This window comes from Gilliamella sp. GillExp13 (assembly GCF_001690815.1).
Lineage (GTDB): Bacteria > Pseudomonadota > Gammaproteobacteria > Enterobacterales > Orbaceae > Gilliamella > Gilliamella bombi.
In genome coordinates this window covers 1-57,671 of the sequence record NZ_LZHJ01000133.1, presented here as the reverse complement: position 1 = coordinate 57,671, position 57,671 = coordinate 1, and the positions used below count along the sequence as shown (strand labels likewise).

Sequence of the window (57,671 nt, the reverse complement as noted above, 5' to 3'; positions counted from 1 at the left end):
AGATTTGCTTGATATTAGATCATCACGACAAACAGGTCTTATATAAAGGTTTATAATTAAGCGAGCATAGAAGTAAAGACCTAATGCACTGCCAATAACAACGGCAGCGACTAACCACCATAATTCGGCTGTTACACCTAATAACACCAGTAAAAATCGTCCAACAAATCCCGCAGTTAAGGGAGTTCCCGCTAAAGATAAAAGTCCAACTCCCATGGCTAATGCTAGGATTGGCCTTCGCCAAAATAGTCCTGATAGGTCAATTTCGTTTTCATGATCTTGAAGTTCATCAGAGTGTGAATCTAAACTGATCGCGCCTAAAATACAGATATTAGCTAAAATATAGCCAATTAGATAAACACCAATAGTTTCTAATGCTAATACTTGATATTGCACAGCTATTAAAGCCGTTAATAAATAACCAAAATGTGCTATTGATGAATAAGCTAATAGTCGCTTTAAACTACTTTGCATTAGCGCCAATAAGTTGCCCCACAAAATAGAGCAAAACGCCATAATAACTAAAATAATACGAATAGTTTCATTGTTAACAATAGGTGCCAATAAAAATAGTCTTGCGATAGCACAAAAAATTGCAACTTTTCCGACTGTTGATAATAATAAGGCGACTATTGTTGGTGCACCTTGATAAACATCTGGTAACCAAAGTTGAAATGGTACAAGAGATAATTTAAAACCAATGCCGACTAGCATTAAGCACACACCTATCAATAATAATAAACTTGGATAAGACATTGTTGAGAGTTGATAGCTTAAACCACTAAAAGTGAGTTCTCCGGTAGTTGCATAATAAAAAGCAATCCCCATTAATAAAAACACGCTGGCGATAGCAGATAAAATCATGTATTTAACTGCTGCTTCCAATGAATGAGTCTGCGTATATTGATAACCAATTAATCCAACAAATGGAATAGATAACAGTTCGATCCCAATAAAAAATGCAATTAAATGGCTTGAGTAAACAAGTGTTACACCACCTAATGCCATGAAAAGTAAAATTAAATAAAATAATCCATGATGATTCTGTTCTTGTTTAAACCAGCGATAAGCAAAACATGCAACGGAAATAGATATCATTAAAATCAAACTGGTGTAAAGTAGCCCATAGCCATCACAAGTAAATAGAGCTGTGATATGGTGTGCTTTCCACTCATCTGTTGACTCGTCATCAATATTCGAATTATTCACAACATTAGAATTAATATCGATATTTTTATTGTCAATGCTATTATTTTCGGTATTACTATCAATATTTATAGTTTCATCTTCATTAGATGATTCGGTCGTTTCTGTAGACACCGTATCAATTGCAATAGTTTCTTCACTCGATCGAGTTTGTTCTTTAGCGGACTCCGAAATTGATGCTGATATTTGCATATTATCACTGCTGATATTAGTAATAGCTTGAGTGCTAAAAGAAATTTTATATCCAACCATCACAGAGCAAATTAAAGCACAGGTTAATCCGCATACTGTTAAAATAGCACATCCTTTGGTACTTAATTTAAAAGCAAATAGTAAAGCTAAAAAAACGATGATGGCTAGACTTAATACAAGAATGGGTGATAAAGCTATCATAGGTTATTACTCCCCTACCGGCTCTGTGGTTATGTATTGTTGTGTTTGATTCACGACAGAATAAGACATATCTAAAACCACTTGAGGATATAAACCGATAAAAATAAGTACACTTAAAATAGTTGATAATAATAAAAGATCTTTCTTACTAAGCCGGCATTTTGTTGCAGCTCCTTTATCAACTACACCATAAAAAATTGGTTGTATACGTACAATAAACGAAATGGACAGTAATAATAAACCAATTACTAGTAAAATTGTATAATAGGAAAAAGCATTATAACTACCAAGCAACATCATATAATTCCCAATAAAATTAGCCGTACCGGGAATGCCTAACACTGCCAATATAAAAAACAGAGTAAAAGAAGATAAATAAGGCACTCTTTCTTTAAGCCCAACAAATTGATTTATGTTTCGCGTTGAATAACATTCAACTAATAATCCACTAATTATAAACATGCCGACGATTGCTAAATTGATGGCTATCATTTGAATAACCACACCTTGATAAGCAAGAACAGAACCACTATAGATCATTGCAGTTACAAAACCCATTAAAGCAATATGAATATAAGCTATTAGCTTTTTAATATCAGTTTGGTTAAAAGCAAGTAAAGCAGCATAAACAACCGTAAGTAGTGCAAATGCTAACATTAACGGCATAATAATGATTGATGCATTAGGAAATAGCGGTATAACAAAACGCAATAAACCAAATGCAGCTGTGTTAAGTAATAATCCACTAATCATCATTGAGCCTGTTGTTGAAGATTCGATATGAGCTTCAATAAACCAACCATGAAATGGAACAAATGGTATGCGAACGATAAAAGCAGCTAAAAATCCTAGCATAATTAAAAATTCGGTATAACTTGAAATTGGTGTTTTGGTTAATTCTTGATAATCAAACGTCCAATGTCCTGTTAAATTCCAGTTAATCAAAGCTAATGAAACTATCGAAATTAGCATAAGTAAACTGCTCACTTGAGTATAAATCAGGAATTTACTTGCACCATTAAAACGCAATTGCGAACTTGAATCTCGTCGTCCCCATAAGGAGATTAAAAAATAGATAGGGATTGCTACAGCTTCCCAAAAGAAAAACATTAAAAATAAGTCAGTGATTACAAATAACATCATGATTGCCGATGTCATAAATAATAGACATAAGTAAAATAGGCCAAGATTGTTTAAGCTTTCTTTACTAGAATAGATAATAGTCAATAATACAATAAATAAGGTTGAGGTAATAACAACCATAGATAAACCATCTAAGACAAGATGAAAATGAATGCCTAATAAAGGGATCCATTCTAGTTTAACTTCTTTTACCCAATTTCCCCCTTGATTTAATATAGATATAGCATCTATCCATAATAATATCGACATCAATAATGTAAGAAAAATAGTAATAAAAGCTACAATTATTGGTAATTTTGACCAACGCATTTGTACATTGACAGAAACAACGCCTCTTTGTAAACATACATGGCATAACCACCCAAAAAATCCGCCTATTACAGGTAAAAAAACGAGCCATAATAACATGAATGATTACACCTTTATTAAATAAAAATCAGTAGCATTAATATGAAAATGCTACCTATAACCATCGAAACCATATACCACCGAATTTGCCCATTTTCTAGATCAACGGTGAACGCGTTTACTTTTTTGATCCCCTTCATTATCCAATTATCCCAAAAAGCTAGTGGATCTTTTTTCAAAAAATGGGCTAAATAGACATAAGGTTTAACAAATAAAGTATGCAATAAATAATCATAATGCCAATCACTATTACATAAACGTAAAAGGAATTTAACCATTGGTGTATTTAGAATTTCTTGTACTTCGCTATTTGGATGAGCATATAAAATATAAGCAATCAAAAAACTCAATCCAGTCACTGCTGCTAGCAGTAGCTGAAAAGGTAACTGCCCATTAGTATCTAACTCAGCTATCGGAATAATACCTTGAGTTGGTAATGGGAAATAGATAAATAAAGCTGTAGTAAATATTAATAAGATGAAAATTGGTAAATAACTTAACCACTTGGTTTTAGTAAAATCATACTGTTTTTGTTTACGATAAAAAACCATTGAAATTAAGCGCCAAATACCCAAACTAGAAAGTAAAATACCAAACAAACCAATGGTTCCTAATATCAATTTATCTTGAGTCATTAAACCCAATATGATATCGCCTTTAATATAAAATGATGATGAAACCCAAGGCATAGCACTAAGTGATAGCATGATTAACAAAAATATCGCATATAACATCGGAAACGTTTTAATTAGACCACCTAGTTTACTGATATCTCGTTCACCTTGACATTTCTTAATTAAAATAGATGAAGCTAAAATTAGCAATGTGCTTGTTACGACATAATTAATTAAGCAATTAAGAGATAAACTCCAACTTTTTGTTGAAAAAGCATAAAATAAATAGCTAATTTGCGTTAAATTAATATATGTAACAATTCGTTTAATATCATACTGCACTAATGCAATGGTGCTAGCAAATAATATAGTCAATGATGAAATCATTGCTATAATAGCAAGAACATCGCTCGACATCATAAACAAATCACTAAGTCTTAAAACTAAATACACACCAGCTAAAATTACTGTTGAAGATTGCAATAAAGCCATCGCAGGCATTGGAGCTAATGTTGTTTCAGCAAACCATGAATGCATAGGAAATAATGCCGACTTGCCCATTGCCCCAAGAAATAGCATTAGAGTAATCCAAAATATGATATCAGAATCAACAGCCAAATTATCATGTGCTTGCGTCAAAACGTCACGGATATTTAATGTTTCTAGAGTTTGATACAGTAAAAATATACCAATAATTAGAAAAATATCAGTTAAATGCATAATCACAAATGCTCTAACTGCAGCATAACCATTACGAGGCTGTTTATAGTAAATACCAATGAGCAAGTAAGCACTTATACTCAAACCTTCCCAACCCATTAGCATAACAAACAAATTATTGACCAATATTATAGTTAATATGCTAGCAATCAATAAATTACTGTAAGCATAAAAGGTATAAATATCTTTTTTTGAAGTTAAATCACAAGCTGCAAAAAAATATACCCAAAAACCAAAAAATGAAATCAACGCTAAAAAGGTTAATGATAATCCATCCAAGGTTAAGGAAATAGGTACTGAAAAGTCACCTACCGAAAACCAATTCCACAGTGGTCGAGTGTAAACTAAGGTCATATCAGGTACTGTATTTGAACTAAAATCGATACAAGAAAATACAGTAATTAATGCTATTATCAGCATAGTAGTAATACCAATAATTATCACATTAATTGATCTGATATGTCTCCCTAAGCTCACCAATACTAAAAAAGAAAATAAGGGAACAATAATAGTTAAATAAAGTAAATTCATCCTTTCATTTCACTCAATGAGTCAATATTAAATGTTTTTCGACGGTAAAATAGTTTTATCATCAATGCAAGACCGACACACACTTCGGCTAAGGCAGTTATTACTGCTAAAATAGCAAGTACTTGCCCATCAGATTGTTGCCAATAGCTACTTGCTGCAAACAACGCAACTATAACCCCATTATTCATAATAATAAGACTAAGTAATAAAAAATAGAAATGGCGTCGAATCATTATTCCTAACAAACCAATCACAAATAAAATAGAAGCAAGAATAAGACTATGTATGAGTGGAATCATATTATTTCTCCAACATAAGCCGATGCATAAAATGATAAGCAATCACAACTGCGCCCAATAGTAAAAACAGTGCCAATTCAGCTATCAAAATGTATGCATATTTAGACATTTCATGCATTAATTCATGAGACTCTTTCAGTTCTGAATAGTCAGTACTTACTACACTATAAATTAGGGCGACTAATAATACAAACGCTAAGACAAGTGGACCTAACCAGATTTTAGGACTAATTCCCTGTTTGTGGTTTTCAACATTATCATCTTTAATTTTCAAAATTGAAGCGACAAGTAAAAAAAGAGTTACCGATCCACCAATAAACAGTAAAATATATAAAATAGCTGAATAATATGTATTAAGTAGAATAAATATTAATGCTGAAGCAAAAAGTGAAATAACAAGATATAAAATTGCTTTATCAACACGTAAACTACTAATTACTTTTATACTAGCAACGACAGCAATAATCGACGCGATATAAAAAACAGCAATCATTAAATAATCCAATGTGTATTCATAATATAGCTAGTATATACCCAAATGATATCAAGATACAGTTTAGTACTGTATTCATAAAAAATAATCCTGTTAAATAAGTTTTCTGATGAATATTTCTAATATTAAATAAACATTCGAAGTCTAATTTTTCATGCTAGATATAATTAAAACAACTAAAAAAAATAAAAACCATAAAATTTTATTATTTAAATTCAAAATTAAATTGTAATAAAGTATAACTTATGCACATTAATCAACATTATACCTATCCCATTAAATTGTCATTTTGATTCATACAGCTTAAAGGTGCTTAGGCATAATAAAATCGAAGACGAGAAAATCATGAATAACCAATACTCATCAATGAGAAGTAATGTCAATATGTTAGGTACTTTACTAGGCAATGCGATCAAACGTGCTACAGGCAATGAAACATTTAATTTAGTTGAAATGATAAGACAATTATCAAAATCAGCTCAACAAGGAGATACTCAAGCTCATAATGAGTTACTTAAATTAATTGAAAATCTTAACGATGACGATTTATTACATGTTGCACGGGCATTTAATCAATTTTTGAATTTGGTCAATACAGCTGCTGAGTATTATGGTATTTCACCCCATGGGGAAGCGTCTAGTAGCCCTAAAAAAATGACCGAATTATTTAGCACACTAAAAAACCTTAATTTTTCAAATCAAACTATTACAAAAGCAATTAATGATTTATCAATTGAATTAGTGTTAACCGCACATCCGACCGAAATCAATCGCCGAACGATGATTAACACTTATACAGCTATAAATAACTGTCTATCACAACTGGACCATGATGATTTAGCTGACTACGAAATTGAGCGTATTATGCGACGTTTGAAGAAATTAGTTTGTCAGGCTTGGTATACTGATGAAATACGCAAAAAACGCCCTACTCCGATTGATGAAGCTAAATGGGGATTTTCAGTCATTGAAGATAGCTTATGGAATGGCGTACCGCTATTTTTACGTGAACTTAATGACCAATTAGTTGATGCGTTTGATGAACAATTATCGGTTGATCATGTCCCTATTAGATTTACCTCATGGATGGGGGGAGATCGTGATGGTAATCCAAATGTCACAGCAAAAGTAACAGAAAAAGTCATGTTACAAGCCAGATTAAAGGCAATTGAGTTATTTTTATCTGACATTCAAATACTTGTTCGTGAGCTTTCAATGACGGAATGCAGTAATTCGGTCATTGAACTGTTAGATGAAAAAAACAAAAACGTTTCAGAGCCATATCGAGCTGTAATGAAGCAGTTACGAATACGTTTAATTAAAACTCACAACTATATTGAAGCTTTATTGAATAATGAACCTATATTAGCACCTTGCGATATTTTGACTAAAAATGAGCAGTTATGGAATCCGCTTTATGTATGTTATGAATCGTTAATTGATAATGGAATGTCAACAATTGCTCATGGGCCATTGTTAGATACACTGCGTCGTATAAAAAGCTTTGGGTTACAATTAGTCAGATTAGATATCCGTCAAGACAGTTCAGTACATACAGAAGCGCTCGACGCATTAACCAAAGAACTTAATTTAGGTAGCTATGCTCAATGGTCTGAAGAAGAAAAACAAGCGTTTTTATTAGCAGAATTACAATCAAATCGACCATTATTACCTTACAGCTGGCAACCAGATCAAATGGTTCAAGAAGTATTAGACACTTGTCGTGTAATAAAAAAAGCGGGCGATGAATCAATTGCTTCTTATGTAATTTCAATGGCCAAAGCACCTTCTGATATTTTAGCGGTTTATCTATTATTAAAAATCGTCGACTGCCAAAAACACATTCCCATAGTACCGTTATTTGAAACATTAGAGGACTTGAATAATGCTAAATCTGTCATGCAAAAACTACTGGATATCCCTTGGTATTACAATAAAATTCAAGGTAAACAGATGGTGATGATAGGTTATTCTGATTCGGCTAAAGATGCTGGCACTCTTGCCGCGTCTTGGGCACAATATCGCTCACAAGAGGAATTAGTTAATTTATTTGAAAAATATAATATCAATTTGGTGTTATTTCATGGACGAGGAGGATCAATTGGTCGAGGGGGCGCACCAGCTCATGCCGCACTGCTTTCGCAACCACCTGGATCATTAAAAGGAGGACTTAGAGTTACTGAACAAGGAGAAATGATCCGCTTTAAACTTGGTCTGCCAGAGGTTGCTCTCAGTAGTCTCATGCTTTATACCTCAGCTATTTTACAAGCCAACTTATTACCACCACCAGCACCTAAACAGGAATGGCGCAATATTATGGATGAAATGTCAGAAATTTCATGCCATTGTTATCGTAGTTATGTACGAGAACGTTCTGAATTTGTTGATTATTTTAGAGCAGTAACACCAGAGGTTGAATTAGCCAGATTACCACTAGGCTCAAGGCCACAAAAACGCCGAACAGGTGGAGGGATTGAAAGTTTACGTGCTATTCCTTGGATTTTTGCTTGGACACAAAACCGTTTAATGGTGCCATCTTGGCTCGGAGCAGGTAGTGCACTTAGAGCTGTTATTGGAGAAGGCAGACAAAACATTCTTAAAGAGATGTACCACAATTGGCCTTTCTTTAATGCCCGATTAGGTATGCTTGAAATGGTTTACGCAAAATCTGCACCAAATATTCACCAATATTACGAACAACGTTTAGTCAATCCTGCATTATGGCCATTAGGTGAAGAATTAAGAAATTTGCTAACCCAAGATATCAATACAGTATTAACTATTACTGATGATATTAGCCTAATGGCTGATTTACCTTGGATAGCGCAGTCGGTGGCCTTACGTAATACTTATATTGAGCCATTAAACTTGTTACAAGTAGAGTTACTGAGTCGTTCACGAAAAAACAACGATAATGATAATAAAAACATCATAGTTGAACAAGGGCTAATGATCACCATTTCAGGAATCGCAGCGGGTATGAGAAACTCTGGATAAATTAAAAAAGGCTAATGCCTTTTTTAATTTTCTGGTAATAATTGTTCTAAATAAGCTTTAGCGTCTTGATCTCCTTGCTCGCTAGCTTTAGTAAACCAATAAATAGCACGCTCTTGATCTTTATCCGTACCTTCACCTTCTAGATATTTAACACCTAAATTATATTGAGCATCAACACTGCCCTGCTCTGCAGCTTTTAGATACCATTCAACGGCTTTTTCCTCGTCTTTAGGCACTCCTCCACCTACATCATACATCACACCAATATTATATTGAGCATCAGCATTACCAGCTTCAGCGGCTTTAGTGAACCAATATGCCGCTTGCGTATTGTCCGGTTTAGTTCCTGTACCTGTTACATACATAATTGCTAAATTGTACATCGCTAATACATGGCCATGCTCTGCCGCTTGTGTATAAAAATAGCTAGCTGCCACATAATCTTGGGTTAAACCATCGCCATTTTCAGACATTAACCCCAAATAATATTGTGCTTCTGGAATATTATCTTTAGCTGCTTTACTAAACCAATCAGCTGCCGTCATGCGATCTTCTTTTACGCCATCACCAAAAAAATACATAATACCAAGATTTAGATAAGCGTCATAAATACCTTCATCACCAGCCTGTGTAAAATAATCAATCGCAGTCGGTATGTTTTTTTCTACTCCATTGCCTTCTTTATACATTAAAGCTAAATTATATTTAGCTAATGCATAATTTTGATCTGCCGCTAATTTAAAATATTTAAATGCTTCATTTAAATCAGGTTCAGTACCTAAACCACTTTGGTACATAAATGCTAAATTATTTTGTGCTTTGGCAAGCCCTTGTTCAGCCGCTTTTTTATACCAGAAAAAAGCTCGAACATCACTAACCTCAACACCTAATCCTTGTTTATAAATATTTCCTAATGAGTACTGAGCTTCTGAGTTCCCTTTTTCTGCAGACAAACGTAAAGAAGGGAGCAATGAATCTGACGCTTTAAGCTTTAATTGAGTATCATCTGATTGCGTCTTATAATTTGTAGCCATTGCACTATAAGAAATAGATAACAATAGTACTAACAATATTTGAATTTTTTTCATATTTTTTAATTATTATAGCAATTTTAATAATTATACATAAATGCAATATAAGGGAATAGTTTTTGTTTAATTCTTATTTGGACTATTTTATTTATACAATTAATATTGATTAAAGATAATTCTATAAACCTAACTCATCCCAAATTTCGTCAATATGGGCAATGACTTTTGGATCTTTCTTAATTATCTTTCCCCATTCACGATTTGTTTCACCTGGCCATTTATTGGTAGCATCTAAACCCATTTTAGATCCTAATCCTGATACAGGTGAAGCAAAGTCTAAATAATCGATCGGTGTATTATCAATAAAAGTCGTATCCCGATGAGGATCCATACGTGTCGAAATAGCCCACATTACATCTTTCCAGTCACGTGCATTAATATCATCATCACAGACAATTACAAATTTGGTATACATAAATTGCCTTAAATACGACCAAACTCCCATCATAACTCGTTTAGCATGACCTGGATATTGCTTTTTAATAGTAACAATCGCAATACGGTATGAACATCCTTCTGGCGGTAAATAAAAATCAACAATTTCAGGAAACTGCTTTTGTAAAATTGGAATAAAAACTTCATTCAAAGCAAGTCCCATGATTGCGGGTTCATCTGGTGGTCTACCTGTATAAGTTGAGTGATAAATCGCATCTTTCCGGCGAGTTAAGTGCGTTACGGTAAATACGGAAAATTGCTCAACTTCATTATAATAACCTGTGTGATCACCATACGGACCTTCTGATGCTAACTCATTAGGATCAATATAACCTTCAAGAATTATCTCTGCACTAGCTGGAACTTCTAAATCATTCGATAACGATTTGACTACCTCTGTTCGGCTACCACGTAATAATCCAGAAAAAGCATATTCAGGTAGAGTATCTGGCACTGGTGTCACTGCACCTAAAATGGTGGCTGGATCAGCTCCAATAGCAATACTAACTGGAAATCTTTCGTTTGGGTGTGCTTGTTGCCATTCGGCAAAATCAAGTGCACCACCACGATGTGACAGCCAACGCATGATCAATTTATTTTTTCCTAAAAGTTGCAAGCGATAAATGCCCACATTTTGTCGATCTTTATAAGGACCTTTAGTAATAGTCAGTCCCCAAGATAACAGAGGTGCTACATCTTCGGGCCAGCAATGCATAATAGGTAAACGAGTCAAATCCACCTCATCATCCTTAAAAATCACCTCTTGGCATGGTGCTGAAGAACGATGTTTGACAGGCATATTTAGTACTTGTTTATACTTAGGTAATACATTAAAAAATTGCCGTATGCCCTTAGGGGGTTCCGGTTCACGTAAAAATGCCAATAACTCACCAATTTCACGCAAAGCTGAAGTATCTTCACGCCCCATTCCCATTGCAACACGTTTAGCGGTACCAAACAAATTACATAAAACAGGCATATCATAACCAATCGGATTTTCGAATAATAAAGCAGGGCCTCCATTACGTAAAACACGATCAGCAATTTCGGTCATTTCGAGATAAGGATTAACAGGAAAAGTAATTTTTTTTAATTCACCTTGTTGTTCAAGATAATCTAAAAAATCTCTAAAATTTGAAAAATTCATTTATTACTACTCCCTGTTACTTAATAGTCTTTAGTTAACCAAATCCTAAAATCATTTTTAATACTTAATACTAATGTAGCTTTGATATTTAACTAGTCTGCATCAAAGTTTTCACTATATATAGGTACTTGTTTATTTTGATTACACTCAACTATTTTAGGTAATAAGGCATCAAATTGTTTTTTATCGATTTCAATAAATTTATCTTGCTCAGCTTGATAAAATAAAAATTGTTCAGATTGATCATCAAATAGAAACGAGGCTATCCAGTCATTTCGATCATCACTATTTTCATTAGCAAATATCTGAATAATACTATTTTCACGTTTTTCAGGTTGATCATGTAATTTATAATCAATTATCTTCTCTGATATTTTAACGTCATACTCATCAAAAATAATATAATCATTTTGATTAGGTTGACACTTTGTTATATTTATATCGGCATTACAAGTTGGTACAAAAAAACATAAGCAGGACAACGCAACGGCATATAGGCTTAATTTCATTTTCAAACCTCTTAATTAGATTTAATCAAATTGTGAATATTACCAATAGCTTCACTGTTATTTGGAGATAAAGTAAGATTGATTGCTTCATCAATTGTTAACCATTGATAATCTAAATGCTCAGTAAGTACTGGTATTATCTCATTAATAATAGGCAGATAAAACCAATGTTCTTTATTTAGCTTAACTTCTGGTGCATATTTATGTCTAAATTGCGGGAAAATCTCAAATTCAACGGAATACTTTGCATCAATTAACTCAAGATTTTGCCCTATAATATCAATGCCTGTTTCTTCAAAAACCTCACGAATTGCTGTTTCTCGTGGTAGCTCATTATTTTCCATACTACCTGTTACTGATTGCCAAAAACATGGGTCGTCTTGGCGCTGTAACATAAGACAACGGTTTGTTATCTGGCAGAAAATCACCACCAGAACAGATTCAGGTTTTTTGAATTTTCGCATCAAATATCACTATTTTTTATTTACTTCAATACCAAGTTCAGTCAATGCTGCAATATTGGCTGGGCTTGGAGCATCAGTAAGTAAACAAGCTGCTGCTGTAGTTTTAGGAAACGCTATCACATCGCGAATATTATCCGTTCCAGTTAATAACATACTTAATCGATCTAATCCAAATGCCAATCCTGCATGAGGAGGTGTACCATATTTTAATGCATCAAGTAAAAAGCCAAATTTCTCACGTTGATCATGTTCATTAATACCTAAAATTGAAAAGACGGCTTGTTGCATTTCGCTACGGTGAATACGAACCGATCCACCACCAACCTCATAACCATTGATTACCATATCATAAGCATTTGCAACAGCATTTTCAGGATTATTCAGAAGTTCTTCTGGTGTATAATCTTTTGGTGACGTAAATGGATGATGCATAGCACTTAAACCTTCATCTGTTTCTTCAAACATCGGGAAATCAATAACCCAAAGTACAGCCCATTTACTTTCATCGGTTAAACCTAAATCTTTACCAACCTTTAAACGTAAAGCCCCTAACGCATCACTCACTACTTTATAGCTATCGGCACCAAATAATAAAATATCACCATCTTTAGCATTGGCACGATTAAGCAGTGCTTCCATTTGCAATTCATTAAAGAATTTAGCAACTGGGCTTTGTACACCTTCTAACCCTTTGCAACGTTCATTAACTTTAATCCAAGCCATACCTTTTGCGCCGTAAACTGAAATGAATTGCGTATATTCATCAAGTTGTTTACGTGTTAATTGTGCTCCGTTTGGAACACAAAGCAATGCAACGCGTCCTTTCGGATCGTTAGCTGGTGTTGAAAACACTTTAAAATCAACATCTTTAACCAAGTCAGCCACATCAATAATTTCAAGCGGATTACGCAGATCAGGCTTATCACTTCCAAAGCGACGCATCGCTTCAGCAAAAGTCATAATAGGAAACTTACCTAAATCCACATTTTTCACATGTAACCAAAGCTCACGAATCATCTTCTCCATAACATCACGCACTTGCTCTGCTGTCATAAATGAAGTTTCAACATCGATTTGCGTAAACTCAGGTTGACGATCGGCTCTTAAATCTTCATCGCGAAAACATTTTACAATTTGATAATAACGGTCGAATCCTGACATCATTAGCAATTGTTTAAATAATTGTGGCGATTGTGGCAGCGCATAAAACTCACCTTTATGAATTCGACTTGGAACCAAGTAATCTCGTGCGCCCTCAGGAGTTGCTTTGGTTAACATTGGTGTCTCAATATCTAAAAAACCATGTTCGTTCATAAATGAACGAACAAATGCGGTAATTTTAGCTCGCGTTTTAAAGATCGTTGCCATTTCAGGGCGACGCAAGTCAATATAACGATATTTTAGACGTTGCTCTTCACTGTTGTTTTGATTGAAATCAAGAGGCAATACATCGCTACGGTTAAATATTTTCAATTCAGTTGCCAAAATTTCAACCTCTCCGGTTGCCATATCTTTATTGATTTGACCTTCCGGACGAGCTCTTACTTTGCCTTTAATTTGGATACAAAATTCATTACGAAGTTCACCAGCAAGTTGATATGCTTGTTGATAATCAGGATCAAAAAAAACTTGTACAATACCTTCACGATCACGCATATCGATAAAAATCATACCGCCTAAGTCTCGGCGTTTATTGACCCAACCACATAATGTTACTTCTTGATTAATATAACTTGCATTGAGTTGTCCGCAATAAATTGTTCTCATTAAAATATCCTGTGTACTATTAGCAAAATAATAATTATTATAGAGCAATTTATCAGGGTATAAAGACCATGATTTAAAATAATTTTCATTTAATTTATTTATAGTTAGTTTTTGATAATAAATTTACTTTATAAAAGTTTTTATAAAATAAATTAAATTCAAAAAGATACCAATTAGATCTTAATTTTATAAAAAATATAATCAAATTACTTATTGAAAATAACTTGTCATATCAAATATTTATTAATAAGCTTTAATATTATTTAATAGTTTATTTACTTGATATGAAAGCGTTAATTTCAATTGATTATACGAATGATTTTGTTGCTGATAATGGAGCTTTAACTACAGGCCTAGCTGGTCAAAAAATTGAAGCAGAAATGCTAAACGTAGCAGAATCATTTATAAAAAATAATAATTTTGTCGTTTTTGCTATCGATTCTAATGACCCTTCTGATAGATTTCACCCTGAATATTCTCTTTTTCCGCCTCATAATATAATTGGTACTTTAGTACAACAATTATTTGGTAGTTTAAATAACCTTTATCAAAAATATAAAAATACTAATCATATCTATTGGATAAATAAGCGCCACTATTCAGCTTTTTGCGAGACGGATCTTGATTTACGATTACGCGAAAAATGCTGTAACCAGCGTTGATCCAATCGGTCATCAATGGGCTTTAGATCATTTTAAAAATACATTAGGGCAACGATACTTTAAAAATATTTTAAATAAATTAAGGAGTAAGAATGAAAGTTTTACGAGATTATAAAGTGCATTTACTTGCATTAGTCGTTGTTTTGGCATGTGAGTTTATCGGTAAGCAGTCTATTTGGATTATCGCAGTGTATCCGATGTTATACGCCATGATCATTGGTGGAGTAATAAGTGTTCCCAAATTAAAGATATTAAAACTAAACAATATGAATAATGCCAGCGCCATTATGATTGTAACTTTGATGTTACTTATTGCCAAGCTTGGCGTTTCTGTCGGTCCTAAGATTGATATGATTCTAAAAGATGCTAAGTTAGCATTAATTTTTCAGGAATTAGGCCATTTTGCTGGTACGATTTTATTGGGTTTGCCACTAGCAATGATATTAGGCATGAAACGTGAAGCTGTAGGTGCAACTTATTCTGTTGCTCGCGAACCGAATATAGCAATTGTTGCAGATAAATATGGATTGGATTCCGCTGAAGGTCGAGGCGTTATGGCGATGTATGTTTGTGGCACACTTTATGGCGCTATTTGGATGAGTATACTAGCCAGTGTGATGGCAAAACTAGATATTCTCCATCCTTATGCTTTAGCCATGGGAGCTGGGGTTGGAAGTGGTAGTATGATGGCGGCATCACTTGCTCCAATAAGTGACCTTTATCCAGAAATGGCTAGTGAAATCAAAGCCTATGCAACAACAGCAAACTTAATGTCGAGTGTTGTTGGCATTTATATTTATACATTATTTTCACTACCATTTGCCTCTTTCTTATATAACATTTTTTCGCGTTTACGACGTAACAAAGAAGGAGCACTATAATGAAAAGTTTAGAAACAATATTTTTACTGATCTTAGTTGCCATTATTATGGCTGCTGGTAATACAGTAGGTTACAAAATTGATTTTATACTGTCATTAGAAGCGTTATCAATTTTAGTTGTTATATCAATTGTTGGCTATTTTGTTGGCAAAATTCCAGTATTAAACAAATTTCCGGTCATTTTATGGGTATCAATTGTAGCCGCAGTGGCTTCATCACCTATTTTCCCTTTTCATGAACAAGTTGTTTCACTGACTGACAAGGTGTCTTTATTGGCGGTTTGTACCCCAGTGCTTGCTTATGCTGGATTGGCTATTGGTAAAGATTTAGCATTATTTAAAAGTATCTCATGGCGAATTATTCCTGTTTCATTAGCTGTATTTTCAGGCACTTTTATTTTGGCAGCGATCATTGCTCAAATCACCTTGCATTGGGAAGGTGTTATCTAATTTAAACTAGGATTTAATTTATGACAAAAGAAGAACTTAAAAAAAAGGTTTGTAGTGCAATTGCAAACCGTAAAGCTGATATTAAAGCAATTGCTGAATCAATTTGGGCAGAACCTGAACTTGGTTATAAAGAACACAAAACAGCCAAAAAAGTTGAGCAAACTTTTGAAAAACTAGGTGTTCCATTTAAAAATAAATTAGCAATAACAGGAGTAAAAGGTCGTTTAAAAGGAGGAAAAGGTAGCAACTATAGCATTGCCGTTATCGGCGAGCTTGATGCTATTATTTGTGCAGATCACCCTGCTGCTGACGAAACATCTGGTGCTGCGCACTGCTGTGGACATAATGCTCAAATTGCCAATATGATGGCAGTAACGATGGGATTAATTGATTCAGGGGCTATGCAATTTTTAGCTGGCGATGTCGTACCATTTGCCGTTCCAGCAGAAGAATATGTTGAAATAACTTATCGAAATCGCTTAATAGAAGAAGGTAAAATCAAATATATTGGTGGCAAACCAGAGTTAATTTCACGTGGCGAGTTTGACGATATTGATATGGCATTACAAATACATTTAACTAGTGTACCTAATGAACGTCAAAATGGTTTTATCGAAATATCAACAACTAGCAATGGTTTCATCGGAAAATTAATTAAATATAAAGGTGAGGCAGCACATGCAGCTGCAGCGCCTCATGCTGGCGTCAATGCCTTAAATGCTGCGATGATGGGAATGATGGGGGTGCATGCTATTCGTGAAACATTTCAAGAAAAAGACTACATTAGATTCCATCCAATTATTACCCAAGGTGGTGATTTAGTTAATGTAGTTCCAAGCGATGTCAGAATGGAAAGCTATGTGCGCGCAAGCAATGTGCCAGCCATGATTGATGCCAATGAGCGAATAAATCAAGCATTAAAAGCTGGAGCAATGGCTGTTGGGGCAACGTGTGAAATTAAAGATCTACCAGGTTATTTACCTTTGCAAAACAACCCAACACTTAATGACTTTTTACAAAGTAATGCACAAGATCTAATTGGTGCTGATAATGTTTGGATTGCGCCTCATATGACAGGTAGTACGGATACTGGAGATTTATCTCACATTATGCCTGTTAGCCACCCATGGATTGGTTCAGTTCGAGGTGTTTTACATGGTAAAGATTATACGGTATTTGATGAAGAAATGGCTTACATCCGTCCTGCGCAAATGATGGCATGTACAATTATTGATTTACTTTATGATGATGCCAAACCTGCACAGAAGCTGATGTCAGAATATAAACCACTAATGACCAAAGAGGAATATTTAACCTTTCTATCTGGCTTTGACAAATAATCTTAATAGCTTGGCATATTGTTGTGCCAAGTTTCTGTTATAATGCTTTTTCATAATTAATCACAATAATAATCGCACAATATGCTAGAACTTACTGATCAAGAATTGTTTCGTTATGATAGACAAATCACATTGCGTGATTTCGATATTGATAAACAGCAAATATTGAAAAACAGTTCAGCACTGATCATTGGTTTAGGCGGACTTGGTTGCGCTGCATCACTCTATTTAGCCGCATCAGGTTTAGGCAAATTAACGTTAGTTGATTTTGACACCATATCAAAATCCAACTTAAATCGACAAATCTTATATACCGAAAGCTTTATTAATCAATACAAAGTCGAGGTGGCAAAAGAGACCTTAACCAATATAAATGCCAATACGTTAATTGAAACAGTAAATCAGCGACTTGATGATAATAAGCTTATTTCACTTATTAAACAACATGATATTGTCATAGACTGTACGGATAACCTAGTGACACGAGAGCAAATTAACCGCTGTTGCTTTCAAGTAAAAAAAACGTTAGTTTCTGGAGCGGCAATCCGTATGGAGGGGTTATTAAGTGTATTTACATACCAACCTAATGAACCTTGTTATCACTGTTTAAGTCGCTTATTTGGTAAAGATCAACTCACTTGTGTTGAGACCGGCGTCATGGCTCCGCTTGTTGGAATGTTTGGTTCCATGCAAGCCTTAGAAGCGATAAAAGTGTTAACTCAATATGGAAAACCATTAATTGGTCGTGTATTAATGATTGATACAATGACAATGGAGTTTAGCCAAGTTAAATTTACCAAACAACCTAATTGTCCTGTTTGTGGTAATGGTAATACCAATCAGGTTTCTCAATGAAAATTAATCGAATTATTTTAGCTCCTATGGAGGGAGTACTTGATTATCAAGTCAGACAACTTTTAACTGAAATTAACCAATTTGATTATTGTGTTACAGAATTTATCAGAGTGACCAATCACAAATTATCAAATAGGACTTTCTATCGCCTATGTCCTGAACTTTACAATAATGGAAAAACCAAATCTGGCACGCCAGTTCGTGTCCAAATTTTAGGACAGTCGCCAGAGTGGATGGCTGAAAATGCCGTTAAAGCTATCGAATTAGGTTCTTATGGCATAGATATCAATTTTGGTTGCCCTGCCAAAACTGTAGTTGGCAGCCATGGTGGCGCTTATTTATTACAATATCCAGAGCAGATATTTAATATTATCAGCCAAGTACGACAAGCTATAGGTGCAACAAATAAATTATCAGTCAAAATTCGCTTAGGTTGGGATAATAAATCACATTGCCACGAAATTGCCAACGCAATTGAACTTGCCGGAGCCAACGAAATAGCAATTCACGGAAGGACCAAAGAAGACGGCTATAAAACTGAAAAAATAGATTGGCAAACAATAGGCCAAATCAAACAGCACTTAAAAACTCCTGTTATTGCTAATGGTGAAATTTTCTCTATTGCAGATGCAGAAAATTGCATAAGCCAAAGCCAAACTAATGACATTATGCTAGGGCGAGGTATTTTAACTATTCCAAACCTAGCTAATATGATTCGAACTAAACAGTCAGCATTAAATTGGCAACAAGTGATGGAAATTTTAATTCACTATGCAACATCATCTATTGATAATGCTAAACCTCTTTATCACTCTGCTCGCATCAAACAATGGCTTGCTTATTTAAAACAGCACTATGTTCAAGCGTCAGAAATATTACAAAACATTAGAACACTCAAATCACAACAAGAAATTTGTCAATTTTTAACTAATGGCAACAAAAATAATACATAAAAATCGAGGATATTTTGCCAACGATTAAATAAGCTAAATAACATATTACTAATAAAATATAGTCTATTCATTTGATATTAAACGATTAATTAATGTTAATCAGAAAAGGTTATATGTTGTCCTACTTTTCCATAAAAAACGTTCAGGTAGAGTATTGATTTTATTTTATTTTTATTTTTGTAGAAAAATCAATTATTTATTCAATATTAGGCAGAGCCTGATTAGGCATTTCACAAGTATTGATAAAAAGTATAATATATAGCACTATTTAAATTATCGAAATATCAATTCAACCATAAAGATAACATCATGCAAAAGTTTAATGTCAAAACCTTTCAGGGGTTAATTCTTACGTTACAAGACTACTGGGCTAATCAGGGATGCACTGTGATTCAGCCTTTGGATATGGAAGTTGGTGCGGGGACATCTCACCCAATGACTTGCCTACGAGCGCTGGGGCCAGAACCTATTAATGCGGCTTATGTTCAACCATCACGTCGCCCAACCGATGGCCGCTATGGTGAGAACCCAAATAGGCTTCAGCATTATTACCAATTTCAAGTTATCTTAAAACCTTCTCCTGATAATATTCAAGAGCTTTATTTAGGTTCGTTAAAACAATTAGGTCTTGACCCAACTGTTAATGATATCCGTTTTGTTGAAGATAATTGGGAAAACCCAACCCTTGGTGCTTGGGGGCTTGGATGGGAAGTTTGGTTAAATGGTATGGAAGTAACCCAATTTACTTACTTTCAACAAGTTGGTGGGCTTGAATGTAAGCCAGTTACTGGTGAAATCACTTATGGACTTGAACGCTTAGCAATGTATATTCAAGGCGTGGATAGTGTTTATGATTTGGTTTGGAGTGATGGTGCATTTGGTAAAACAACTTATGGCGATGTGTTTCATCAAAACGAAGTTGAGCAGTCCACTTATAATTTTGAATATGCAAATGTTGAATTTTTATTTTATTGTTTTGAACAACACGAAAAAGAAGCCAAGTTTTTGCTTGAGTTAGAAAAACCACTGCCACTACCCGCTTATGAACGCATCTTAAAAGCGGCCCACTGTTTTAATTTACTTGATGCTCGTAAAGCAATTTCAGTAACTGAGCGACAACGTTATATTTTGCGCATCAGAACATTAACCAAAATGGTGGCAGAAGCCTATTACGCATCTCGCGAAGCTCTTGGCTTCCCTATGTGCCAAAATTCACAATCTAACGAAAGTGCATCAAAGTAGGAATTAGAAGATTATGCAAAAAACATTTTTAGTGGAAATTGGTACCGAAGAGTTACCACCAAAATCACTCCGCACGTTAGCAGAAAGCTTTGCGGCTAATTTTATACAGCAGCTTGATAATGCCAATTTAGAACATGGTGAGGTGCTTTGGTATGCATCGCCTCGTCGTTTAGCATTAAAAGTTTTGAATTTGAATGATACGCAACCCGATAGTCAAATAGTTAAACGTGGTCCTGCGGTCAGCGCAGCCTTTGATGCCAATGGCAATGCAACTAAAGCTGCTGAAGGTTGGGCTCGTGGTTGTGGTATTACAGTTGATCAGGCTGAGCGTATACAAACCGATAAAGGTGAATGGCTTTCTTATACTCAAAATCAAAAAGGTCAGCCAGTTGTTAATTTGTTATGTGATATGGTTAAAACCGCATTAAGTAAATTACCTATCCCTAAACCAATGCGTTGGGCAGCTCGTCAAGTTGAATTTATTCGTCCATGTCATACTGTTACTATGTTGTATGGTGATGAGCTTGTGCCTGGTACGATTTTAGAGATTAAATCAGATCGCATTATTCGTGGCCATCGTTTTATGGGTGAGCAAGAGTTCACTATTGATAATGCAGACCAGTATCCTGAAATTTTGGAACAACGCGGTAAAGTAATTGCTGACTACGATAAACGTAAATCTATTATTAAACAACAAGCTGAAGAAGAAGCTGCAAAATTAAATGGTAAAGCGGATTTAACAGATAATTTGCTTGAAGAAGTTTCATCTCTAGTTGAATGGCCTGTTGTGTTAACTGCTAAATTTGAGGAGCGATTTTTAGAGGTTCCTGCTGAATCATTGGTTTATACCATGAAAGGCGATCAAAAATACTTTCCTGTTTATGATAAACAAGGCAAATTATTACCAAACTTTATTTTTGTGGCTAATATTGAGTCAAAAGATCCACAAGTTGTAATTTCGGGTAATGAGAAAGTAGTTCGCCCTCGCCTTGCCGATGCTGAATTCTTTTATCAAACTGATTTAAAACAACGTTTAGAAGACCGTTTGCCTCGCCTTGAAACAGTTTTATTTCAGCAACAGCTTGGAACAGTTAAGGATAAAGCAATTCGCATAGAGTCGTTATCTGGCTTTATTGCCGATAAAATTGGGGCTGATGTTGAGCAAGCCAAACGAGCGGGCAAATTAACAAAATGCGATTTAGTGACTAATACTGTTTTTGAATTCCCTGAAACACAAGGTATTATGGGGCGTTATTTGGCCCTTAAAGATGGCGAAAGTATTGAAGTTGCAACCGCCATTGAAGAACAATATAAACCGTGTTTTGCTGGTGATGAATTACCAAGTACTGCTGTTTCTTGTTCAGTGTCTATCGCTGAAAAATTGGATACTTTAGCCGGCATTTTTGGTATTGGTCAGCATCCTAAAGGTGATAAAGATCCTTTTGCATTGCGTCGCGCGGCTATTGGTGTTTTACGTATTATTGTTGAAAAGGCACTGCCTTTAGATCTAGTTGAATTAGCCAATTATGCCACATCATTATATGGCGATAAGCTTAATAATAAAAACATAGTTGACGATATTGTTAATTTTATGCAGGGTCGTTTCCGAGCTTGGTATCAAGAACAAGGCTTTGCAATTGATACGATTCAAGCAGTTTTAGCACTTAATCCAACTAAACCCGCTGATTTTGATGCACGCGTTAAGGCAGTCACTCACTTTAGAACCTTGCCCGAAGCCTCGTCATTAGCCGAAGCTAATAAGCGAGTGTCAAATATTTTATCTAAAGTTGAGGTTACTATTCCTGAGCAGATCAATGCAGCCTTGCTAGAAGCAGGTGCTGAAGGCGAGTTAGCTAAAAAATTGGCGATTTTAACCAATAAACTTTCACCTTACTTTAGTGAAAGCCGTTATCAAGATGCGTTAATTGAATTATCGTCATTAAAAGAGACGGTGAATGCATTTTTTGATTCAGTCATGGTTATGGTTGACAATGAAGAGATTAGACTTAATCGATTAGCGCTTTTGAAAAAGCTACAAAACTTATTCTTGAAAGTAGCTGATATTTCATTATTGCAAGCTTAATTTACGAATTTAATCATTCAAAAATAATAGTGGTAACTAAGCCAGTTACCACATATAAGGAACTTACATAGAAATGCAAAAAAAAATCTCTTTTTCTTTAACTTTTACACAAACTCGCAATTTTATTCGTAATCGCATTACGCAATTTGTTCTTGTTAGTCTAACGCTAGCTTTAATTCATACGTTTTTTAATTCTTTCTTTGACAAACAAAATCTAGCCGAACAAATCTATTTTTCACGAAATTTAACTAACTATGTTTTATTCGTGATGTTGGCATTACTAATTGGAATTATTTCAAAAGCAATTAGTATAGCAACAATTTCTAACCTTTATATCAGCGATAAACTTAATTTAAATCTATTACTGTCTAAAGCGTTATCAAATACATTAAAAATTATTCTTTTTTATCTTATCATTGGTGTCTTTATATTTTTAGTCTCATTTATGTTATCTATAGTGCTTATTAGTTTAAATTTACTTTTACCTAAAGCACTTATTTTTATATTAATTTTTTTAGTACTACTGATTCCAATCCTGATTTTAATTATTTTTTGTAACTTCTTTTTTGCTTCGCTGGTTGAACCTGGTCAAAACAATATTCTTGACTCACTTTCATTAAGCATTCAGTTATCAAAAACACAGTGGCGCTCAGCTATTTTGATGGTATTAATTTACCTAGCATTTGTGATGGTTTTTGCTCAATTAGCTATTGCGTTCGATAATGACAATTTTGTCCTTGATACAATCTTCTCTTTCTGTAGTATCTTTTTTGATATTTTTGTTACTAGCTTTTTCTATCGTCTTTATACGCTGGCAAATAATTCCTCTAACTCAGTAGCACCACCTAACAGTGATAATAAAAATCAAGAAGACCACAAATTAATTCTTTAATTGTTATTCATTTCCTTACCAACTCTATTTTGGTAAGGATATCATTTGCCATATACTATTTTGATTTAACTAAATCTATTGGATATAAGCTATGACTCCAGCAATTGATTTACTTAAAAAGTTAAAAATAAAATTTAATATCCACCAATATAAACACGATCCCAACCAAACTAACTATGGGCAAGAAGCGGTTGATAAACTTGATCCCAGTTTGAATGTTACAGCAGCACAGGTATTTAAAACCTTGGTTGTGAGTTTAAACGGTAATAATAAGACGTTAGCGGTTTGTGTATTGCCTGTCGATAGTCATTTGGATCTTAAAAAAGTCGCAAAAGCACTAAAATGTAAAAAAATAGATTTAGCTGATCCTAATTTAGCTCAAAAGGTAACAGGTTATTTGGTGGGAGGAATTAGTCCACTCGGTCAAAAGCAAAAACTACCCACACTCATTGATTTAAGTGCAAGTGAGCACGCGACAATGTTTATATCAGGCGGGCGAAGAGGATTAGAAATAGAAATTGCGCCTCAAGATTTGATTGATATATTACAAGCGAAATGGGTTGAAATAACCACTTAAAATTATTAATAATATAATACTAATTTGGTTCTAATACTACTTATAAACAAGATGGAAAAGTGAAGGCAATTGTCTTAAAACAATGTATTTTTATTGAGATGATAAGGTCATAAGGCTATACCCTATGACCTAATACTTCTATCAATCAAGTTGACAGTAAGAAAGAGCAACTTATTTGATTGCTTCTTTTAAAGTTTTACCTGATACGAATGCTGGTACTTTACTTGCTGCAATTTTAATTTCTTTACCAGTTTTTGGATTACGACCAGTACGAGCTTTACGAGAATTAACTTTAAATGTACCAAAACCAACTAATTGAACTGGCTCACCAGCTTTCAATGATTCAGTAATAGCGGCTAATGTAGCTTCCAACGCCGTTTTTGCAGCTACTTTGGTAATATCAGCTTTGCTAGCAATAGCGTCAACAAGTTCTGTTTTATTCATGGGTATATCCTTACATATTATTTTATTGTTAAAGTTAACATTATAAACGAAGATAAAACTTAATATTCTAGCTTCGTTACTGTAAACGTTGCTTAGATTACATTGCTGTTAAATGTAGTCTATATTTGTCCAATATTAAAGAAAAATTTAATAAAAATTTTAAAAATTACACTTTAAACGCCTTGATAGCTCAAAAAAACACCAATATTGCTAGTTCCCGCTGCTCGAATTTCATCTTTCAAGCCTTTTATCAACTCATTCATTTCATTATTTTCTTCGCGTAGCAATCGAAATATTTCCCACTGCAAATCAAATTCATCAATAACACTAGGTAAAGTTTGCTGTTCATCTTCTGAAAGAGTAACATTTGTTCTGGTCATTTCAAATTCAGCAATAGTAGTTGCTGATATACTACTGACTTTAGCGGTATGTTCGGCGATTTCACCACTCAAGTAAGAGTGCAAAACTTCGCCAAGCGCATGACAAGCATCGATGGCAGGATAAACCATATAAGGACTGTCATCTGTTACAGTTGGAATAATGAGTTCTAATTTTTCAAGCTGTAAATCAAAATTGATTTTTACATCTTCAACTAATAGCGATTCCCAAACTAAATCTAGTATTTTTTTGTAATTTTTAGCATCATCTTCATTTTGTTGTTGATGACAATAAAAAACAAAGTTGGGATACATTCGTTCGCATAAGCAGACCATAAATAGACGTTGTTTCCATTGTGGTAACTTTTCTAGCCTTAATTGAACAGGATTTTTAATCATGATGAAACCTTTTTGACAGTCGATGTACCGCTTCAATCAAATGCTGTACATTCTCTACAGGGATATCTTGGTGAATACCATGCCCTAAATTAAAAACATGCCCATTGTGATAGCCATATTCATTAAGAACGGCCTCTACGTTAGATTCAATTGTTTGCTTTCTTGCATATAAAACGGAAGGATCTAAATTCCCTTGTACTGCTATTTTCCCTTTTTGAGTAATCTGGCTTAAATTTACAGTCCAGTCCACTCCCACCGCATCACAACCAGTATTAATAATACGATCAAGCCATATTCCTCCTCCTTTAGTAAATAAAGTAACAGGAATGTACGAGGTTATATCTTGACTTTTTTTACCTTGTTTTAATTGCGATAAGATCTGTTGCATATAGTCAAGTGAAAATGTTTGATAGCTTTGATGACTTAATACGCCGCCCCAAGTATCAAAAATCATAATCGATTGTGCTCCCGCTTGAATTTGTGCATTTAAATATAATGCGATACTGTTTGCGAGTTTTTCAAGTAGTTGATGCAACGCTTTGGGCTCACTATAAAGCATCTTTTTAATTTTGGTGAATGCTTTGCTACTGCCTCCTTCAATCATGTAGGTGGCTAGTGTCCATGGGCTTCCCGAAAAACCAATTAGTGGAACTTTACCATTGAGTTCTTTTTTTGTTAATCGAATCGCATCCATCACATATTTAAGTGATTGCTCTGGATCTGGGATGGGTAATTGTTCAATATCTGATATGCAAGATATCGATTTTTTAAATTTAGGTCCTTCACCCGATTCAAAATATAAGCCAAGCCCCATAGCATCAGGGATTGTTAAAATATCAGAAAAAATAATAGCAGCATCAAGCTCAAATCGTTGTAATGGTTGTAAGGTGACCTCACAAGCTAATTCTGGCGTTTGACACATCGTCATAAAATCACCCGCTTTTGACCTTAATTGACGATACTCAGGTAAATAACGACCAGCCTGTCGCATCATCCAAACTGGTGTATAGTCTGCAGGCAAACATTGTAAAGCTCGTAAATAACGATCATTTTTTAATTGGCTCATATCTTCAGCTCTTTAAATATAGACTTTATTTTGTTAAAAAGTTTCAGGTAAGTATGTGTTTCAGTATAAAAATCACTTAATATATTTATTCTTTGTGATCTAAATCCTAAGGCTGTGATAATGTTTGTTGTGCATAACGAATCAAGGTTTCAGAGATGTTTTGCATTACACTACTTTCAGGAGCAAAACGATGCCAATATAGCATACGTCTTTGATATAACCCATCAGTTAAGTTAATTAATTCACCATTTTTTAATTCTTGCTCAACTTGCAACTTTGGTAACATACAGCATGCCGAACCTTGTTTAGCTAATTGCACAAAAGCTTCAGATGAACTAGTGATATGGCAAATTACACTGCCTGGCGTAAGGTTAAAGTTTTCTTGTAAGAAGGCTTGATGCATATCATCTAAATGATCGAATGCAACAGCAGGCGCTTTTAATAAAGATGATCGAGTCACCCCAGTTGGAAAGTACTTTTTAGCAAAATCAGGTGAAGCCACAAAAATATAGTCTAAAGCACCTAATAAATCAGACAAGCAACCTGGTAAAGGATTAGCTTGAATGCTAATCGCACCAACCACAGTCCCTAAACGCAATAATTCTAACGTATGTTCTTCATCTTTGACTTGAATATCAAAACGTAAGATATTTTTATCTAAAACTGGTTTTAACGCAGGTAAAAACCAAGTTGCTAAAGAATCAGCATTAATCGCAATAGATAACGACAGCGGTGTGGCATTTTGCTCGTTATCACCTAACCATTGCTGTTCTAATAATTCAACTTGATGTAATAAACCAAGCAGGTGCTCACCTTGTTTGGTTGCTTTCGGAGGAATGGTCCTAACTAGCAGTTGTTGACCAAAAAAGCTTTCTAATTGTTTGATACGTTGCGAAACTGCTGGTTGTGTAATACACAATTTATCAGCAGCTCTTTCAAATCCTCGTTCCTTTATCACCGCATCTAATGCTTGTAATGCTCTATAATCTGGACGCTTCATAATCTCTTTATTAATAATTTGATCATTGCTCAAATATTAAATCTACTTTAATATCGTAATAAGTTTTAAATATATCACAAAGTTGATTTAATTCTTAAAATCCTAATGATTTTTGCTTTCTAATTGGGTACTATGCCATATCTTCAACAATTTTGCTTTCAAAATTTTATTTTTTTAAGAAAAATTATCCTCAAAATAGGGGGTTCTTATGACACAAGACGAATTAAAAAAAGCCGTAGGTTGGTCAGCCTTAAAATTTATCAAACCCGATTCTTTTATTGGTGTAGGAACAGGCTCCACCGCATCCCATTTTATTGATGCATTAGCTACAATAAAAGATCAAATCAAAGGCACTGTATCTAGTTCGGAAGTATCGACCCAAAAATTAAAAAACTATGGTATTCCTGTTCTCGATTGTAATGAAGTCGATTGTTTGGATGTCTATGTTGATGGTGCAGATGAAATTAATCACCAATTGCAAATGATTAAAGGAGGTGGTGCAGCTTTAACACGCGAAAAAATTGTTTCAGCCATTGCTAAACAATTTATTTGTATTGTTGATGAATCAAAAGTTGTTGATGTATTAGGTAAATTCCCATTACCGGTTGAAGTGATCCCAATGGCACGTTCCTATGTTGCTCGTGAGTTATATAAGCTGGGCGGTAAACCAATATATCGTCAAGGCGTTATAACCGATAATGGTAATGTGATTTTAGATGTTCATGATCTTGTCATTGCCAAACCAATGGAGCTTGAAAACCGAATTAATAACATTGCAGGTGTGGTTACTGTTGGATTATTTGCCAATAAAGGCGCTGATATTGCGCTTGTTGGATGCAGTACGGGTGTAAAAGAGCTGAGATAAAATCATTTACTACAATAAAGTTAATAATGGTATTTAGTTATAGGTACCAATTTGTATGCTGAAGGAAAGAGAGGAAATAATGGTTATTCAAACTTTAACCAAAGATGAAAATAAGTTTTTATTACTTGAGGGAGTTCACCCTAGCGCAATTGAAATATTAAAATCCGCCGGCTTTACCAATATTGAATATCATAAAAGCGCATTATCACCTGAAGAACTTAAGCAAGCTCTGAAAGATGTTCGGTTTATTGGGATCCGATCAAGAACACAATTAACTAAGGATATTATCGATTCTGCACCTAAACTTGCTGGCATTGGCTGTTTTTGTATAGGTACCAACCAAGTTGATCTTGATGCAGCGACAATAAAAGGGATTCCTGTTTTTAATGCACCATTTTCAAATACGCGATCTGTAGCAGAGCTAGTATTAGCCGAAGCAATATTATTACTTCGTCGAGTACCAGATGCAAATGCTAAAGCTCACCGTGGAAAATGGAATAAGATTGCGACGGGTTCACACGAAGCTCGTGGTAAAAATTTAGGTATTATTGGTTATGGGCATATTGGTAGCCAACTAAGTATTTTGGCTGAATCGTTAGGGATGAATGTTTATTTTTATGATATTGAAACAAAACTACCTTTGGGCAATGCTAAACAAGTTTCAACAATGAAAGAATTACTAGCAATAAGCGATATTGTTTCAATGCATGTACCAGAAAATCCAACAACCATCAAAATGATTAGTGATAACGAAATTGATGCAATGAAACAAGATGCAATTTTAATCAATGCTTCACGCGGTAAAGTTATCGATCTTAATGCTTTAACTAAAGCTTTAAAAACCAATAAACTCAGTGGGGCAGCTATTGATGTTTTTCCAACAGAGCCTGCTAGTAACAACGACCCTTTTGAATCTCCATTATGTCAATTTGATAATGTAATTATTACTCCGCATATCGGTGGTTCAACTAGCGAAGCACAAGAAAATATTGGGATTGAGGTCGCAAGTAAACTAGCTAAATATTCTAATACTGGTGCGACACTTTCAGCAGTTAATTTTCCTGAAGCCTCTTTACCTATTCCAGCTAAAGGCTCTAGTCGTTTTATTAATATTCATCGTAACCAACCTGGTGTTCTAACTGCTATCAATACGTTATTCGCTGAACAAGGGCTTAATATTTCAGCACAATATTTACAAACTGATCCTCAGATTGGTTATGTTGTTATTGATATCGATAGAGTTAAACAAAGTAAGGCTGAAGAATTGTTAGCTAAACTGAAAAACGTGCCAGGAACAATTCGTGCTAGATTGTTATTTTAAGGTGATAAGTCGGTACGCTTGTTAGCCGCTCAGCTTTAGCGGGTTTTTAATTTTGAGTAAATTAAATTTGTTTTGTTAATAATTTGCATCACTCAAATAGATTCCCGCTAATGCAACATTTAAACAATGCTATTTTTTATTCTTTATCAATTACTTCTACTTTAATGACTTTAATGCCTCGTTGTATGAGTGCTTCATAATATTTGTCATCTAATTTCTTGTCGGTGATGATGGTATCAACAGCATTTAAGTCACACACAACATTAGGACTACGCCTGCCAAACTTGGTTGAGTCAGCTAATAATATTAATTTTGCCGCAGCTTTACTCATGGCAACACTGCCGTGATAGCTTTCATTAAATGTTGTCACGCCCCCTACTAAATCAATCCCATCAGCCCCCATAAATAGTTTATCAAAAGTGTAAGATTCAAATATGGCCGCAGTTGATGCGCTGTTACTGTGAAAAGAGGCCGATTTACGGCGAAAAGTGCCACCTGATAAGATAATAGTATGATCATTATTATGCGCAACGAGTTCATTTACAATGTGTAAGCTGTTGGTCATAATAGTCAAATTATTGAAACTTGTCAGTATAGGAATCATCTGAGCAACAGTACTTCCAGAATCAAAAATAATTGAGTCACCTTCTTGGATCAATTTAACTGCTTCGTATGCAATTGATTTTTTAGATCCAATGTTGATGTAGGTTTTATGATCAATAGCTCTATCACCAATTTCACGGTTTAACATGGCACCGCCGTAGGTACGTAAAACTAGACCACTTTGGCTGAGTTGAGTAAGATCTTTACGAATTGTAGTTCCAGTCGTTTTGAAATGCTCAACTAATTCATCGATACTAACTTGCCCATGATTTTGCAGGTATTCTAAAATAGCTGTTTGTCGTTGCCTTACTTTCATATTATGATTCCATCATTATTAGTATATAGGAAATTTTATTTTGCAAACCATTATACTTTATAATGAAAGAAATTACTTTTCAAAATAAAAGATAATTATTAATTGTTTGCTGTTAAGGCAACAATCAACGCACTTTGTGATATTAGGTCGTTTGGAAATATTTTTTCTGGGATTATTTCTGATACAGATAAGCCATGGAGCTGGGAAATAGATTTAGGCAATGCAAATACAGTGATCCCTTTCATTATGATAGAATCAATCACAACTTTATTTTCATCTAATGAAATTGCGATTAATACTCTTGGTCTAAATCGTTTACTTTTACTGCGACCGACACCTAAGTAGCAACCTTTTTGTAAAGCTAGAAACGCTTTATTGAAACGACGAATTTGAAACCAACTAAAAATAATTTGAATACACCAAGCAATAAGTGCTATAGCAACTAGAGTGGTCGTCATATTTAATATTTTTCCATTTTATTTAAGCTAGAATAAAAAGTGCGATAAGTTTAAATTAACTTTCGCACTTTATTTTAACTAGAACATCACTTGTCCACCAGTAATGTTGATTGATTGCCCTGTGCAATATGATGCTTTATCACTTGCATAAAATAGCAATACATCAAGTACATCTTGATAATCACAACCTCGTTTTAAAGGGACTTTATCAATATAAACTTGTTCCACTTGGTTTTCAGGAATACCTAATTTTTTAGCATACTGTGGTATTAACGATTGGAACATAGGGGATTTTAATAAGTTACCTAACATTAATGAGTTTACAGTAATACCGCAATCAGCAAGATCTAGGGCTAGTGATTGTGTTAATCCTACACCACCAAATTTGGCTGCACTGTATCCCGAATTATGTTTGCTACCCACTTTTCCAGATTTCGAATTGATTTGGATAATACGACCAGCGGTATTATGTTTTACCATTAATTTTGCAAATTCACGCGCACATAAGAAATAACCAGTTAAGTTGACATCAACCGATAATTGAAAATCACTTAATGCAAAACTGGTAATTGGAGCTGCACGTGCAATTCCTGCACTGTAGACTAATAAGTCAGAATGTTTAAATATAGCTTCAACGTCTTGCGCTAACTTGATGACACTAGCTTCTTTGGTTGCATCAACAACAAAGCCTTTTGCTGTGCCAGCGCCATATTTTTGATTTATTTCATCTGCAACTTTGTTTGCATTAGCGGCATTCAAGTCTGCAACGGCAACTTTGTATCCAGCATCAGCGATACCTTTACATAAGAATTCACCAAGAGTTTGTCCGCCACCTATAACAACTGCTACTTGTTTCATTTTTTATGTTCCTTAATCATTTACAATTCTAATTTCATCATCCACAAAAAGCTGACTTGGAGTTTCACCTTCTATATGAATGGTTCCTGGTAATTCGGCTTGACTATTACCATCAAATTTTAATGTGATATGACCTAATTCACGGAAATTAACGCTAGCAACATCACCCACCGCGGTAATTTTGTAACTCTGTTTACCTAGATAAATGGTCTGCCCAACTTGTAAATCTTGTTTTAAATCATCATGACTATGCACAAAACAATAATCCGCTAAATCTGCTGGTGCTCCAGTTTTAAACAGGATTAACATACCATCCGTTAATGCATCTTGAGCAAACTCACCAATTTGACTAATTTTTGATTGATAGATAATATTTGACATCATTAACCTTCTTATTTCTTGCTTTCACTTAATCCAAGCTTTTTATTTTTAACGTTAGTTTAAAATGGGATGGAACCATCCCATTTTTTAAACAATCTATTGATAGATAAATAACGATACCGCCCATGCAACTAATACTGTTGGCGCACCAGTTAAAAAGCGGCTAACTAACACCGATGGTACCCCTACTCGAACTGTATCTTGTTTAGCTTCAGCAAGTGATAAACCAACAGGAATAAAGTCACATGCTGCTTGTGCATTAATGGCAAATAATGCTGGTAATGCTAAATGAGGTGGAATATTACCAAGTCCAATTTGAACACCAACTAATGTCCCAATAACTTGAGCAATAACCGCACCAGGACCTAAGAATGGGGAAAGTAATGGAAATGAACAAATTAAGGCTAAAATAACCAATCCAAGCGGATTGTTTGCCAGTGGTACTAGCCCATGCGCAATAAAGTTACCCAATCCAGATGCAATGATGATACCAATTAGTGCCGATACAAACGCCATAAAAGGAAGTATTGTTTTCAGTACAGTGTCAATTGTATCTCGGCCAGCTTGGAAGAAGACAGCAACACCAGACCCCATACCGATACCAATTCTTGCTAACAAACCATCGCTTTGTTCAGTAATTTTTTTGCTGCTGTCATAATCTTTAAATTCAGACGATTTATCGTTTGTTGCTGGTTCGCTTACAACATCGCCTTCTTTTTCTATTAGCTTGATATTGTGAGGTTTTACCGCAGAAACATAAATATCTTCAGCAATATATTGAGCCAGAGGGCCTGATTTACCTGTGGCATGAATATTGATAGTTGGTATACGATTTTTTGGATAAATTCCGCAACGTAATGTTCCTCCACAATCAATCACAGCAACACCAATTTCTTCTTTAGGCGGCTCGCCATCTTTAAAACCATCAATAGCTTCCCAACCTGTTAGATCAACTAAAGTGTCAACTATGGCTGGACGAGTACCTGCTGCAATATAAACAATTTTTTTACCAGCAATAACTGGAAGCTCCAAAGGTCCACCCCAACCTGCTTCGCCTTTTTCAATTTGGATAAATTTTGCCATTTTTTATATTCCTTATTTTTATTATAGATGAACTTTTCTTTCTAACTTGATGCCCATTTTTCTTTCAAAAATGGCAGTACAAAAGTCAGTAATCCACCCCCTAAAGAAGTTAGTACCTAAACCAACAAGGAAATAACTCACAGCAAGAGGGCCTAAAGGTAAATTTAGGGTAGTTAAACCGGCAGCTATTCCCAAATAAACAAAAAGTTCACCAGGGTTAACGTGTGGAAAGAGTCCATTCATTGAATGGCAACTATAAGATGAAGCTGCATAATAACTCGGTTTGTAAAACTCTGGCATAAACCGGCCTAGGCTTAATGTCATTGGATTACAAAATACGAAAGTTCCGATAAGTGGTAATAATAGATATCGAGAAACAGGATTGCCCGCACAAGCTTGCGCTAAACGTTCAATACGTTCTTGCCCAATAAATTTAATCACTGCGTTCATCACAACAAGTAATGAAATTAATAATGGTAATATACTTGTTACCATACCCACAAATACCTTGCCGCCTTCTTGGAATAAACCAATAAACCATTCGGCACCAAATGAAATAGCATCAATCATATTGTCTCCTATTGAGTTAAATTTCGCATTAATGCTATCAATTTTGAAATGCAAAAACTTTTAACTAAATCACACTTTGAAATATTTTCTTTTATTTTGAAAGATATTATTTCAAATAAATAGAAACAAGAAAAAGTAAGAGATAAAAAAACCATAGGTTACTGAAATAGCAATGATAGTAAAAAATTAACGTTTTTTATTGGACATTCACATTAAGTTGGCGTAATTTTGTCAATACGGGGATTTATTATTCAATTTAAAGGAGAATATATCATGGCTAAAAGTACGGCTTCTGCTAAAAAACTACAACAATCAGCTATTTTGTTTCCTACTGATTTAGGACAAAAGGCATCAAAAGATATTTCTGGAGCAATGAATTCTGTTTTAGCAGACGTATTTGCTTTATATTTAAAAACTAAAAACTTTCATTGGCATGTTAGTGGCCCTCATTTCCGTGATTACCACTTAATGTTAGATGATCAAGGTGAAGAGCTATTTGCAATGACAGATCCGATTGCGGAACGCGTCCGTAAGTTAGGTGGAACAACTCTACGCTCAATTGGTCACATTGCTAAATTACAAAGTATTTCTGATAATGATGCAGATTTCGTTGAACCATCAGATATGCTTGCCGAGCTATGCCAAGATAATGTAAAACTAACAGAACGTATGCGTGTTGCACATGATATTTGTGATAAATACAATGATACCGCTACTGCCAGTTTAATTGAAGAGTGGATCGATCAAACAGAACAACGTGCGTGGTTCTTATTTGAAGCAGGCCGAAAAGTCGACTCATCAGGACATTAACAAATACTATTAATTTAAGAGGTATTAAAAATACCTCTTATAAAAAAAGTGGAGATTTAAGATGAGTAAAAAAATTGCTGTACTAGTAGGGAGTTTACGCAAAGACTCTTATAACTTAAAAGTAGCAAAAGTTTTTCAAAAAATCGCACCACCATCACTTTCATTACAAATTATTCAAATTGGCGATTTACCTTTATATAATGAAGATATTGATAATGATACCCCTCCTGCCTCTTATACTCGTTTCCGCAAAGAAGTAGCCGATTGTCAAGGTGTTATTTTTGTGACACCAGAATATAATCGTGGAGTTCCTGCTGTTATCAAAAATGCAATAGATGTTGGTTCTCGTCCTTATGGTAAGAGCATTTGGTCTAAAAAAGCCGCTGCAATTGTTTCCGTTTCACAAGGTGCAATTGGTGGGTTTGGCGCTAACCATCAACTTCGTCAATCATTAGTATTTCTTGATATGCCGACATTACAACAGCCTGAAGCTTATATTGGTAATGTAGCTTCTGCTTTTGATGAAAGTGGTAATATTACTGAAAAAAGTAAAGAATTCTTATCCCTTATTATTAATAGCTATGCAAGTTGGGTTGAAAAGTTAAGCTAATAACTCTTTATTTTAAGATTCACAGTCAATATAATTGACTGTGTTTTCTTAACAAGTAAGTTAACTATTTTTTGCCATGCCTATATTTTTTCCTAATAGTGAACAAGAATTATTGCAACGAGCTCAGTTAGCAGCAGGTTATACTTTTGGCGAGATAGCACAATACTTAAACATACCTATACCGAATAATTTAAATAAACAAAAGGGTTGGGTAGGCAATCTTATTGAAACTTTTTTAGGAGCAAATGCTGGTAGTAAAGCTGAGCAAGATTTTGCTAATCTTGGTATAGAGCTTAAAACTATTCCTGTTGATAAACACGGTAAACCACTTGAAACAACCTTTGTTAGTGTCACACCATTAATGGCTAATCATGGCGTTATTTGGGAGACAAGCCATGTCAGATATAAACTTGCAAAAGTGCTTTGGATTCCGATAGAAGGTGAAAGAACTATTACTCTCGCAAATAGAAAAGTTGGAAAACCTATTATGTGGACACCAACTAAAGAACAAGAACAACAGCTCAAACAAGACTGGGAAGAGTTAATGGATATGATAGCACTAGGGCATGTTGAAAAAATTACCGCTCGATATGGTACTTATTTACAAATTAGACCTAAAGCAGCCAATGGACAAGCTCTTACCAAAGCAATTAGTGAAAATGGTGATATCATTTTAACTCGACCACGTGGATTTTATTTAAAAAAAGCATTTACAATGCAAATTTTAAATACTGTTGTAACATACTAATTTTAATTACTTTTTATAGCTGGCATTAATATCCCATTATTTAATACCTAATTTATAATATTAAAAATTTTAGTTGCTCCCAGATCTATTTTAAATATAGTTCAAAGAATATCAAGCATTAAAATTTTAGAATTTCTTTGATAATTATAAAGTTTTTTCTTTTTAATAGGTAAATCATCTACTTCTGCTGGATTAAAACCTTTTTCTCTAAACCAATGAATACTACGTGTAGTTAAAACAAATATTTTCTCGAGCCCTAGCTGGATTGCTTTTTCTGTTAACTTTTCAATTAAGTCATCTCCTCGAGATGAATTGCGATAATCAGGATGAATAGCTACACAGGCCATTTCTCCCATTTTTTCTTCAGGATATGGATAAAGCGCAGCACAACCAATTGTCATATTATCACGTTCAATAATAGTAAATTTATCGATCTCCATTTCTAACTGCTCACGTGAACGTTTAACCAAAATACCTTGTTCTTCAAGTGGGCGTATGAGTTCTAAAATTCCTCCAATATCGTTAATAGTTGCTAAACGCACTTGTTCAGAATGTTCCATCGCTACTTGTGTTCCAATCCCGTCACGAGAAAATAATTCTTGTAAAATTGAGCCATCAACCAAATAACTTACCAAATGGCTTCGTCTGACTCCACTACGGCATGCTTTAGATGCTGCACGTAAAAAACGTGCTTCACTAGATAAAGGTTTACCTTGCTGCTCTTTTTTGTTGACATAATTATCCGCATCAACAGGATAAAGGTCGGTAATAACACAACCGTTTTCATCAAGTACTCCTTGTTCAGCACAAAAACTGATTAATTTATCCGCTTTTAAGCGAATAGCAACTTCGGTTGCGACATCCTCAGACGCTAAATTGAAACTTTCACCAGTAACCGAAACGCCAACAGGGCCTAGTAACACAATTGAGCCACGATCTAATTGTTCAGCTATAGCTTCGTTGTTTATACGACGGATTTTACCTGTATGACAATAATCAACCCCATCATCTACTCCTAAAGGTTGTGCAATCACAAAATTACCACTCACAACACTTATATGAGCTCCTTGTAATGGAGTATTATTTAAACTCATTGATAAACTTGCGGTAATATTGAGTTGTAATGAACCTGTAACTTGTTTAATGATGTCTAGTGTTGTTGCATCGGTAATACGCGTATTTTTATAATATTTAGGTGTGATATTATGATTTTTTAAAGATTCATCAATCTGATTGCGAGCACCATTAACAATAACAAGTTTAATACCAAGACTATAAAGTAAACCAATATCACTGATAATACTCGAATAATTATTACTTTTTAACACTGCGCCTGTGAGCAAAATTACAAATGTTTTACCATGATGTGCATTAATATAAGGTACTGAATGTCTTAAGCCATCAACTAACTCAGTTGTACGTTCTTTCATTTTCACAACCACCTCAAACTGAATACTTATTCACTTTTTGTGTATTTTTATTTATTTTTGGTTTTATGGCAAGCAATATTTCAAGAATCTAATAAAAATCTTAAAATTTGCTATTAATAAAAGTTAATGGCTTAAGCTTAATGATTTTTGATTAAGTAATAATGGATTAACAAAATATTGAATTGTTAAATACGAAAATAAATTAAAATTTTTATGAGATGTTAATATCGAAAAAAAGCATGCCATATTGGCATGCCCTCTAACATTATTATTCTTAAAATATATAAAATTATATTTTTGTTATATCAACTACCTTTTTAAAACGATAAAAGATAATTGAGCCAAGTATTACACTTGACATCGCAATAAAAAAGTCAATTAATATGGCATAACTTACATTGAACATAGCTAATTTTGGTACTATAAGCGGAATGATAACAAACGATAGACCGCTAAAAGTATACATACAACCTACAGCAAGACCTTTTCGTGTTGGGAACATTTGTTGCATAACAACCAAAGTTAATTGAAGTACCCCCCCTGCCGCAGTTAATCCCATTCCTATTGCGACGATAACACACATTGCAGGTGAAACATTAAAATAAAAAATGATTAATACCAACGCAGATAAGGCAGGCAAAATAATGATGCAAAAGATAGGTTTTAATAGATGTTTGACGACAAAAGCCGTAACAAATACAGAAATAATTGAGGCAGTACTATAATAACTAATCAGTTGATTAGCATCAGGTTCGCTCATATTAACAGCTCTGATAGCGATAGTTGGCAACCACTGCAAGACAATAACGAATGTTGCTGTTGTTGTAAATCCCATAATAATTAATAAAATACCTTCAAATCCAAAATTAGGTTTTCCAATAAAATAACTTTGTGAGCATTCATTACTTTTAATGGAGGTATCTATATGTGGAAACTGCTTAGGAAGTAAAAATAGTGTATTAACTATTAGATAAGCAACAAAACCAAAAAAAATCCAACCATACCATATTTGGTATTGATGGCAAAAAACAACAATAAATGGAAGAACAAGAGATCCCATTGAAATGAAAGCCTTGATCAATACGCTAGCTGTACCACATGAGTTTGGAAAACATTCTGTTAATGCTGGCATTGAACCAGTATCTAAAAAAGAATTTCCAGCCCCAATAGCAATAGCTAAACAAAAAGCAATATTTATATTAGTACAAAAAGGCATTCCTAGAAAAAAAATAGCATAGCAAGCCATACCTAGACAAATAAATAGTTTGCGACCAAATTTATCTGACAATACACCACCAACAAACATTAATAATATTTTTCCAATTCCTATACCCGAAGCAATTTTACCAATGCCGATTAGATCAATATTAAGTTGTTTCGATATATCATATGAAAATTGCATGATCACAATTAATGCAATACTTTGTATTATATAATTTGCATATATAGATCCTGCAATTCCATAAGAATTGACCTTTCGATTATCCACTTGTCATACTCCATATGTAAAACATAAAATTATAATTCTATTCAATATACAAGTATCAATATTAATCAGAAAGATAGTAAGTATAAATTTGTTACTTAGCTTTTATTTGGTTCTAAAAAACAATAAAGTTTTATTCAAAATTAAACTTATATAGAATCTTGGTTAAATTTTAAAAATTTATTTTTTTCTATTATTAATAAAAATACCTCTTTTTAAGCGGCCTTTTTATTAAAAGAAGTTAAATTAGTTTCGAAGCATTTCAAAAATTTTTGCAAGAATCAAACTTTCATCTTGATCAACATTGATCACATGATGTGCAGCATCATGATATAAAGGTAATCTTTCAGCCAATACCTTTTCCATTTCATCATAAATAGATAGGCCAGTTAGTGATGGTCGTTGAGCAATGTTAGGATCTTTCATTAAACGCGCAGCTAGTGTTGCCGCAGGTGCAGATAAAAAGATAACTGTGCCATTTTGTTTCATAAAATTCCGATTATGCTCGGCTAATACCATGCCGCCACCAGTTGCAATGACACAATTAGGTTTAGTTGTATCAATCAACACCTGACTTTCTCTTGCTCTAAATCCTTCCCAACCTTCTTTTTCAACAATTTCGGCTACCGTCTTTTGAGTAGTTTCGAGTAAATATCTATCGGTATCAATGAAAGAAAACGATAGCTTATTTGCTAACATCTTTCCCATCGTTGTTTTACCTGCAGCCCGTGCACCAACTAAAAAAATTGTTTTATTCATATTGGGTTTTATCTTTTCAGATTTATAGAATATATTAACCATGCTAGTGATTCGCTCTTATTTTTGCAACAAATTTTTTACATAGTATATAAAAAATATATAACTATGTATTTTTTATATAATTAAAAATAACATATATAGAATATATCCGTAATGAAATGTTTACAATATTATAAGGAAGCTTTTAAAACCTAAAAGTCATCTTAATAAAGTTAATTAACATAACTTTTCTAAACCACGGAAATAGAGCTCTGTTGCAATCGATTGATGTAATCGCCATTGAATCACATCAAGATCTAAATTTACCTTTTTGAACTCTTCGTATGTCATAAAATAACGGATTGTATTACTACCAATACGATCATTAATACTATTTATAATAATATTTATTTTTTCGTTTCTGATTTTTTTTAGTTCTTGCATTGCTTTTCCGACAAACTCTGGGATCGGCTTTGTACCATTTTCCCAATCATGCCATGTATTAATATCTGTTTTTCCAATATATTCACTAGCTTCTGATACTTTTAGCATAAGAAAACGACGATACGCTTGCAATTCTAAGTTAGTCATAAATGCTCCTTATTATAATGCGCTTGATCTATCCAATTAATATATTAACTTTGCCTATGCCAACGTAATATAGTTGGCAATAGCAGCTAATTGTATAAACAGTAGAAAATACGATTAATTCCAATTTAACTAGATATGTTTGCCTGTTTGGCAATTAATGTTTAGCTAAAGCATCAATTACAGCTTGTTTTGCTCGTTCAGAAAGATCTTTTCCTGTCCAAATCTTAAATTGAGCATTTGCTTGACCAATAAACATTTCACGTCCTGAAATAGATTCCCAGCCAGCTCTTTCTGCTTCTTGTCTAAAACAAGTATTATATGGAGTATAAACAATATCGTAAGCCACTCCTTTACCTTTAAACCAAGCTTGTTTATAAGGTGTTTGATTCTCAAATTTACCCGTCATACCTAATGGTGTTGAATTAATAACAATTTGAGTTTCAACTTTGCTACGGTCTTCCCATGAAATAGTTTTAAGGTTGAATTCACTAGCTAATGCCTGAGGTAAATCATCAGCAATATCCGTTACTGTAATATCGGTATAACCAAGTTCCTGTAATCCCACTACAGCTGCACGTGCAGCACCTCCTGCTCCAAGTAATAACACTTTTTTGAATTCTGCTGGCAGTTTTTTATTTTGAAGTGGCTCCATGAATCCAATAATATCTGTATTATCCCCACAAAGTTTATCCCCATCCCAATACACCAAATTCGCAGCACCTGCTTTTTTTACATGATCTGTCACTTCATCTAAATAAGGAATGATAGTCTGTTTATGTGGAATAGTGACACATAATCCACGGATATTTAGTAATCTGACTGATTTAAAAAGTGTCGGTATCTCTTCTGGTGGAGTAGGAAAAGGAACTAAAACTGCTGGGATCCCATAATCTTGAAATGACGTAGTATGAATAAGTGGACTCATACTGTGCCCTAAAGGATAACCGATAATGCCATATATACTATATGGCGTGAACTGGTTCATATAATCTCCTTATAAATTGGAAAATTAACACGATATAAATAAAAATCTTAATCAAGCTTATTAAAACATATTTATTATTAAATTAAATCATTTTTTCTAAAATGATGTTAAAGACAGTACATTGTTTTATAATGAATTGTTCGTTATAAGAAAAAAGTAAGTGCTATTACAAAAAATTTTTATAGAAATTTTATCTATCATATTGATTCAAAATGGTTTTAATAATTTTTAGAAATGTTGTTTTAACTAAGAAAATAAATATTATATGAGTTATGCCATTGTAAACTAATTTTATGCATAGGTAAGATAATACTTGAGAATTTGCGCATAACAGCGTATACTTCGCTACCTCATTATTATGGGTGTAGTGTGAGAGGTTAAGCTGCTTCTCAGATAGAACTGCAGTAAACTAAAAGCCTGACGAGGTCAATTCCATTAACATATTACGCCCAGGGCTTAAGCATAGAAATTTCGGAGAATTATTGACATGTCACGAGTATGCCAAGTAACAGGAAAAGGTCCTTTAGTAGGAAATAATCGTTCTCATGCGATGAATGCTACTAAACGTCGTTTTCTACCAAACCTTCAAACTCACCGTTTCTGGATTGAGAGCGAAAAACGTTTTGTAAAATTGCGTGTATCTGCTAAAGGTATGCGTACTATCGATAAAAAGGGTATTGATGCAGTTTTAGCTGAACTTCGTGCCCGTGGTGAAAAGTACTAATAAGGAAACCATATCATGGCTAAAGGTGTACGCGAAAAAATCAGATTAGTTTCTTCTGCTGGTACAGGTCATTTTTATACCACTAGCAAAAATAAAAGAACTATGCCTGAAAAAATGGAGATCAAAAAATACGATCCTGTAGTTCGTCAGCATGTTATTTATAAAGAAGCTAAAATTAAATAGTTATCTAATAAATACTAAAAACCCAGCAAATGCTGGGTTTTTTATATCGATTTGTAGACAAAATTATTGCTATTTTCAATAAAACAATATTAACCTATGGAAAATAACGAGTTGTTTATACTTTATAGTTAAATAATCTCAAAAAAATCAAGGTGCCTTCTAGAAATTACTTAAGCTTTGGTTTTCTATTTTTTGAATCGATAAATACTATATCAGGGTATGTAATTAATGAAATACCTAATTATGAAAAAAGAGAGCATTGCGAAGTTGATTTCTTTCTGATTAGTGGTCACCGATGGTGAAAGAATTGAATCTGACATGACAAAATATTTCTTATTCTTATCAATAATTAAATAGATATATTTTGCGTAAAACTACCTGATAAACAGGTAGTTTTTTGGAGATAAATTAATCTACATAATTATTTCATCATTTTAAATATTGTTGTTCATAAGCTCTTGCTTTTTTGTCGTCAAAAGCATGTTCCCAACGTGCAATAACAATTGCTGCTAGTGCATTACCAACCACATTAACTACTGTTCTGCCCATATCTAAAATACGTTCTACCCCCATAATATAACCAATCCCTTCAAGAGGAATACCTACACTACCTAGGGTTGCCGATAAAACAAGAATTGACGCACCAGGTACACCTGCAATCCCTTTAGATGCAATCATTAAAGTGATGACAATAATAACCTGATCCAAAATAGTTAAATCTATGTAGAATAACTGTGCTAAAAAGATAACAGTAATACTTTGATAGAGCGTTGAACCATCAAGATTAAATGAATAGCCTGTAGGTATAACAAAACTAGTTATCGATTTTGGTGCTCCATAAGCTTCCATCTTTTCAATTATTTTAGGTAATGCAGTTTCAGAACTTGCGGTTGAAAATGCAATCACTAATTCTTCTTTCAAGATTTTTAATAATGTAAAAATATTAAATTTGCAAATTTTACAAACAAGCCCTAATACCACTAACGTAAAAATAATCATTGCCGAATAGACGGTTAAAATTAATTTAAGTAGTGGAAGTAATGATTCAAATCCATATTTAGCAACCGTTACCGTGATAAGTGCAAATACACCAATAGGTGCATAACGCATTATCATATTAGTTACTTTAAACATAGTATCTGAAATTACTTTTAAAAATAAAAGAAAAGGTTCACGTTGTTTATCTGGCAAAGACATTAAGCCTAGACCAAAAAAAACACAAAAGAAAATCACAGGTAAAACAGCACCGTCTGTCATAGCTTTAAAGATATTAGCTGGAATCATATCTAATATCATAACAATTAAACCATGAGGTTTACCGCTTAATTCTTCAGCTGCTTGGGTATACTTACTAATGTCTGTCGTTGCAAGTGTTGAGGAGTCAATTCCCGAGCCAGGTGAAAAAATATTTCCCCAAGAAAGACCTAATAAAATAGCAATAGTTGTAATAATTTCAAAATAGAGAATAGTTTTAAAACCTAAGGTCCCTAACCGTTTTGAGCCACCAAGACCTGCAATACCTAGAGTTAAAGTACTCAGTATAATTGGCAACACAATCATTTTAATTAACCGAATGAAGATATCGCCTGCAGGCTGAAATATATTTACTATTGAAAATTGATAATATGAATGCAAAGGGTGGTTTGTAGCAGAGAGCTCAAATAAATAAGCACCTACGGCAATTCCTAGAATCAAAGCAATCAAAATTTGCCATGCAAGATTTGTTAATATTTTTTTTATTAAAAATAACATCTAATACTATTCCTTTTTACGATTCTCTAAAATAAAAAAGGATTAGCAAAACTAATCCTTTTAGATTATTAAATAATTAATCCTCGGACACTTGAAGTGAATCGTGCCGTTCATTATTTTCCGATGCTTCTGATTCACTTGCGTCATCTCCTGTTTCGGCTATTCGTTGTAATCCCACCACTTTTTCGTTGTCAGTTGTTCGAATAAGCATGACACCTTGAGTGTTACGACCAACAATACTTACCTCTGAAACACGAGTACGAACAAGCGTTCCTGCATCTGTGATTAGCATGATTTGATCGGTTTCATCAACTTGAACTGCGCCAACAACAGTACCATTTCGCTCACTAACTTTGATAGAAATAACACCTTTAGTTGCCCTTGATTTGGTTGGGTATAGTTCTTGCTGAGTACGTTTACCATATCCATTTTGAGTTGCTGTTAAAATTGCGCCACTACCTCTAGGTACAATTAATGAAACCACTTTATCATCGCTATCAAGTTTTATGCCACGTACACCAGCAGCCGTTCTGCCCATACAACGAACTTTATTGGCTGGGAAACGAACAACTTTACCATTAGCAGAGAATAACATAATATCTTCAGTCGTTGAGATTTCACCAATCAGGTTATCATCTTCTGAGTCAATCTCTTCAACAATGGCATCATCATAAAGTTCTTCATCATCAACAATAGCTGAAGGATCATTGCTAGTTAAATCAACGCCAATTAATTCATCATCATCACGTAAATTAATCGCAATAATACCGCCACTTCGTGGACGACTAAATTCAATTAAAGATGTTTTCTTAACTGTACCTTGTGCTGTAGCCATAAATACACAATGTTCATCATCAAATTCTCGAACAGGTAAAATTGCAGTGATTCTTTCATTTTCTTCAAGAGGTAACAAATTAATAATTGGACGACCTCGAGAGCCTCGGCTGGCTTCGGGCAATTGGTAAACTTTCATCCAATATAATCGACCTCGGCTTGAGAAGCAAAGAATCGTATCATGAGTATTAGCAACTAATAGTTTTTCGACAAAGTCTTCTTCTTTAATTTTAGTGGCAGATTTACCTTTACCACCACGACGTTGAGCTTCATAATCTGAAAGTGGTTGATATTTTACATAACCTTGATGGGAAAGAGTAACGACTACATCTTCTTGAGCAATAAGATCTTCAATATTAATATCTGCACTGCTCGCTGTAATTTCTGTTCGTCTAGCATCTTGGAATTGGTCTCGAACGCTTTCCAATTCTTCACGAATTACTTCCATCAAACGTTCTGAGCTAGCTAAAATATGCAATAACTCACCAATTTGAAGCAATAATTCTTTGTATTCATCAAGAATTTTTTCATGTTCAAGGCCGGTTAAGCGGTGTAAGCGGAGATCTAAAATCGCTTGAGCTTGCGCTTCTGATAAATAATAATGTCCATCATGAATACCAAACTCTGGAGCTAAATCTTCTGGTCTAGCTGCATCATTACCTGCTTTCTCTAGCATGGACGAAACATTTCCAAGTTGCCAAGCTTGGCTCAATAATTTAGTTTTTGCTTCACTAGGTGTTGCAGCAGCACGAATGAGCTCAATGATAGGATCAATATTGGCAAGTGCAATTGCTAAACCTTCTAATACATGAGCTCGTTCGCGTGCTTTGCGTAATTCATAAATGGTTCGACGAGTTACAACTTCTCGTCGATGAAGCACAAAAGCTTCTATCATTTCGCGTAAATTTAGGAGTTTTGGTTGACCTTTATGTAAAGCCACCATATTGATACCAAATGAAACTTGTAATTGAGTCAAAGAGAAAAGGTTATTTAATACAACTTCACCAACAGCATCGCGTTTAATTTCAATGACTATGCGCATACCGTCTTTATCTGATTCATCACGTAATGCCGAAATACCTTCTATTTTTTTATCTTTAACTAATTCTGCAATTTTTTCGATCAGTTTTTTCTTATTAACCTGATACGGTATCTCATTAACAATAATGGTCTCACGTCCACTATGATCATCAACTTCTATGGTAGCTTTAGAGCGAATATAAATAATACCACGACCTGTGCGATACGCGTTTTCGATACCTTTTCGACCATTAATTAATGCTGCTGTTGGAAAATCTGGCCCATGGATATACTCCATTAAACCATCGACTGAAATATTTTCGTCTTCAATAAAAGCCAAGCAACCATTGATAACTTCAGAGAGATTGTGTGGAGGAATGTTAGTTGCCATACCAACAGCAATCCCTGACGCGCCATTAATTAATAAGTTAGGAATTCGTGTTGGTAACACATCTGGAATCATTTCTGAACCATCGTAATTAGGTGAAAAATCAACTGTCTCTTTATCTAGATCCGTTAATAATGCTCCCGCAAACTTTTGCATACGAATTTCAGTATAACGCATCGCAGCTGCCGAATCGCCATCAACAGAACCAAAGTTACCTTGACCATCAACCAACATATAACGTAATGAGAATGGTTGAGCCATACGTACAATTGTGTCATAAACTGCTGAATCACCATGTGGATGGTATTTACCGATTACATCCCCAACAACACGAGCAGACTTCCTATAAGGTTTATTCCAATCATATCCAGCTTCATGCATAGCGAATAAAACGCGCCGGTGAACAGGTTTTAAACCGTCACGGACATCAGGTAAGGCACGCCCAACAATGACAGACATTGCATAGTCAAGATAAGAAGATTTCAATTCATCTTCTATATTAACGGGGGTTATTTCTTTGGCTAGTTCGGTCATAACACCATGTACTCTTATTAATTTAAGTCATCAAAATAGTTCGCAATTATAGCATAAAATCACTATTAATGCAGAATTAAACCTGATTTATTTCAGCTTATTTACTGTGAATAAATAGCCTATTCTCGATTAATTGGCATAAGCAATTTAAAATCATGGCATGCATTTCGTATGCCATTACTTTTTTATAAGACGGAATTCTAATTTCAATATCATTCTGGCCTAATAAGCCAATAACTTCACCACCATCAAAAGCAGTTAATGCGACAATTTTCATATCTTTAATTACCGCTTCTTGAACAGCACGAATGATAGATCTGCTATTCCCTTGGCAAGTTGCTATAATTAAAACATCACATTGTTGTCCTAATGCTTGAATTTGGCGAGCATAAATTTCTTCATGATTTGCTATAGCACTCAATAAAACATTGTCTGATACTAAAGCCATTGCAGGAATACTTGGTCTTTCAATATTAATACTGGTGATTAAACGTGAAGTAAAGCTTTGTACATTAGCTGCGGAGGGACCATTACCACAACTCATAATTTTATTGCCATTAAGTAAACTATCGACAATAATATTTGCAGCCTTTTCAATAGAATAGCCAAGTGATTCCGCCATCACGATTTGAGTTTGAATACTTTCAGTAAAATAATTTTTAATTAAATCTTGCAAACTTTTCACCTAAAAATTAAAATGCATTAATAATCCATTTTTGACTGTTACCTGTAATAGCAAAAACATCAAATCTAAACTCAGTATCTTCGATATTTAAATTTTGCGCCATCATCCATTGTTGGGCAGCTTGCCTAATTTTGTTTTGTTTATTTAGTGTAACAGTCATCTCCGCATCACCAAAGTTAGCATTCTTTCGATAACGCACTTCAATAAAAACAAGACATTCATTATCAAGCATAATTAAATCAAGCTCACCAAAGCGAAATTGGCTATTATGTGTAAGAAGTATAAGCCCTTGCTTAAGTAAATATTGGCAAGCTATATTTTCATAATGCTCGCCAATTTGTTTTTTATTCGCTTTTTGAATCAGATTTATCTTCACCATAAATATATTGCTGCCAAGAGAGTGCACGTGTCACTTCACATTGATCGCTCGTTGATAATTTACCTGTCATACCATCTAAAAAATTAGGTTGATATGAATTAAGTTGATTAAAACGATTTGTTAGTCTCCACGCATCAATGCCCATTGCATACAGGCGAATTAATGAATAATCTTTCTGAATGTTGCTAGGTATATTTGTATTTACCTTATCCATTTGATTTATAACCATAGGGATATCTGCATATTCAGTTTTATTCATATCATAATTAAAGTCATTAGAAGCATTAGCTACATGACTTTTAGAACTTGAATAAAGTGTAACCTCAGATGAGTTTCCAATAGTTTTATTTGCACCCATATCAAGCATTGGCTTTATCAACGTCAATTCATCATATGAAGAATAAACATAAATAGCATCAAATCCAGCTGATACCATTCCCCCTGATAGCGTTTCATCTATTAAAATAGGATTTCCCGTAAGGCTAATCCCTATGTTACGATTCATATTGGCGCTTAGTGTTTGAGTGTTACCAAAGTATTGTACGTAAGCTTGTGAACTATTTGCTGACAATTGTGACCACTGTGCTGCAAAACTTTGTGCAACACGTTTACCCAAATCATTTTGAGGGACTAACAGTAATGGTTTTATTTTATTTTGAGAATAAATATGGTCTGCCGCATCTTTTGCTTCATCTTCAGGAGATAAAGTAAAATAACACATTTTATTTGCAGACGAAGTAGTGTTATCAACCTTATTCAAGGCTAAGACAGGAATAGCTGGCTCTAGTGATTTTAATTCAATAACTTCTTTCTTTAATAAAGGACCTACAATTAACTCAACATTTTGTTCCTGTGCTTGCTGGATTAAAGTATTCATTGGCGCACTAGTTGTATCAAGTATAATCACATTTTGTTGTGGTTCTTGTGGGAAAAACTTAATTCCATCCATGTAACCTTGACGAATTGTTTCACCAAATATACGTGAAGAGCTATTTAATGGTAACAATAATGCAACTTTTTTTGCATTAGCATCAACAGCAAGTGTTTGTTCTCCAGTTAATATCGAGATAATCTCTTTTGCGGGATGATCTGGATATTGTATAGCCCAATTGTTGATAGCTTGTTTTAATAGCTGTTTTTGATTTTCGGATTTTGTGGCAATAGTTTCTGGTGTATCATCATCTTGTGGAGTGGGTGCTTTACTCGCATTTTGGTAAGAATAAGCTAAATCAACCCAACCTTGTAATATAGTTTCATTTTCATCAACTAAAATTTTGCGGATTTTACCAGATTTTAATTTACGGAAAAAATTCCATGTATTATTTAATAATTGCCTTTTTTCTGTTTCTGATACATATTTTTCTAATTGAAGATAATCGTGGGCTTGAGCATTAATATCTTTACTATTTATATCCAAACCCAATTTAATAATGTAATAACGATACAGTTGTGAATTAGACAAATTTTCAATAGTTAATTGATTCAGATCAAATGATTTCCTTTTTTTTACAGCGATTTGACCCTCTGATAATAACTTTTCTTTTTGTTGCTCATCATTAAGCTTGGGTGGTAAATTTGATAATAATGTAGTTGCTTGTGAAAATTTATTTTCTTTTATTAGTGCACGAATAGCTAATAATTGCCAATTAACTTTATCTGTTCCAGAACTATTATCTGCTTGTGAAAGATAATAACTAGAATTTTTGTTATCATCAAAGTTAAGAGATTTCTCTGAATTTCCTAAAGTACAACATACCAAAAATGTAAATAATGGTATTATCAATATAGCATAAAAGTAACGTTTCAAGTTCATACCTACTCTCTTATAATTTTGTTATCCCCAAATTCGTTGTACATGAACCGTAATTTCTTCTCGATCATGATAAAGCTGTTTTGCTTGAATTTGTACGTTGATTTTTTTATTATTTAACTCTTTATTTAACGAATATAGATTTTGTTTTACTTCTTCATAACGTTTTTTCATTGGTAATTTGAGGTTAAAAATAGCCTCTCTACACCAACCATTAATTAACCATGTGGCTATTAATTCTGTCACTTTAGCTGGTTTCTCAACCATATCACAAACCAACCAATAAATATTATGCTTTTTAGGTATAAATTTAAAGCCATCTTCCCGATAATGTTTTACTTGTCCAGTTTCCATCAATTTTTCATCCATAGGTCCATTATCAATGGCATAAACCATCATACTTCTTTTAACCAGTTGATAAGTCCAACCTCCAGGACAAGCACCCAAATCAACAGCGTTTAAACCACCTTTTAATCGCTTCTCCCACTCATCATAAGGAATAAAAATATGGAAGGCTTCTTCTAATTTTAATGTAGAACGGCTTGGCGCATCAGAGGGAAATTTTAATCTTGGAATTCCCATATAAAAAGGCGAATTATTTTGACTTAGTGAATAACCAACATAACAACTGGTATTACTAATAAAAAATAAGTGGACAACGGGTCTTGATGGATTCTCAATTTTTAATAAAATACGTTTACTTCTTAATGCTTGACGAAGGGGCACGGTAAATTTACGACAAAAGCCAGAAAGCGCTTTACCTTCATTTGTATCAGCAACTTCAACACGTAGATCGCCAGCTTTGTCAATACATCCAGATAATGCATCAATGATTGGAGAAATACGGTTATCTGTAGGTAAATCAACTAATAGATCACCTGCTACAAACATTTGCCGTGCAAAAATTAGTGTTCGGAAATCTAAATTTTTTATTAATAATTGTGCATCATCATCTTTATAGCATTTAAAAACAACATAACCACTGTTTTCTTTAACTTTAGCAAAGCCATATACTTCTTTCTGAGCAGCTTTATCTGTAATTTCGTTAGCACACTCTTTTTCAAATCCACAACGGCAATAGAGAATAATTTTGTTTAGTTTTTGCATATTGTAATTTTTTGCTCTTTCAACAGAAGCTATAAAAAATATTCATATTAATCAGATTGAACATTATCAGTATATAAAGGTGCATCACCTTTTGGACGAGTTTTAAATCTTCGATGTAACCACATATATTGCTCAGGTGCTTTTAGAATTTCTTGTTCAATTGCTTTGTTCATAAAAGTAGCCGCAAGTACATCATCATCAATTGGATAACCTTCAAGCTCTGATGTTACATAAACAGTGTAACGACCATCTTTCTCACGCTTAGGAGTAAATGGTATAATAGCTGGCTGAGCTAATTTCACTAATATACGCGTGCCTACAGTTGTTGCAGCTTTTTTTACTGAAAATAGAGGCGCAAATACACTATTTTTAGGACCATAATCATGATCTGGTGCATACCAAAGTAATTCACCATTTTTTAGTGCGCGGATCATTCCCTTAGTATTATGCCGATCCAGCATATATTTATTTGATTTGAGTCGCCCTTTAAGCTGAACATAATCCATTACAGGATTATCATTTTGACGGTACACACCTACTCCTGGGTGATTCATTCCTAAGATACGTGCACCTAGCTCTAATGTTAGAAAATGAATACCAATAAGTAAAACACCTTGACCTGATTGTTGAACTTTTGTGATATGAAAATCGTCTACAATAGAAACTTTTTTAGCAAGCCGTTTATCAGACCAAAACCATGCCATACCAGTTTCAAAAATTGCTAAACCTGTTGAAATAAAATTCTCACGCAACATCTGATCACGTTCAGATTGTGTTTTTTCAGGAAAACAGAGTTTAAGGTTTTGCCTAGCCGTTTCTTTACGTTTGCCGATTAATTTCATCGAAAGCAATCCTAACCCTTTTCCCAATTGATAAATGATTGGATATGGCAATAAAACGATTAAATATAAAATACCAATACCAAACCACGTTAACCAATAACGGGGGTGTAATAAACTTTTAGTAAAAATAGGGCGAATTTCTTGATTTTGACTCATATTAAGATCAAATTATTATTAATACAGTTGCTTATTATATCTTATTTTTCGGGAGCATAAAATAAACAAAGCCTAAGGACGTTATATCATTATTCTGTGACCAAATTTGTTATCAGTTTATATTTAAGTAGCTCACAGTTAAAACTATTCGCTATTCTTAAAATTATCTATTTTTATACTGAAACACATAGTTACCTGAAACTTTTTAACAAAAATTAAACAGCAACAGGCGCTTTGATTGCTGGATACGGTTCATAACCAACAATTTCAAAATCCTCAAATTTATAATCAAAAATTGTTGGAGGTTTACGTTTAATAACCAATTTTGGCAATACTCTTGGTTCACGACCTAATTGCAAATGAGCTTGTTCCATATGATTAGAATAAAGATGTGTATCACCACCTGTCCACACAAAATCACCTGCTTGTAATTCGCATTGCTGTGCAATCATGTGTACCAACAAAGAATAGCTGGCTATATTAAATGGCAATCCTAAAAATACATCACAAGAACGTTGATAAAGTTGACAAGATAGTTTGCCATTTGCAACATAAAATTGGAAAAAGGCATGACATGGTGCTAATGCCATTTGATCTAATTCTCCAACATTCCAAGCAGAAACAATCATACGTCTAGAGTCAGGATCATTTTTAATTTGATCAATTAATTGTGAAATCTGATCTATCTGGCGACCATCAGCCGCTCCCCATGCTCGCCATTGTTTGCCATAAACAGGACCTAAGTCACCATTTTCATCAGCCCATTCATTCCAAATAGTTACCTTATTGTCTTGAAGATACTTAACATTTGTATCCCCCTTCAAAAACCAAAGCAATTCATGAATAATTGAACGTAAATGACACTTTTTAGTCGTAACAAGAGGAAAACCTTCTTGTAAATTAAACCGCATTTGATGCCCAAAAATAGATAGCGTTCCAGTACCCGTTCGATCTGATTTAGCTGTACCTTCATCTAAAATTTTTTGTATTAACGCTAAATATTGTTTCATTGTGTTTTTGCCTTATTATTAAATCTATATGCAAATAAAAGAATAAAAATACCACCAATAATCATTGGTAAACATAATATTTGCCCCATACTGATAATATTTAAAAATAAGCCTAACTGCTCATCTGGTTGTCTAAAAAATTCTATAACAAATCTAAATAAACCATAGCAAAATAAAAATAGGCCAGATACAGAGCCAGTAGGTCTTGGTTTTCGAATAAAAATATTTAAAATAATAAACAGTACTATTCCCTCAAACACCATTTCATAAAGCTGTGAAGGATGCCTTGGTAAAATACCATTTAATTGGGAATAAAGTGAAAACCACTCTGGATGAGACTGAACAAACATAAAATCGGCATGTGATGATGTTGGAAATAACATACCAATCGATGAATCAGTTACTCTCCCCCAAAGTTCTCCATTAATAAAATTACCAAATCGCCCAAACATCAAACCAATCGGGACAAGAGGGGCAACAAAATCACCGACTTGCATAAAAGTTTTCTTTGTTCCCTTTGCAAAAAGGGCAATAACGCAAATCGCACCAATTAAACCACCATGAAAAGACATACCGCCTTCCCAGACTTTAAATAAAATTATAGGATCTTTGATAAAAGCTTCTAAATTATAGAAGAAGACATAGCCTAAACGGCCTCCAATAAAAAGACCTAAAAACCCCCAAAACAATAAATTTTCAACCTGTTGTGACGTCCATTGGCTATTTGGCTTATTTGCACGGCGCTTAGCCAAATAAAGTGCACCCAGCACTCCAAATAAATACATTGCACCATACCAATGAAGTGATACCGGACCAATGGAAAAGGCTATTGGATCGAAATTAGGGAATTGTAAATATTGATTCATTTTTTATTACGCTTTTTGTTTTTCCGTTTATTAGCAAAGAAATTAAATCGTTTCTTTTTAGAAATATTAGTTACTGATGTCTCTATTTCAGACTGTATAGCAAACACAGATAAAGAAAATTCCTTCATTGCCTTTCTATAAACATCTCGTTTAAATGCAATCACCTGTCGAATGGGATACCAATAACTAACCCATTTCCAATCATCAAATTCAGGTGCTGAGGATGTATTGAGATTAATGACTGATACATCAGATATTAATTCTAATAAAAACCATTTTTGTTTTTGCCCAATACAAACTGGCTGATTTTCCCAACGGATCATTCTTTTGGGTAACTTATATCGTAACCAACCATTAGTAACGGATAAAATCTTCACATCTTTTGATGATAAACCAACTTCTTCGTTTAATTCGCGAAACATTGCCTGCTCAGGCGTTTCGTTTTGTTTTATTCCGCCCTGAGGAAATTGCCAAGAATTTTGCCCATACCGACGAGCCCAAAGTACTTGACCATACCTGTTACAAATAACTATTCCTACATTCGGACGGTAGCCATCATTATCGATCACTGACTACCTCAAAAAAATTTTCCTTGTATAGCTGAATTGTTTCATACATACAGCAAGAAATAAATAGAAAATAATTACAAAGTGGTAAATACCTTCTTTTTTTGACTGTTTTTTACACTAATTAATATTTGTTACTGCATTAATTAATTTTCAATAAACAAAATAATATTTAATAAATATTCCAAAAAGCAAAAAGCAAAAAGCAAAAAGCCCAGCATGACTGCTGGGCTCTATATTTAAAAGTCTGGCGGCACCCTACTCTCACATGGGTAATACCCACACTACCATCGGCACTACGGCGTTTCACTTCTGAGTTCGGCATGGGGTCAGGTGGGACCACCGCGCTATTACCGCCAGACATATCCTGTCTCTTTCAATTAGTATTGATATCTTCTACCATTATCTCATATCAATACCCATCTCTCAATCCGGAACAAACTGCTTTCTCAACTTTTTATCAACTCTTTACCACGTAACCCAAAACAACTCCGAGTTGTAAGGTTAAGACTCTCGGTTCATTAGTATCAGTTAGCTCAATGTATCACTACACTTACACACCTGACCTATCTACGTCTTAGTCTCAAACGGACCTTACTGAATCTCTTCAGGGAAAACTCATCTCGAGGCTAGTTTCGTGCTTAGATGCTTTCAGCACTTATCTATCCCGCACGTAGCTACCGGGCAATGCAATTGGCATCACAACCCGAACACCAGCGGTGCGTTCACTTCGGTCCTCTCGTACTAGAAGCAAACCCTCTCAATTTTCCTACGCCCATGGCAGATAGGGACCGAACTGTCTCACGACGTTCTAAACCCAGCTCGCGTACCACTTTAAACGGCGAACAGCCGTACCCTTGGGACCTACTTCAGCCCCAGGATGTGATGAGCCGACATCGAGGTGCCAAACACCGCCGTCGATATGAACTCTTGGGCGGTATCAGCCTGTTATCCCCGGAGTACCTTTTATCCGTTGAGCGATGGCCCTTCCATTCAGAACCACCGGATCACTATGACCTACTTTCGTACCTGCTCGAGCCGTCACTCTCGCAGTCAAGCTAGCTTTTGCCATTGCACTAACCTCCTGATGTCCGACCAGGATTAGCTAACCTTCGTGCTCCTCCGTTACTCTTTGGGAGGAGACCGCCCCAGTCAAACTACCCACCAGACAGTGTCCCTTACCTCGTTTCAGAAGTATAGGTTAGAACATCAAACATTAAAGGGTGGTATTTCAAGGTCGACTCCACACACACTGGCGTGCATGCTTCTTTGCCTCCCACCTATCCTACACATTAAGGCTCAATGTTCACTGTCAAGCTATAGTAAAGGTTCACGGGGTCTTTCCGTCTTGCCACGGGTACACCGCATCTTCACGGCAATTTCAATTTCACTGAGTCTCGGGTGGAGACAGCCTGGCCATCATTACGCCATTCGTGCAGGTCGGAACTTACCCGACAAGGAATTTCGCTACCTTAGGACCGTTATAGTTACGGCCGCCGTTTACTGGGGCTTCGATCAGGAGCTTCTGCATAAGCATAACCCCATCAATTAACCTTCCAGCACCGGGCAGGCGTCACACCGTATACGTCCACTTTCGTGTTTGCACAGTGCTGTGTTTTTATTAAACAGTTGCAGCCAGCTGGTATCTTCGACTGATTTCACCTACGTCCGCATGGGATTTCAATTACACATCAGCGTGCCTTCTCCCGAAGTTACGGCACCATTTTGCCTAGTTCCTTCACCCGAGTTCTCTCAAGCGCCTTAGTATTCTCTACCTGACCACCTGTGTCGGTTTCGGGTACGATTAACTATAACCTGAAGCTTAGAGGGTTTTCCTGGAAGCAGGGCATCAATTACTTCACTGCCTTAGCAGCTCGTCATCACGCCTCAGAGTTTCAGTGACCGGATTTGCCTAATCACACCCCTACACGCTTAACCCACCATCCAATAGGTGGTAAACCTAGCCTTCTTCGTCACCCCATCGCAGTTATAGCCAGTACGGGAATATTAACCCGTTTCCCATCAGATACGCCCTTCGGCCTCTCCTTAGGGGTCGACTCACCCTGCCCCGATTAACGTTGGACAGGAACCCTTGGTCTTCCGGCGAGCGGGCTTTTCACCCGCTTTATCGTTACTTATGTCAGCATTCGCACTTCTGATACCTCCAGCATGCCTCACAACACACCTTCTACGGCTTACAGAACGCTCCCCTACCCAATACACTTGCGTGCACTGCCGCAGCTTCGGTGCATAGTTTTAGCCCCGTTACATCTTCCGCGCAGGCCGACTCGACTAGTGAGCTATTACGCTTTCTTTAAATGATGGCTGCTTCTAAGCCAACATCCTAGCTGTCTAAGCCTTCCCACTTCGTTTCCCACTTAACTATGACTTCGGGACCTTAGCTGGCGGTCTGGGTTGTTTCCCTCTTCACGACGAACGTTAGCACCCGCCGTGTGTCTCCCATGATTCAACTTGTCAGTATTCGGAGTTTGCATCGGGTTGGTAAGCCGGGATGGCCCCCTAGCCGAAACAGTGCTCTACCCCCAACAGTCATTCATGAGGCGCTACCTAAATAGCTTTCGGGGAGAACCAGCTATCTCCCGGTTTGATTGGCCTTTCACCCCCAGCCACAGGTCATCCGCTAATTTTTCAACATTAGTCGGTTCGGTCCTCCAGTTAGTGTTAACCAACCTTCAACCTGCCCATGGCTAGATCACCGGGTTTCGGGTCTATACCCTGCAACTTAACGCACAGTTAATACTCGGTTTCCCTTCGGCTCCCCTATTCGGTTAACCTCGCTACAGAATATAAGTCGCTGACCCATTATACAAAAGGTACGCAGTCACTATTACCCAACGGTAACAGCTCCCACTGATTGTACGTACACGGTTTCAGGGTCTATTTCACTCCCCTCCCGGGGTTCTTTTCGCCTTTCCCTCACGGTACTGGTTCACTATCGGTCAATCAGGAGTATTTAGCCTTGGAGGATGGTCCCCCCTTCTTCAGACAGGATATCACGTGTCCCGCCCTACTCTATAAGCTTCCACATAACGCACCTTCGTGTACGGGACTTTCACCCTCTATCGTGCGACTTTCCAGACGCTTCCACTAATACTTTATGCTACCCGCTTGGGCTACTCCCCTTTCGCTCGCCGCTACTTAGGGAATCTCGGTTGATTTCTTTTCCTCGGGGTACTTAGATGTTTCAGTTCTCCCGGTTCGCCTCATCTAACTATGGATTCATTAGATGATAGTGTAGTTACCCACACTGGGTTTCCCCATTCGGACATCGACGGCTATTACGCTTTTTATCAGCTTACCGTCGCTTTTCGCAGATTAACACGTCCTTCTTCGCCTCTGATTGCCTAGGCATCCACCGTGTACGCTTAATTTCTTAACCTTACAACTCACAGTTGTCTTGGTTTAAATTACGCTTTCTTCTCTTTCTTACTTATTCTATTTTTATTTATAGATTGTTCAATCAAAGTTCAATAAACTTTAACTAAACCTATAATTAAAAGTCTT

General features: G+C 34.9%; 52 protein-coding genes, 2 rRNA genes and 1 pseudogene (1 of these 55 running past the window's edge). 18 read left to right on the top strand and 37 right to left on the bottom strand.

Going from position 1 to position 57,671, the window contains the following annotated elements; all coding sequences use genetic code 11:
- The 5 genes in view from A9G37_RS09765 to A9G37_RS09745 are tightly spaced (at most 17 nt apart) and all read right to left on the bottom strand, a layout consistent with a single transcriptional unit that may run on beyond the window.
- Nucleotides 1-1,599 carry the 5' portion of an NADH-quinone oxidoreductase subunit N gene (locus A9G37_RS09765; protein WP_065575379.1) on the bottom strand. The gene continues 138 nt to the left of window position 1, outside the view, so the window shows 1,599 of its 1,737 coding nt (coding positions 1-1,599); its start codon is at nucleotides 1,597-1,599; the stop codon falls past the left edge of the window.
- A 6-nt stretch (nucleotides 1,600-1,605) separates the two neighbouring features.
- Nucleotides 1,606-3,150, bottom strand: a complete 1,545-nt coding sequence (locus A9G37_RS09760) for a complex I subunit 4 family protein (protein WP_081297721.1) — start codon at nucleotides 3,148-3,150, stop codon at nucleotides 1,606-1,608.
- Nucleotides 3,151-3,167: 17 nt separating this feature from the next.
- Nucleotides 3,168-5,015, bottom strand: coding sequence for an NADH-quinone oxidoreductase subunit 5 family protein (locus tag A9G37_RS09755; RefSeq protein WP_065575378.1), 1,848 nt, complete (start codon nucleotides 5,013-5,015; stop codon nucleotides 3,168-3,170).
- On the bottom strand, nucleotides 5,012-5,314 hold the full coding sequence (gene nuoK / locus A9G37_RS09750) for an NADH-quinone oxidoreductase subunit NuoK (protein WP_034912410.1): 303 nt from the start codon (nucleotides 5,312-5,314) through the stop codon (nucleotides 5,012-5,014). Before nuoK ends, A9G37_RS09755 begins: the two co-directional genes overlap by 4 nt.
- A gap of 1 nt (nucleotide 5,315) precedes the next feature.
- Nucleotides 5,316-5,807, bottom strand: coding sequence for an NADH-quinone oxidoreductase subunit J family protein (locus tag A9G37_RS09745; protein WP_034912407.1), 492 nt, complete (start codon nucleotides 5,805-5,807; stop codon nucleotides 5,316-5,318).
- A 345-nt stretch (nucleotides 5,808-6,152) separates the two neighbouring features.
- Between A9G37_RS09745 and ppc the strand changes: the two genes are divergently transcribed.
- A complete protein-coding gene (gene ppc, locus A9G37_RS09740; protein ID WP_065575377.1) occupies nucleotides 6,153-8,804 on the top strand; it encodes a phosphoenolpyruvate carboxylase in 2,652 nt (883 codons plus the stop codon).
- Nucleotides 8,805-8,827: 23 nt separating this feature from the next.
- Here ppc and A9G37_RS09735 read toward each other — a convergent pair whose 3' ends face one another.
- The 5 genes from A9G37_RS09735 to aspS form a co-directional block, all read right to left on the bottom strand.
- On the bottom strand, nucleotides 8,828-9,892 hold the full coding sequence (locus A9G37_RS09735) for an SEL1-like repeat protein (protein ID WP_034912401.1): 1,065 nt from the start codon (nucleotides 9,890-9,892) through the stop codon (nucleotides 8,828-8,830).
- A gap of 121 nt (nucleotides 9,893-10,013) precedes the next feature.
- The gene (ubiD, locus tag A9G37_RS09730; RefSeq protein ID WP_034912396.1) at nucleotides 10,014-11,477 is read right to left on the bottom strand and encodes a 4-hydroxy-3-polyprenylbenzoate decarboxylase; all 1,464 of its coding nucleotides are present in this window, start codon (nucleotides 11,475-11,477) and stop codon (nucleotides 10,014-10,016) included.
- Nucleotides 11,478-11,569: 92 nt separating this feature from the next.
- On the bottom strand, nucleotides 11,570-11,986 hold the full coding sequence (locus tag A9G37_RS09725; RefSeq protein WP_034912393.1) for a hypothetical protein: 417 nt from the start codon (nucleotides 11,984-11,986) through the stop codon (nucleotides 11,570-11,572).
- 11 nt (nucleotides 11,987-11,997) lie between these two features.
- Entirely contained in the window at nucleotides 11,998-12,450 is a 453-nt protein-coding gene (gene nudB / locus A9G37_RS09720) for a dihydroneopterin triphosphate diphosphatase (RefSeq protein WP_065575376.1), read from the bottom strand.
- Between the two features lie 9 nt (nucleotides 12,451-12,459).
- A complete protein-coding gene (gene aspS, locus A9G37_RS09715; protein WP_034912388.1) occupies nucleotides 12,460-14,217 on the bottom strand; it encodes an aspartate--tRNA ligase in 1,758 nt (585 codons plus the stop codon).
- Between the two features lie 284 nt (nucleotides 14,218-14,501).
- Between aspS and A9G37_RS09710 the strand changes: the two are divergent.
- From A9G37_RS09710 to ybaK, 10 genes and pseudogenes are all read left to right on the top strand, one after another.
- A pseudogene (locus A9G37_RS09710) lies at nucleotides 14,502-14,994 on the top strand (cysteine hydrolase family protein).
- Nucleotides 14,972-15,760 carry a DUF3100 domain-containing protein gene (locus tag A9G37_RS09705; protein ID WP_034912385.1) on the top strand — a complete coding sequence of 263 codons (789 nt, stop codon included), beginning with the start codon at nucleotides 14,972-14,974 and terminating at the stop codon, nucleotides 15,758-15,760. Before A9G37_RS09710 ends, A9G37_RS09705 begins: the two are co-directional and overlap by 23 nt.
- Complete coding sequence (locus A9G37_RS09700) at nucleotides 15,760-16,209, top strand: hypothetical protein (protein WP_034912382.1); 450 nt, start codon at nucleotides 15,760-15,762, stop codon at nucleotides 16,207-16,209. The genes A9G37_RS09705 and A9G37_RS09700 overlap by 1 nt, the downstream gene beginning before the upstream one ends.
- A 20-nt stretch (nucleotides 16,210-16,229) precedes the next feature.
- Entirely contained in the window at nucleotides 16,230-17,549 is a 1,320-nt protein-coding gene (locus A9G37_RS09695; RefSeq protein WP_065575375.1) for an amidohydrolase, read from the top strand.
- An 81-nt stretch (nucleotides 17,550-17,630) separates the two neighbouring features.
- Complete coding sequence (locus tag A9G37_RS09690) at nucleotides 17,631-18,404, top strand: molybdopterin-synthase adenylyltransferase MoeB (RefSeq protein ID WP_034912372.1); 774 nt, start codon at nucleotides 17,631-17,633, stop codon at nucleotides 18,402-18,404.
- Nucleotides 18,401-19,357 carry a tRNA dihydrouridine(16) synthase DusC gene (gene dusC, locus A9G37_RS09685; protein ID WP_034912366.1) on the top strand — a complete coding sequence of 319 codons (957 nt, stop codon included), beginning with the start codon at nucleotides 18,401-18,403 and terminating at the stop codon, nucleotides 19,355-19,357. Before A9G37_RS09690 ends, dusC begins: the two co-directional genes overlap by 4 nt.
- A 309-nt stretch (nucleotides 19,358-19,666) precedes the next feature.
- Nucleotides 19,667-20,599 carry a glycine--tRNA ligase subunit alpha gene (glyQ, locus tag A9G37_RS09680; protein ID WP_034912362.1) on the top strand — a complete coding sequence of 311 codons (933 nt, stop codon included), beginning with the start codon at nucleotides 19,667-19,669 and terminating at the stop codon, nucleotides 20,597-20,599.
- A 10-nt stretch (nucleotides 20,600-20,609) separates the two neighbouring features.
- A complete protein-coding gene (gene glyS, locus A9G37_RS09675; protein WP_065575374.1) occupies nucleotides 20,610-22,682 on the top strand; it encodes a glycine--tRNA ligase subunit beta in 2,073 nt (690 codons plus the stop codon).
- A 73-nt stretch (nucleotides 22,683-22,755) separates the two neighbouring features.
- Nucleotides 22,756-23,574, top strand: coding sequence for a hypothetical protein (locus tag A9G37_RS09670; protein ID WP_034912356.1), 819 nt, complete (start codon nucleotides 22,756-22,758; stop codon nucleotides 23,572-23,574).
- A 91-nt stretch (nucleotides 23,575-23,665) separates the two neighbouring features.
- Nucleotides 23,666-24,151 carry a Cys-tRNA(Pro) deacylase gene (gene ybaK / locus A9G37_RS09665; protein ID WP_034912354.1) on the top strand — a complete coding sequence of 162 codons (486 nt, stop codon included), beginning with the start codon at nucleotides 23,666-23,668 and terminating at the stop codon, nucleotides 24,149-24,151.
- Nucleotides 24,152-24,322: 171 nt separating this feature from the next.
- Here the strand turns inward: ybaK and A9G37_RS09660 are convergent, their stop codons facing one another.
- The 4 genes from A9G37_RS09660 to A9G37_RS09645 form a co-directional block, all read right to left on the bottom strand.
- Complete coding sequence (locus A9G37_RS09660) at nucleotides 24,323-24,595, bottom strand: HU family DNA-binding protein (protein WP_034912351.1); 273 nt, start codon at nucleotides 24,593-24,595, stop codon at nucleotides 24,323-24,325.
- Nucleotides 24,596-24,768: 173 nt separating this feature from the next.
- Nucleotides 24,769-25,371: a YjaG family protein gene (locus tag A9G37_RS09655; protein ID WP_034912347.1), complete on the bottom strand. Its 603-nt coding sequence runs from the start codon at nucleotides 25,369-25,371 to the stop codon at nucleotides 24,769-24,771.
- The gene (gene hemE, locus A9G37_RS09650) at nucleotides 25,364-26,437 is read right to left on the bottom strand and encodes a uroporphyrinogen decarboxylase (protein WP_034912343.1); all 1,074 of its coding nucleotides are present in this window, start codon (nucleotides 26,435-26,437) and stop codon (nucleotides 25,364-25,366) included. Before hemE ends, A9G37_RS09655 begins: the two co-directional genes overlap by 8 nt.
- A 106-nt stretch (nucleotides 26,438-26,543) precedes the next feature.
- Complete coding sequence (locus tag A9G37_RS09645) at nucleotides 26,544-27,437, bottom strand: LysR family transcriptional regulator ArgP (protein ID WP_034912338.1); 894 nt, start codon at nucleotides 27,435-27,437, stop codon at nucleotides 26,544-26,546.
- 208 nt (nucleotides 27,438-27,645) lie between these two features.
- On the opposite strand from A9G37_RS09645, the gene rpiA reads away from it, so the two are divergent.
- Together rpiA and serA are read left to right on the top strand one after the other, a co-directional pair.
- A complete protein-coding gene (gene rpiA, locus A9G37_RS09640; RefSeq protein WP_034912331.1) occupies nucleotides 27,646-28,302 on the top strand; it encodes a ribose-5-phosphate isomerase RpiA in 657 nt (218 codons plus the stop codon).
- Nucleotides 28,303-28,381: 79 nt separating this feature from the next.
- Entirely contained in the window at nucleotides 28,382-29,623 is a 1,242-nt protein-coding gene (gene serA, locus A9G37_RS09635) for a phosphoglycerate dehydrogenase (RefSeq protein WP_065575373.1), read from the top strand.
- Between the two features lie 136 nt (nucleotides 29,624-29,759).
- On the opposite strand, the gene srlR is transcribed toward serA, so the two are convergent.
- From srlR to srlA, 6 genes are all read right to left on the bottom strand, one after another.
- Complete coding sequence (gene srlR, locus A9G37_RS09630; protein ID WP_065575372.1) at nucleotides 29,760-30,542, bottom strand: glucitol operon DNA-binding transcriptional repressor SrlR; 783 nt, start codon at nucleotides 30,540-30,542, stop codon at nucleotides 29,760-29,762.
- A gap of 98 nt (nucleotides 30,543-30,640) precedes the next feature.
- On the bottom strand, nucleotides 30,641-31,000 hold the full coding sequence (locus A9G37_RS09625; protein ID WP_034913471.1) for a transcriptional regulator GutM: 360 nt from the start codon (nucleotides 30,998-31,000) through the stop codon (nucleotides 30,641-30,643).
- A 78-nt stretch (nucleotides 31,001-31,078) separates the two neighbouring features.
- Nucleotides 31,079-31,858: a sorbitol-6-phosphate dehydrogenase gene (gene srlD / locus A9G37_RS09620; RefSeq protein ID WP_034913467.1), complete on the bottom strand. Its 780-nt coding sequence runs from the start codon at nucleotides 31,856-31,858 to the stop codon at nucleotides 31,079-31,081.
- A 12-nt stretch (nucleotides 31,859-31,870) separates the two neighbouring features.
- The gene (gene srlB / locus A9G37_RS09615) at nucleotides 31,871-32,239 is read right to left on the bottom strand and encodes a PTS glucitol/sorbitol transporter subunit IIA (RefSeq protein WP_034913463.1); all 369 of its coding nucleotides are present in this window, start codon (nucleotides 32,237-32,239) and stop codon (nucleotides 31,871-31,873) included.
- Between the two features lie 96 nt (nucleotides 32,240-32,335).
- A complete protein-coding gene (srlE, locus tag A9G37_RS09610) occupies nucleotides 32,336-33,322 on the bottom strand; it encodes a PTS glucitol/sorbitol transporter subunit IIB (RefSeq protein ID WP_034913459.1) in 987 nt (328 codons plus the stop codon).
- 21 nt (nucleotides 33,323-33,343) lie between these two features.
- Nucleotides 33,344-33,892 (bottom strand): PTS glucitol/sorbitol transporter subunit IIC, encoded by a 549-nt coding sequence (gene srlA / locus A9G37_RS09605; protein ID WP_034913455.1) that lies wholly within the window; start codon nucleotides 33,890-33,892, stop codon nucleotides 33,344-33,346.
- 273 nt (nucleotides 33,893-34,165) lie between these two features.
- Between srlA and A9G37_RS09600 the strand changes: the two genes are divergently transcribed.
- From A9G37_RS09600 to mutH, 3 genes are all read left to right on the top strand, one after another.
- A complete protein-coding gene (locus A9G37_RS09600; RefSeq protein ID WP_034913453.1) occupies nucleotides 34,166-34,702 on the top strand; it encodes a Dps family protein in 537 nt (178 codons plus the stop codon).
- A 61-nt stretch (nucleotides 34,703-34,763) separates the two neighbouring features.
- Nucleotides 34,764-35,312 carry an NADPH-dependent FMN reductase gene (locus A9G37_RS09595; RefSeq protein ID WP_034913448.1) on the top strand — a complete coding sequence of 183 codons (549 nt, stop codon included), beginning with the start codon at nucleotides 34,764-34,766 and terminating at the stop codon, nucleotides 35,310-35,312.
- Nucleotides 35,313-35,388: 76 nt separating this feature from the next.
- Nucleotides 35,389-36,060, top strand: a complete 672-nt coding sequence (gene mutH, locus A9G37_RS09590; protein WP_034913444.1) for a DNA mismatch repair endonuclease MutH — start codon at nucleotides 35,389-35,391, stop codon at nucleotides 36,058-36,060.
- 101 nt (nucleotides 36,061-36,161) lie between these two features.
- On the opposite strand, the gene argA is transcribed toward mutH, so the two are convergent.
- From argA to aroE, 5 genes are all read right to left on the bottom strand, one after another.
- Nucleotides 36,162-37,490 carry an amino-acid N-acetyltransferase gene (argA, locus tag A9G37_RS09585; protein WP_034913441.1) on the bottom strand — a complete coding sequence of 443 codons (1,329 nt, stop codon included), beginning with the start codon at nucleotides 37,488-37,490 and terminating at the stop codon, nucleotides 36,162-36,164.
- A gap of 289 nt (nucleotides 37,491-37,779) precedes the next feature.
- Entirely contained in the window at nucleotides 37,780-38,979 is a 1,200-nt protein-coding gene (locus tag A9G37_RS09580) for an MFS transporter (protein WP_065561259.1), read from the bottom strand.
- Nucleotides 38,980-39,222: 243 nt separating this feature from the next.
- The gene (gene aroL / locus A9G37_RS09575; RefSeq protein WP_034913435.1) at nucleotides 39,223-39,735 is read right to left on the bottom strand and encodes a shikimate kinase AroL; all 513 of its coding nucleotides are present in this window, start codon (nucleotides 39,733-39,735) and stop codon (nucleotides 39,223-39,225) included.
- Nucleotides 39,736-39,951: 216 nt separating this feature from the next.
- Nucleotides 39,952-40,305 (bottom strand): Aca2/YdiL-like domain-containing protein, encoded by a 354-nt coding sequence (locus A9G37_RS09570; RefSeq protein WP_034913431.1) that lies wholly within the window; start codon nucleotides 40,303-40,305, stop codon nucleotides 39,952-39,954.
- A 154-nt stretch (nucleotides 40,306-40,459) separates the two neighbouring features.
- Nucleotides 40,460-41,290, bottom strand: coding sequence for a shikimate dehydrogenase (gene aroE / locus A9G37_RS09565; protein ID WP_034913427.1), 831 nt, complete (start codon nucleotides 41,288-41,290; stop codon nucleotides 40,460-40,462).
- Between the two features lie 487 nt (nucleotides 41,291-41,777).
- On the opposite strand from aroE, the gene rpmB reads away from it, so the two are divergent.
- Both rpmB and rpmG read left to right on the top strand, forming a co-directional pair.
- Complete coding sequence (rpmB, locus tag A9G37_RS09560) at nucleotides 41,778-42,014, top strand: 50S ribosomal protein L28 (protein WP_034884345.1); 237 nt, start codon at nucleotides 41,778-41,780, stop codon at nucleotides 42,012-42,014.
- Between the two features lie 15 nt (nucleotides 42,015-42,029).
- Nucleotides 42,030-42,197, top strand: coding sequence for a 50S ribosomal protein L33 (rpmG, locus tag A9G37_RS09555; RefSeq protein WP_025314526.1), 168 nt, complete (start codon nucleotides 42,030-42,032; stop codon nucleotides 42,195-42,197).
- Between the two features lie 429 nt (nucleotides 42,198-42,626).
- Here the strand turns inward: rpmG and gltP are convergent, their stop codons facing one another.
- The 12 genes from gltP to A9G37_RS09495 all read right to left on the bottom strand — a co-directional run bounded on the left by gltP (nucleotide 42,627) and on the right by A9G37_RS09495 (nucleotide 57,546).
- Nucleotides 42,627-43,937 (bottom strand): glutamate/aspartate:proton symporter GltP, encoded by a 1,311-nt coding sequence (gltP, locus tag A9G37_RS09550; protein ID WP_065575383.1) that lies wholly within the window; start codon nucleotides 43,935-43,937, stop codon nucleotides 42,627-42,629.
- A gap of 88 nt (nucleotides 43,938-44,025) precedes the next feature.
- Entirely contained in the window at nucleotides 44,026-46,725 is a 2,700-nt protein-coding gene (gene gyrA, locus A9G37_RS09545; protein ID WP_065575371.1) for a DNA topoisomerase (ATP-hydrolyzing) subunit A, read from the bottom strand.
- Nucleotides 46,726-46,822: 97 nt separating this feature from the next.
- Nucleotides 46,823-47,401 (bottom strand): SIS domain-containing protein, encoded by a 579-nt coding sequence (locus A9G37_RS09540; protein ID WP_065575370.1) that lies wholly within the window; start codon nucleotides 47,399-47,401, stop codon nucleotides 46,823-46,825.
- A 16-nt stretch (nucleotides 47,402-47,417) separates the two neighbouring features.
- Nucleotides 47,418-47,789, bottom strand: a complete 372-nt coding sequence (locus A9G37_RS09535) for a YraN family protein (protein ID WP_081297720.1) — start codon at nucleotides 47,787-47,789, stop codon at nucleotides 47,418-47,420.
- Complete coding sequence (locus tag A9G37_RS09530; RefSeq protein ID WP_218059366.1) at nucleotides 47,755-49,596, bottom strand: penicillin-binding protein activator; 1,842 nt, start codon at nucleotides 49,594-49,596, stop codon at nucleotides 47,755-47,757. Before A9G37_RS09530 ends, A9G37_RS09535 begins: the two co-directional genes overlap by 35 nt.
- 27 nt (nucleotides 49,597-49,623) lie before the next feature.
- Nucleotides 49,624-50,706 (bottom strand): 23S rRNA (cytidine(2498)-2'-O)-methyltransferase RlmM, encoded by a 1,083-nt coding sequence (gene rlmM / locus A9G37_RS09525; protein ID WP_065575368.1) that lies wholly within the window; start codon nucleotides 50,704-50,706, stop codon nucleotides 49,624-49,626.
- A gap of 47 nt (nucleotides 50,707-50,753) precedes the next feature.
- A complete protein-coding gene (lpxL, locus tag A9G37_RS09520; RefSeq protein WP_065575367.1) occupies nucleotides 50,754-51,704 on the bottom strand; it encodes an LpxL/LpxP family Kdo(2)-lipid IV(A) lauroyl/palmitoleoyl acyltransferase in 951 nt (316 codons plus the stop codon).
- A gap of 215 nt (nucleotides 51,705-51,919) precedes the next feature.
- A complete protein-coding gene (gene thyA, locus A9G37_RS09515) occupies nucleotides 51,920-52,714 on the bottom strand; it encodes a thymidylate synthase (protein WP_065575366.1) in 795 nt (264 codons plus the stop codon).
- Entirely contained in the window at nucleotides 52,711-53,580 is an 870-nt protein-coding gene (lgt, locus tag A9G37_RS09510; protein WP_065575365.1) for a prolipoprotein diacylglyceryl transferase, read from the bottom strand. Before lgt ends, thyA begins: the two co-directional genes overlap by 4 nt.
- Complete coding sequence (gene rppH, locus A9G37_RS09505) at nucleotides 53,577-54,149, bottom strand: RNA pyrophosphohydrolase (protein WP_034913393.1); 573 nt, start codon at nucleotides 54,147-54,149, stop codon at nucleotides 53,577-53,579. Before rppH ends, lgt begins: the two co-directional genes overlap by 4 nt.
- Before the next feature lie 242 nt (nucleotides 54,150-54,391).
- Nucleotides 54,392-54,507, bottom strand: a 5S ribosomal RNA gene (gene rrf, locus A9G37_RS09500).
- Nucleotides 54,508-54,646: 139 nt separating this feature from the next.
- A 23S ribosomal RNA gene (locus tag A9G37_RS09495) occupies nucleotides 54,647-57,546 on the bottom strand.
- Between the last annotated feature and the right edge of the window lie 125 nt (nucleotides 57,547-57,671).

Excerpts from the sequence above, each read along its gene's own strand:
- A9G37_RS09760 (WP_081297721.1), bottom strand. The coding sequence starts at position 3,150 with ATGTTATTATGGCTCGTTTTTTTACCTGTAATAGGCGGATTTTTTGGG.
- A9G37_RS09755 (WP_065575378.1), bottom strand. The coding sequence starts at position 5,015 with ATGAATTTACTTTATTTAACTATTATTGTTCCCTTATTTTCTTTTTTA.
- nuoK (WP_034912410.1), bottom strand. The coding sequence starts at position 5,314 with ATGATTCCACTCATACATAGTCTTATTCTTGCTTCTATTTTATTTGTG.
- A9G37_RS09745 (WP_034912407.1), bottom strand. The coding sequence starts at position 5,807 with ATGATTGCTGTTTTTTATATCGCGTCGATTATTGCTGTCGTTGCTAGT.
- ppc (WP_065575377.1), top strand. The coding sequence starts at position 6,153 with ATGAATAACCAATACTCATCAATGAGAAGTAATGTCAATATGTTAGGT.
- A9G37_RS09735 (WP_034912401.1), bottom strand. The coding sequence starts at position 9,892 with ATGAAAAAAATTCAAATATTGTTAGTACTATTGTTATCTATTTCTTAT.
- ubiD (WP_034912396.1), bottom strand. The coding sequence starts at position 11,477 with ATGAATTTTTCAAATTTTAGAGATTTTTTAGATTATCTTGAACAACAA.
- A9G37_RS09725 (WP_034912393.1), bottom strand. The coding sequence starts at position 11,986 with ATGAAATTAAGCCTATATGCCGTTGCGTTGTCCTGCTTATGTTTTTTT.
- nudB (WP_065575376.1), bottom strand. The coding sequence starts at position 12,450 with ATGCGAAAATTCAAAAAACCTGAATCTGTTCTGGTGGTGATTTTCTGC.
- aspS (WP_034912388.1), bottom strand. The coding sequence starts at position 14,217 with ATGAGAACAATTTATTGCGGACAACTCAATGCAAGTTATATTAATCAA.
- A9G37_RS09705 (WP_034912385.1), top strand. The coding sequence starts at position 14,972 with ATGAAAGTTTTACGAGATTATAAAGTGCATTTACTTGCATTAGTCGTT.
- A9G37_RS09700 (WP_034912382.1), top strand. The coding sequence starts at position 15,760 with ATGAAAAGTTTAGAAACAATATTTTTACTGATCTTAGTTGCCATTATT.
- A9G37_RS09695 (WP_065575375.1), top strand. The coding sequence starts at position 16,230 with ATGACAAAAGAAGAACTTAAAAAAAAGGTTTGTAGTGCAATTGCAAAC.
- A9G37_RS09690 (WP_034912372.1), top strand. The coding sequence starts at position 17,631 with ATGCTAGAACTTACTGATCAAGAATTGTTTCGTTATGATAGACAAATC.
- dusC (WP_034912366.1), top strand. The coding sequence starts at position 18,401 with ATGAAAATTAATCGAATTATTTTAGCTCCTATGGAGGGAGTACTTGAT.
- glyQ (WP_034912362.1), top strand. The coding sequence starts at position 19,667 with ATGCAAAAGTTTAATGTCAAAACCTTTCAGGGGTTAATTCTTACGTTA.
- A9G37_RS09670 (WP_034912356.1), top strand. The coding sequence starts at position 22,756 with ATGCAAAAAAAAATCTCTTTTTCTTTAACTTTTACACAAACTCGCAAT.
- ybaK (WP_034912354.1), top strand. The coding sequence starts at position 23,666 with ATGACTCCAGCAATTGATTTACTTAAAAAGTTAAAAATAAAATTTAAT.
- A9G37_RS09660 (WP_034912351.1), bottom strand. The coding sequence starts at position 24,595 with ATGAATAAAACAGAACTTGTTGACGCTATTGCTAGCAAAGCTGATATT.
- A9G37_RS09655 (WP_034912347.1), bottom strand. The coding sequence starts at position 25,371 with ATGATTAAAAATCCTGTTCAATTAAGGCTAGAAAAGTTACCACAATGG.
- hemE (WP_034912343.1), bottom strand. The coding sequence starts at position 26,437 with ATGAGCCAATTAAAAAATGATCGTTATTTACGAGCTTTACAATGTTTG.
- A9G37_RS09645 (WP_034912338.1), bottom strand. The coding sequence starts at position 27,437 with ATGAAGCGTCCAGATTATAGAGCATTACAAGCATTAGATGCGGTGATA.
- rpiA (WP_034912331.1), top strand. The coding sequence starts at position 27,646 with ATGACACAAGACGAATTAAAAAAAGCCGTAGGTTGGTCAGCCTTAAAA.
- serA (WP_065575373.1), top strand. The coding sequence starts at position 28,382 with ATGGTTATTCAAACTTTAACCAAAGATGAAAATAAGTTTTTATTACTT.
- srlR (WP_065575372.1), bottom strand. The coding sequence starts at position 30,542 with ATGAAAGTAAGGCAACGACAAACAGCTATTTTAGAATACCTGCAAAAT.
- A9G37_RS09625 (WP_034913471.1), bottom strand. The coding sequence starts at position 31,000 with ATGACGACCACTCTAGTTGCTATAGCACTTATTGCTTGGTGTATTCAA.
- srlD (WP_034913467.1), bottom strand. The coding sequence starts at position 31,858 with ATGAAACAAGTAGCAGTTGTTATAGGTGGCGGACAAACTCTTGGTGAA.
- srlB (WP_034913463.1), bottom strand. The coding sequence starts at position 32,239 with ATGTCAAATATTATCTATCAATCAAAAATTAGTCAAATTGGTGAGTTT.
- srlE (WP_034913459.1), bottom strand. The coding sequence starts at position 33,322 with ATGGCAAAATTTATCCAAATTGAAAAAGGCGAAGCAGGTTGGGGTGGA.
- srlA (WP_034913455.1), bottom strand. The coding sequence starts at position 33,892 with ATGATTGATGCTATTTCATTTGGTGCCGAATGGTTTATTGGTTTATTC.
- A9G37_RS09600 (WP_034913453.1), top strand. The coding sequence starts at position 34,166 with ATGGCTAAAAGTACGGCTTCTGCTAAAAAACTACAACAATCAGCTATT.
- A9G37_RS09595 (WP_034913448.1), top strand. The coding sequence starts at position 34,764 with ATGAGTAAAAAAATTGCTGTACTAGTAGGGAGTTTACGCAAAGACTCT.
- mutH (WP_034913444.1), top strand. The coding sequence starts at position 35,389 with ATGCCTATATTTTTTCCTAATAGTGAACAAGAATTATTGCAACGAGCT.
- argA (WP_034913441.1), bottom strand. The coding sequence starts at position 37,490 with ATGAAAGAACGTACAACTGAGTTAGTTGATGGCTTAAGACATTCAGTA.
- aroL (WP_034913435.1), bottom strand. The coding sequence starts at position 39,735 with ATGAATAAAACAATTTTTTTAGTTGGTGCACGGGCTGCAGGTAAAACA.
- A9G37_RS09570 (WP_034913431.1), bottom strand. The coding sequence starts at position 40,305 with ATGACTAACTTAGAATTGCAAGCGTATCGTCGTTTTCTTATGCTAAAA.
- aroE (WP_034913427.1), bottom strand. The coding sequence starts at position 41,290 with ATGAACCAGTTCACGCCATATAGTATATATGGCATTATCGGTTATCCT.
- rpmB (WP_034884345.1), top strand. The coding sequence starts at position 41,778 with ATGTCACGAGTATGCCAAGTAACAGGAAAAGGTCCTTTAGTAGGAAAT.
- rpmG (WP_025314526.1), top strand. The coding sequence starts at position 42,030 with ATGGCTAAAGGTGTACGCGAAAAAATCAGATTAGTTTCTTCTGCTGGT.
- gyrA (WP_065575371.1), bottom strand. The coding sequence starts at position 46,725 with ATGACCGAACTAGCCAAAGAAATAACCCCCGTTAATATAGAAGATGAA.
- A9G37_RS09535 (WP_081297720.1), bottom strand. The coding sequence starts at position 47,789 with ATGGTGAAGATAAATCTGATTCAAAAAGCGAATAAAAAACAAATTGGC.
- rlmM (WP_065575368.1), bottom strand. The coding sequence starts at position 50,706 with ATGCAAAAACTAAACAAAATTATTCTCTATTGCCGTTGTGGATTTGAA.
- lpxL (WP_065575367.1), bottom strand. The coding sequence starts at position 51,704 with ATGAGTCAAAATCAAGAAATTCGCCCTATTTTTACTAAAAGTTTATTA.
- thyA (WP_065575366.1), bottom strand. The coding sequence starts at position 52,714 with ATGAAACAATATTTAGCGTTAATACAAAAAATTTTAGATGAAGGTACA.
- lgt (WP_065575365.1), bottom strand. The coding sequence starts at position 53,580 with ATGAATCAATATTTACAATTCCCTAATTTCGATCCAATAGCCTTTTCC.